The organism is Vulcanococcus limneticus LL (genome assembly GCF_002252705.1).
GTDB classification, from domain to species: Bacteria; Cyanobacteriota; Cyanobacteriia; order PCC-6307; family Cyanobiaceae; genus Vulcanococcus; species Vulcanococcus limneticus.
Genome location: NZ_NQLA01000015.1, coordinates 1 through 54,456 on the forward strand (window position 1 = coordinate 1; position 54,456 = coordinate 54,456).

The 54,456-nt window shown below is 70.6% G+C and carries 57 protein-coding genes and 2 pseudogenes (1 of these 59 only partly in view); 35 read left to right on the forward strand and 24 right to left on the reverse strand.

All coding sequences use genetic code 11. The annotated features are described in order from the left end of the window. The first annotated feature begins 306 nt into the window (after positions 1–306). The 9 genes and pseudogenes from CJZ98_RS08120 to CJZ98_RS08165 all read left to right on the forward strand — a co-directional run bounded on the left by CJZ98_RS08120 (position 307) and on the right by CJZ98_RS08165 (position 7,663). Positions 307–603 (forward strand): nucleotidyltransferase family protein, encoded by a 297-nt coding sequence (locus tag CJZ98_RS08120; protein ID WP_094590214.1) that lies wholly within the window; start codon positions 307–309, stop codon positions 601–603. Continuing rightward, complete coding sequence (locus tag CJZ98_RS08125) at positions 587–943, forward strand: HepT-like ribonuclease domain-containing protein (RefSeq protein ID WP_094590216.1); 357 nt, start codon at positions 587–589, stop codon at positions 941–943. Before CJZ98_RS08120 ends, CJZ98_RS08125 begins: the two co-directional genes overlap by 17 nt. A 41-nt stretch (positions 944–984) precedes the next feature. Beyond that, positions 985–1,359 (forward strand): annotated as a pseudogene (locus tag CJZ98_RS08130) (DUF3427 domain-containing protein); the annotation flags it as partial. A 77-nt stretch (positions 1,360–1,436) separates the two neighbouring features. Next, positions 1,437–1,634, forward strand: a complete 198-nt coding sequence (locus CJZ98_RS08135; protein ID WP_087067900.1) for a type II toxin-antitoxin system HicB family antitoxin — start codon at positions 1,437–1,439, stop codon at positions 1,632–1,634. Then, positions 1,634–1,756: a type II toxin-antitoxin system HicA family toxin gene (locus CJZ98_RS19335; RefSeq protein WP_255082350.1), complete on the forward strand. Its 123-nt coding sequence runs from the start codon at positions 1,634–1,636 to the stop codon at positions 1,754–1,756. The genes CJZ98_RS08135 and CJZ98_RS19335 overlap by 1 nt, the downstream gene beginning before the upstream one ends. Before the next feature lie 111 nt (positions 1,757–1,867). Beyond that, positions 1,868–2,379 (forward strand): annotated as a pseudogene (locus tag CJZ98_RS19340) (hypothetical protein); the annotation flags it as partial. A gap of 53 nt (positions 2,380–2,432) precedes the next feature. Next, on the forward strand, positions 2,433–4,610 hold the full coding sequence (locus CJZ98_RS08155; RefSeq protein WP_232756333.1) for an adenylate/guanylate cyclase domain-containing protein: 2,178 nt from the start codon (positions 2,433–2,435) through the stop codon (positions 4,608–4,610). Next, positions 4,607–6,076, forward strand: coding sequence for a mechanosensitive ion channel family protein (locus CJZ98_RS08160; RefSeq protein WP_094590222.1), 1,470 nt, complete (start codon positions 4,607–4,609; stop codon positions 6,074–6,076). The genes CJZ98_RS08155 and CJZ98_RS08160 overlap by 4 nt, the downstream gene beginning before the upstream one ends. A 27-nt stretch (positions 6,077–6,103) precedes the next feature. Further along, on the forward strand, positions 6,104–7,663 hold the full coding sequence (locus tag CJZ98_RS08165) for a serine hydrolase (protein ID WP_094590224.1): 1,560 nt from the start codon (positions 6,104–6,106) through the stop codon (positions 7,661–7,663). 23 nt (positions 7,664–7,686) lie between these two features. Here CJZ98_RS08165 and CJZ98_RS08170 read toward each other — a convergent pair whose 3' ends face one another. From CJZ98_RS08170 to CJZ98_RS08190, 5 genes are all read right to left on the reverse strand, one after another. Next, entirely contained in the window at positions 7,687–9,420 is a 1,734-nt protein-coding gene (locus tag CJZ98_RS08170) for a protein adenylyltransferase SelO (RefSeq protein WP_198537608.1), read from the reverse strand. Positions 9,421–9,596: 176 nt separating this feature from the next. Next, positions 9,597–9,974, reverse strand: a complete 378-nt coding sequence (locus tag CJZ98_RS08175; protein ID WP_232756334.1) for a HigA family addiction module antitoxin — start codon at positions 9,972–9,974, stop codon at positions 9,597–9,599. After that, entirely contained in the window at positions 9,877–10,155 is a 279-nt protein-coding gene (locus CJZ98_RS08180; RefSeq protein ID WP_094590228.1) for a type II toxin-antitoxin system RelE/ParE family toxin, read from the reverse strand. Before CJZ98_RS08180 ends, CJZ98_RS08175 begins: the two co-directional genes overlap by 98 nt. A gap of 46 nt (positions 10,156–10,201) precedes the next feature. After that, positions 10,202–11,512 (reverse strand): glutamate carboxypeptidase, encoded by a 1,311-nt coding sequence (locus CJZ98_RS08185; RefSeq protein ID WP_198537593.1) that lies wholly within the window; start codon positions 11,510–11,512, stop codon positions 10,202–10,204. Further along, positions 11,509–12,249: a superoxide dismutase gene (locus CJZ98_RS08190; protein ID WP_094590230.1), complete on the reverse strand. Its 741-nt coding sequence runs from the start codon at positions 12,247–12,249 to the stop codon at positions 11,509–11,511. Before CJZ98_RS08190 ends, CJZ98_RS08185 begins: the two co-directional genes overlap by 4 nt. Before the next feature lie 112 nt (positions 12,250–12,361). Here CJZ98_RS08190 and CJZ98_RS08195 point away from each other — a divergent pair, with 112 nt between their 5' ends. Both CJZ98_RS08195 and CJZ98_RS19345 read left to right on the forward strand, forming a co-directional pair. Further along, positions 12,362–12,571, forward strand: coding sequence for a hypothetical protein (locus tag CJZ98_RS08195; protein ID WP_094590232.1), 210 nt, complete (start codon positions 12,362–12,364; stop codon positions 12,569–12,571). A 29-nt stretch (positions 12,572–12,600) separates the two neighbouring features. Further along, the gene (locus tag CJZ98_RS19345; RefSeq protein ID WP_255082348.1) at positions 12,601–12,732 is read left to right on the forward strand and encodes a hypothetical protein; all 132 of its coding nucleotides are present in this window, start codon (positions 12,601–12,603) and stop codon (positions 12,730–12,732) included. 23 nt (positions 12,733–12,755) lie between these two features. Here CJZ98_RS19345 and CJZ98_RS08200 read toward each other — a convergent pair whose 3' ends face one another. Next, positions 12,756–13,037, reverse strand: a complete 282-nt coding sequence (locus CJZ98_RS08200) for a hypothetical protein (protein ID WP_094590237.1) — start codon at positions 13,035–13,037, stop codon at positions 12,756–12,758. Between the two features lie 103 nt (positions 13,038–13,140). Continuing rightward, positions 13,141–13,446 carry a hypothetical protein gene (locus CJZ98_RS18770; RefSeq protein ID WP_198537612.1) on the reverse strand — a complete coding sequence of 102 codons (306 nt, stop codon included), beginning with the start codon at positions 13,444–13,446 and terminating at the stop codon, positions 13,141–13,143. Here CJZ98_RS18770 and CJZ98_RS18775 point away from each other — a divergent pair. The 3 genes from CJZ98_RS18775 to CJZ98_RS08215 are packed head-to-tail and all read left to right on the forward strand — an operon-like array spanning position 13,366 to position 17,200. Then, positions 13,366–13,701: an alpha/beta fold hydrolase gene (locus tag CJZ98_RS18775; protein ID WP_232756341.1), complete on the forward strand. Its 336-nt coding sequence runs from the start codon at positions 13,366–13,368 to the stop codon at positions 13,699–13,701. The genes CJZ98_RS18770 and CJZ98_RS18775 overlap by 81 nt on opposite strands. A gap of 35 nt (positions 13,702–13,736) precedes the next feature. Continuing rightward, on the forward strand, positions 13,737–15,719 hold the full coding sequence (locus tag CJZ98_RS08210) for an amylo-alpha-1,6-glucosidase (protein ID WP_094590239.1): 1,983 nt from the start codon (positions 13,737–13,739) through the stop codon (positions 15,717–15,719). Beyond that, complete coding sequence (locus CJZ98_RS08215; RefSeq protein WP_094590241.1) at positions 15,719–17,200, forward strand: polysaccharide deacetylase family protein; 1,482 nt, start codon at positions 15,719–15,721, stop codon at positions 17,198–17,200. The genes CJZ98_RS08210 and CJZ98_RS08215 overlap by 1 nt, the downstream gene beginning before the upstream one ends. Here CJZ98_RS08215 and CJZ98_RS08220 read toward each other — a convergent pair. The 4 genes from CJZ98_RS08220 to CJZ98_RS08235 all read right to left on the reverse strand — a co-directional run bounded on the left by CJZ98_RS08220 (position 17,181) and on the right by CJZ98_RS08235 (position 20,482). Next, positions 17,181–17,855 carry a DoxX family protein gene (locus CJZ98_RS08220; RefSeq protein ID WP_094590243.1) on the reverse strand — a complete coding sequence of 225 codons (675 nt, stop codon included), beginning with the start codon at positions 17,853–17,855 and terminating at the stop codon, positions 17,181–17,183. The two genes, CJZ98_RS08215 and CJZ98_RS08220, sit on opposite strands and share 20 nt — an antisense overlap. 94 nt (positions 17,856–17,949) lie before the next feature. Further along, positions 17,950–18,615, reverse strand: coding sequence for an SDR family oxidoreductase (locus CJZ98_RS08225; protein ID WP_094590312.1), 666 nt, complete (start codon positions 18,613–18,615; stop codon positions 17,950–17,952). 50 nt (positions 18,616–18,665) lie between these two features. Continuing rightward, positions 18,666–19,571 carry a DUF389 domain-containing protein gene (locus CJZ98_RS08230; RefSeq protein ID WP_198537597.1) on the reverse strand — a complete coding sequence of 302 codons (906 nt, stop codon included), beginning with the start codon at positions 19,569–19,571 and terminating at the stop codon, positions 18,666–18,668. A 257-nt stretch (positions 19,572–19,828) separates the two neighbouring features. Next, a complete protein-coding gene (locus CJZ98_RS08235; RefSeq protein WP_094590247.1) occupies positions 19,829–20,482 on the reverse strand; it encodes a TetR/AcrR family transcriptional regulator in 654 nt (217 codons plus the stop codon). Between the two features lie 94 nt (positions 20,483–20,576). Between CJZ98_RS08235 and CJZ98_RS08240 the strand changes: the two genes are divergently transcribed. The 3 genes from CJZ98_RS08240 to CJZ98_RS18780 all read left to right on the forward strand — a co-directional run bounded on the left by CJZ98_RS08240 (position 20,577) and on the right by CJZ98_RS18780 (position 23,390). Continuing rightward, entirely contained in the window at positions 20,577–21,650 is a 1,074-nt protein-coding gene (locus tag CJZ98_RS08240) for a saccharopine dehydrogenase family protein (protein ID WP_094590249.1), read from the forward strand. A 110-nt stretch (positions 21,651–21,760) separates the two neighbouring features. After that, positions 21,761–23,230 (forward strand): mechanosensitive ion channel domain-containing protein, encoded by a 1,470-nt coding sequence (locus tag CJZ98_RS08245; protein WP_094590251.1) that lies wholly within the window; start codon positions 21,761–21,763, stop codon positions 23,228–23,230. Positions 23,231–23,243: 13 nt separating this feature from the next. Continuing rightward, complete coding sequence (locus tag CJZ98_RS18780; protein WP_198537599.1) at positions 23,244–23,390, forward strand: hypothetical protein; 147 nt, start codon at positions 23,244–23,246, stop codon at positions 23,388–23,390. 66 nt (positions 23,391–23,456) lie between these two features. Here CJZ98_RS18780 and CJZ98_RS08250 read toward each other — a convergent pair whose 3' ends face one another. Then, positions 23,457–23,876, reverse strand: coding sequence for a nuclear transport factor 2 family protein (locus tag CJZ98_RS08250; RefSeq protein ID WP_094590253.1), 420 nt, complete (start codon positions 23,874–23,876; stop codon positions 23,457–23,459). A gap of 30 nt (positions 23,877–23,906) precedes the next feature. Continuing rightward, positions 23,907–24,353, reverse strand: coding sequence for a DCC1-like thiol-disulfide oxidoreductase family protein (locus CJZ98_RS08255; RefSeq protein ID WP_094590255.1), 447 nt, complete (start codon positions 24,351–24,353; stop codon positions 23,907–23,909). 121 nt (positions 24,354–24,474) lie between these two features. On the opposite strand from CJZ98_RS08255, the gene aroB reads away from it, so the two are divergent. Beyond that, positions 24,475–25,641 carry a 3-dehydroquinate synthase gene (gene aroB, locus CJZ98_RS08260; protein WP_094590257.1) on the forward strand — a complete coding sequence of 389 codons (1,167 nt, stop codon included), beginning with the start codon at positions 24,475–24,477 and terminating at the stop codon, positions 25,639–25,641. Here aroB and CJZ98_RS08265 read toward each other — a convergent pair. Together CJZ98_RS08265 and CJZ98_RS08270 are read right to left on the reverse strand one after the other, a co-directional pair. Then, positions 25,569–26,015: a hypothetical protein gene (locus CJZ98_RS08265; protein ID WP_094590259.1), complete on the reverse strand. Its 447-nt coding sequence runs from the start codon at positions 26,013–26,015 to the stop codon at positions 25,569–25,571. The two genes, aroB and CJZ98_RS08265, sit on opposite strands and share 73 nt — an antisense overlap. A 53-nt stretch (positions 26,016–26,068) precedes the next feature. Then, on the reverse strand, positions 26,069–27,457 hold the full coding sequence (locus CJZ98_RS08270) for a class I SAM-dependent methyltransferase (protein ID WP_232756335.1): 1,389 nt from the start codon (positions 27,455–27,457) through the stop codon (positions 26,069–26,071). 50 nt (positions 27,458–27,507) lie between these two features. On the opposite strand from CJZ98_RS08270, the gene CJZ98_RS08275 reads away from it, so the two are divergent. After that, positions 27,508–28,455 (forward strand): TPM domain-containing protein, encoded by a 948-nt coding sequence (locus CJZ98_RS08275; protein ID WP_232756336.1) that lies wholly within the window; start codon positions 27,508–27,510, stop codon positions 28,453–28,455. Between the two features lie 31 nt (positions 28,456–28,486). Here the strand turns inward: CJZ98_RS08275 and CJZ98_RS08280 are convergent, their stop codons facing one another. The 3 genes from CJZ98_RS08280 to CJZ98_RS08290 all read right to left on the reverse strand — a co-directional run bounded on the left by CJZ98_RS08280 (position 28,487) and on the right by CJZ98_RS08290 (position 31,753). Continuing rightward, the gene (locus tag CJZ98_RS08280) at positions 28,487–29,281 is read right to left on the reverse strand and encodes a lysozyme family protein (RefSeq protein WP_232756337.1); all 795 of its coding nucleotides are present in this window, start codon (positions 29,279–29,281) and stop codon (positions 28,487–28,489) included. Between the two features lie 477 nt (positions 29,282–29,758). Continuing rightward, positions 29,759–30,826, reverse strand: a complete 1,068-nt coding sequence (locus tag CJZ98_RS08285) for a hypothetical protein (protein WP_094590261.1) — start codon at positions 30,824–30,826, stop codon at positions 29,759–29,761. A 12-nt stretch (positions 30,827–30,838) separates the two neighbouring features. Beyond that, entirely contained in the window at positions 30,839–31,753 is a 915-nt protein-coding gene (locus tag CJZ98_RS08290; RefSeq protein ID WP_232756338.1) for a TIGR04168 family protein, read from the reverse strand. A gap of 135 nt (positions 31,754–31,888) precedes the next feature. Between CJZ98_RS08290 and nadA the strand changes: the two genes are divergently transcribed. The 9 genes from nadA to CJZ98_RS08330 all read left to right on the forward strand — a co-directional run bounded on the left by nadA (position 31,889) and on the right by CJZ98_RS08330 (position 41,941). After that, positions 31,889–32,848, forward strand: a complete 960-nt coding sequence (gene nadA / locus CJZ98_RS08295; RefSeq protein WP_094590265.1) for a quinolinate synthase NadA — start codon at positions 31,889–31,891, stop codon at positions 32,846–32,848. Positions 32,849–32,929: 81 nt separating this feature from the next. Further along, the gene (locus tag CJZ98_RS08300; protein ID WP_094590266.1) at positions 32,930–33,154 is read left to right on the forward strand and encodes a hypothetical protein; all 225 of its coding nucleotides are present in this window, start codon (positions 32,930–32,932) and stop codon (positions 33,152–33,154) included. A 15-nt stretch (positions 33,155–33,169) separates the two neighbouring features. Beyond that, on the forward strand, positions 33,170–34,300 hold the full coding sequence (locus CJZ98_RS08305; RefSeq protein WP_198537601.1) for a ligase-associated DNA damage response exonuclease: 1,131 nt from the start codon (positions 33,170–33,172) through the stop codon (positions 34,298–34,300). A 29-nt stretch (positions 34,301–34,329) separates the two neighbouring features. Beyond that, positions 34,330–34,452 (forward strand): hypothetical protein, encoded by a 123-nt coding sequence (locus tag CJZ98_RS19350; protein ID WP_255082345.1) that lies wholly within the window; start codon positions 34,330–34,332, stop codon positions 34,450–34,452. 31 nt (positions 34,453–34,483) lie between these two features. Beyond that, positions 34,484–36,241 (forward strand): ATP-dependent DNA ligase, encoded by a 1,758-nt coding sequence (locus CJZ98_RS08310; protein WP_094590268.1) that lies wholly within the window; start codon positions 34,484–34,486, stop codon positions 36,239–36,241. Continuing rightward, a complete protein-coding gene (locus CJZ98_RS08315; RefSeq protein ID WP_094590270.1) occupies positions 36,241–36,876 on the forward strand; it encodes a LysR substrate-binding domain-containing protein in 636 nt (211 codons plus the stop codon). The genes CJZ98_RS08310 and CJZ98_RS08315 overlap by 1 nt, the downstream gene beginning before the upstream one ends. After that, positions 36,873–37,145 carry a hypothetical protein gene (locus tag CJZ98_RS08320; protein WP_157910922.1) on the forward strand — a complete coding sequence of 91 codons (273 nt, stop codon included), beginning with the start codon at positions 36,873–36,875 and terminating at the stop codon, positions 37,143–37,145. The genes CJZ98_RS08315 and CJZ98_RS08320 overlap by 4 nt, the downstream gene beginning before the upstream one ends. Next, positions 37,142–39,739, forward strand: coding sequence for a ligase-associated DNA damage response DEXH box helicase (locus CJZ98_RS08325; RefSeq protein WP_094590274.1), 2,598 nt, complete (start codon positions 37,142–37,144; stop codon positions 39,737–39,739). Before CJZ98_RS08320 ends, CJZ98_RS08325 begins: the two co-directional genes overlap by 4 nt. Positions 39,740–40,003: 264 nt before the next feature. Further along, on the forward strand, positions 40,004–41,941 hold the full coding sequence (locus tag CJZ98_RS08330) for a CHASE domain-containing protein (RefSeq protein ID WP_094590320.1): 1,938 nt from the start codon (positions 40,004–40,006) through the stop codon (positions 41,939–41,941). Between the two features lie 150 nt (positions 41,942–42,091). Here CJZ98_RS08330 and CJZ98_RS08335 read toward each other — a convergent pair whose 3' ends face one another. Further along, positions 42,092–42,319 (reverse strand): hypothetical protein, encoded by a 228-nt coding sequence (locus CJZ98_RS08335; RefSeq protein ID WP_094590276.1) that lies wholly within the window; start codon positions 42,317–42,319, stop codon positions 42,092–42,094. 61 nt (positions 42,320–42,380) lie between these two features. Here CJZ98_RS08335 and CJZ98_RS08340 point away from each other — a divergent pair, with 61 nt between their 5' ends. Next, the gene (locus CJZ98_RS08340) at positions 42,381–42,893 is read left to right on the forward strand and encodes a gamma-glutamylcyclotransferase family protein (protein WP_094590278.1); all 513 of its coding nucleotides are present in this window, start codon (positions 42,381–42,383) and stop codon (positions 42,891–42,893) included. 102 nt (positions 42,894–42,995) lie between these two features. Here CJZ98_RS08340 and CJZ98_RS08345 read toward each other — a convergent pair whose 3' ends face one another. After that, on the reverse strand, positions 42,996–43,190 hold the full coding sequence (locus tag CJZ98_RS08345; RefSeq protein WP_094590280.1) for a hypothetical protein: 195 nt from the start codon (positions 43,188–43,190) through the stop codon (positions 42,996–42,998). Positions 43,191–43,726: 536 nt separating this feature from the next. On the opposite strand from CJZ98_RS08345, the gene CJZ98_RS08350 reads away from it, so the two are divergent. Next, on the forward strand, positions 43,727–44,029 hold the full coding sequence (locus tag CJZ98_RS08350) for a hypothetical protein (protein WP_094590282.1): 303 nt from the start codon (positions 43,727–43,729) through the stop codon (positions 44,027–44,029). Here CJZ98_RS08350 and CJZ98_RS08355 read toward each other — a convergent pair. Continuing rightward, positions 44,026–46,302, reverse strand: a complete 2,277-nt coding sequence (locus CJZ98_RS08355; protein ID WP_094590284.1) for an AAA-type ATPase lid domain-containing protein — start codon at positions 46,300–46,302, stop codon at positions 44,026–44,028. The genes CJZ98_RS08350 and CJZ98_RS08355 overlap by 4 nt on opposite strands. Before the next feature lie 97 nt (positions 46,303–46,399). Here CJZ98_RS08355 and CJZ98_RS08360 point away from each other — a divergent pair, with 97 nt between their 5' ends. From CJZ98_RS08360 to CJZ98_RS08370, 3 genes are all read left to right on the forward strand, one after another. After that, on the forward strand, positions 46,400–46,978 hold the full coding sequence (locus CJZ98_RS08360) for a glutathione S-transferase family protein (protein WP_094590286.1): 579 nt from the start codon (positions 46,400–46,402) through the stop codon (positions 46,976–46,978). Between the two features lie 4 nt (positions 46,979–46,982). Further along, entirely contained in the window at positions 46,983–47,642 is a 660-nt protein-coding gene (gene pdeM / locus CJZ98_RS08365) for a ligase-associated DNA damage response endonuclease PdeM (protein WP_094590288.1), read from the forward strand. 207 nt (positions 47,643–47,849) lie between these two features. Then, the gene (locus CJZ98_RS08370; protein WP_315855789.1) at positions 47,850–49,250 is read left to right on the forward strand and encodes a hypothetical protein; all 1,401 of its coding nucleotides are present in this window, start codon (positions 47,850–47,852) and stop codon (positions 49,248–49,250) included. On the opposite strand, the gene CJZ98_RS08375 is transcribed toward CJZ98_RS08370, so the two are convergent. Further along, entirely contained in the window at positions 49,251–49,718 is a 468-nt protein-coding gene (locus CJZ98_RS08375; protein WP_094590290.1) for a CBS domain-containing protein, read from the reverse strand. It abuts the gene before it with no gap. A gap of 126 nt (positions 49,719–49,844) precedes the next feature. Between CJZ98_RS08375 and CJZ98_RS08380 the strand changes: the two genes are divergently transcribed. Beyond that, positions 49,845–50,387 carry a CDP-alcohol phosphatidyltransferase family protein gene (locus CJZ98_RS08380; protein ID WP_094590292.1) on the forward strand — a complete coding sequence of 181 codons (543 nt, stop codon included), beginning with the start codon at positions 49,845–49,847 and terminating at the stop codon, positions 50,385–50,387. Here the strand turns inward: CJZ98_RS08380 and CJZ98_RS08385 are convergent. Beyond that, positions 50,358–52,820: a putative bifunctional diguanylate cyclase/phosphodiesterase gene (locus CJZ98_RS08385; RefSeq protein ID WP_198537604.1), complete on the reverse strand. Its 2,463-nt coding sequence runs from the start codon at positions 52,818–52,820 to the stop codon at positions 50,358–50,360. The two genes, CJZ98_RS08380 and CJZ98_RS08385, sit on opposite strands and share 30 nt — an antisense overlap. Positions 52,821–52,967: 147 nt before the next feature. Further along, on the reverse strand, positions 52,968–53,891 hold the full coding sequence (locus CJZ98_RS08390; RefSeq protein WP_094590296.1) for an NAD-dependent epimerase/dehydratase family protein: 924 nt from the start codon (positions 53,889–53,891) through the stop codon (positions 52,968–52,970). Positions 53,892–53,981: 90 nt separating this feature from the next. On the opposite strand from CJZ98_RS08390, the gene CJZ98_RS08395 reads away from it, so the two are divergent. After that, on the forward strand, positions 53,982–54,456 hold the 5' portion of the coding sequence (locus CJZ98_RS08395) for a Coq4 family protein (RefSeq protein ID WP_198537606.1). 227 nt of this gene lie beyond the right edge of the window; the window shows 475 of its 702 coding nt (coding positions 1–475); the start codon lies at positions 53,982–53,984; its stop codon lies beyond the right edge, outside the window.

Genomic DNA, 54,456 nt, shown 5'->3' on the forward strand with positions numbered 1-54,456 from the left:
CGGCGGAAGAGATGTCGGGCATCGCCAGCGGTGAGACCCACCGACCTAAACCGATGCTGACAGGGGCGCGGATGACACCGTGGACAGACTTTTAGGCGGCCCTGACCTCCACCCGCACCCTCGACCGGACCCTCGGCATCTCTGGGCTTGGCGCTACGAGAGCGACGAAGGCGAGCGGCCGATGGCGATCCGCTGGCGGTTGAAGCGGGAGATCCCGGCGGCGTGGCTGCCAGGATGTTCCTCGCCATCCCTGGCGTTGGCGGTTTAGCGTCATCCCAGGCCACGCCTAAGAGCTCACTGCCGGCCATGGAGGTCAGTTCCGAAACGTTGATCAACCGGTTGCGCCTGCACGCGCCCGTCTGGAGTGAGCGTTTCGGCGTGCGCAGCCTGCGGATCTTCGGCTCCTGGGCCCGCGGCACGGCAAGTCCCGGGAGCGATGTGGATCTGCTGGTGGCCTTCGACGGCCTGGCCACGGCCAGACGCTTCTATGGCCTTCAGCTGTTCCTGGAAGACCTTCTCCAACAACCTGTCGATCTGGTGACGGAACAGGCACTCCGGCAGGAGTTCAGGCCTGCGGTGGAGGCGGATGCCATCACCCTCTGACGGCAATCCGAAACGCGATTGGCGCCTCCATGCACAGGATATTGATCGCTTTGCCCATCGCGCCGTGAGCTACTGCGCAGATCTGAACCGTGCGCAGTTCGAGACGAATCAACTGTTGCAGGACGCCGTTCTTCGCAACATCGAGCAGATCGGCGAAGCTGCCACGCGCATCCCAGAGGAAGTGAGGCATGCTCATCCCGAGATCCCCTGGCGAGAGATCATCGCGATGCGCAATCAACTCATCCACGCCTACCTGGGGGTCGATCTTGATGTGGTGTGGGACGTGGTGCAGGTGGAATTGCCGCAGCTGATCCTTCAGCTGAAGGCTGTTCTGTCCTGACGGGCAGCCTGTTCATGCAGGTCTGCGGAGCCGCCAACCAACGCGAAGGCGTTCTCGCTCACCAGCCCAGCGCCCCGGATCTGCTGTTGATCATCCTGCACAAAAGCGAAGCCCTCTTCTCCCCCTCCACCCGCAACCGCGACCTGGCCCTCGGGCCCTCCCTGTTCCGCTGGGAGAGCCAGAGCACCACCACCGCCGCCTCCGCCACCGGGCAGCGCACCATCCATCACGAGGCGAGCGGCTCACGGGTGCTGTTGTTTGTGCGGGAGCAGCGCAAGCAGGGCACGGTGACCGAGCCGTTCGTGTGCCTGGGGTTTCCGCGGTACGAGAGCCACGAAGGCGAGCGGCCGATGGCGATCCGCTGGCGGCTGGAGCGGGAGATCCCGGCGGCGTGGCTGCACGGCTGTTGTGTGGCACACCAGCTGTTCCTCGCCATCCCTGGCGTTGGCGGTTTGAGGCCCGCCAGACTTCCTCAAAAGGGCTTGGCCACACCATGAGCTATCGCATTCGTCTCCTGGAAACGGATGAAGGCTGGGCCGTGAGCTGTCTGGATCTGCCCGGGTGCCATTCCCAGGGGGAGAGCCGCGATGAGGCCCTGGCAAACATCCGTGAGGCCATCGCCCTCTGGCTTGAGGTGGAGGCCGAGGAGGCTGGCGTGAAGAGCGTGGAAACGCTCGAACTGGCGCTCTAATGCCCCGGCTGCCGGGGATCAGCCAGAAGCAGGCCGTGCGGGTGTTCCAGAAGCTCGGCTATCGCGTCGTGCGGGAATCCGGCCACCTGATCATGAGCAATGGGGCACCACGCGTCTCGTGATTCCGCGCCACGACCCGATCAACGCCATCGCCATGGGCGCCATCGCCCGGGATGCAGGTCTGACTCCTGAGCAGTTCCGCCAGCTGCTGTGATGGCCGAGGGCGAGCCGAACTGCACCGGCTGCCCTGGACCCTGCCCATCCCGGTGCGCGTGCACGGTCGCGACAGCCGCGCCGAGATCGAAGCCGCCCACTGCTGCGCAGAAGCCTGCGGCTATGGCGTGCTCACCGCCGACGCCCCCTGGATCCACCGCGAAGGCGTGCTCTGGCACCAGAGCAGCGCCAGCGACCTGCTGTTCATCACCCTGCGCCTACCTGGCCGCAGGCCAGCGTGCCGGAGGCACTAGAGCGAAGCCCTCTTCGCCCCCTCCACCCGCGCCCGCGACCTGGCCCTCGGCCCCTCCCTGTTCCACTGGGAGAGCCAGAGCAGCGCCGGCAGGGCACGGTCACCGAACCGATCGTGGGCCTGGGGTTTGCGCGGTACAAGAGCCACGAGGGGGAGCGACCGCAGGCAACTTGCTGGCGGCTGGAGCGGGAAATCCCGGCGATGTGGCTGCCGGCAGGGTTCCATCCGATGGCCTCCGTCCTGACGGCGGCCTCGATGGGGGCCGTGGAGGAAGGGTAACAATCACTACAACCAAGTGCAATCGGCCGACTAGGGTTATCTGAGGCCTTTTGATGGTCCAACTTCTGGTGTGGATGCAGCGCCTCTCCAGGGGTTCGGTGAATCGGCTGAGCATCAAATCGAAGCTGATCCTGATGCTTCTGCTGGTGAGCGGCTTCTCCACGCTGTTCTCGGCCGCCCTGGGTTATCGCAGCGGCCAGATCAATCTCACCAATCGGGTCTTCAATCAGCTCACCAGCGTGCGGGCCTCGAAGGCCTATCAGATCGAATCCTATTTCCGCAACATCCAGAATCACACCCAGACACTCAGTGAAGACCTGTCGATCGTCGCTGCCGTCCAGCAGTTCGACGCGGCCTATCAACAGCTGAACACGGTCCCTGAACCGGCCGCCGCAGGCCCGGCCGTTGAGACCTACTACCGCCGGCAGTTCCTGCCGCGACTCGACCGGATCCATGCCGGCACCCCCAATCTGGCGGCCTATCTGCCCGTAGAACGGGCCACCCGCCATCTCCAGTACAACTACATCGCCGCCAATCCCAATCCCGTCGGCAAGAAACAGCAGCTCGTGGCCGCCAACGACGGCAGCACCTATTCGCAGGTGCATGGCCGCTATCACCCGATCTTTCGCAACATCGTGGCCAGGTTCGGCTACTACGACATGTTCCTGCTCAATCCCAAGGGACAGATCGTCTACACCGTATTCAAGGAGACCGACTACGCCACCAACCTCTTCACCGGCCCCTACAGGGACACCAATCTCGCCCAGCTGGTGCGGCAGGTGATCAGCGCCCGGGAAAAGGGCTTCACCCAGCTGGTCGACTTCGCCGCCTACGCCCCCTCCTACGGCACCCCCGCCTCCTTCATCGCCGCCCCCATCTACGACGGCTCCCGGCTGGTGGGCGTGCTCGCCTTCCAGATGCCCGTCGACGAGATCAACAACGTGATGACCGGCAACCAGGACTGGCAGCAGGACGGCCTGGGGCAATCCGGCGAGACGATCCTGGTGGGCCACGACAGGCTCATGCGCTCGGCCTCGCGCTTCTACCTGCAGAACCCCAGGGCCTATCTGGCCCAGCTCCAATCCCGCGGGTTCAAGGAGGAGTCCATCAACCGGCTGCGCCAGTACGGCACCACGATCCTGCAGCAGCCGGTCTCCACCCCCGCCGTGACCAGCGCCATCGCCGGTGGCAGCGGCACCCGCCAGGTGGTCGACTACCGCGGCGTGCCGGTGCTCAGTTCCTACGCGCCGCTGCAGATCCAGGGCTTCGACTGGGTGATCCTGGCCCAGATGGACCTGGCGGAGGCCTACGCCCCGATCCACGCCTTCCAGCGCCAGATCCTGATCACGGTGACCCTGCTGATCCTGCTGGTGACCGTGCTGGCCATGGCGCTGGCCCACCTGTTCGTCAGACCGGTGCAGCAGCTGATCGACAGTGCCCGCCGGGTCTCCTCCGGCGAACTCACCAGCATTCCCGCCCTCAACTCCGGCGATGAGTTCGGCGAACTGGGCCAGTCCTTCAATGCGGTGGTGCACAGCCTCCAGACCCAGACGGCCCTGGTGGATCAGAAGAACCGCGAGAACGAGAAACTGCTGTTCAGCGTCTTCCCCGCCGCCATCGCCCGGCGGCTGCAGCGGGGGGAGACCCAGATCGCCGAGGACGTCACCAACGTGGCGGTGCTGTTCGCCGATCTCAAGGGGTTCTCCAGGCTCGTCTCCAGCCTCAGTGCCCATGAATCGCTGGCGGTGCTCAACGATCTGGTGGCGTCCTTCGATGATCTGGCCGCCCGGTTCGGCCTGGAGAAGGTGAAGACGATCGGCGACAGCTATCTGGCGGTGTGCGGCCTCTCGGTGCCCTATCTCGACCACGACAAGCGGGCGCTCGACTTCGCCATCGAGATGCTCGGCATCCTGCGGCGCTTCAACCTCGAGCGCGGCTTCCAGCTGGGCATCCAGATCGGGATCCACTCCGGCGACATCGTGGCCGGCATCGTCGGCAAGAGCCGGGTCGTGTACGACGTCTGGGGTGAGACCGTGAAGCAGGCCCACGCCCTCAGCCAGGCCTGTCCCTCCGGCGGCGTGCTCGTCTCCGAGGTGGTGCATCACCGCCTCGAAGACCTCTACCCCTTCGAGCGCACCACCACCGGCGGCGAGCCCCAGCCGGCCCGTGAGGCCTGGCGGCTCAGCGGTGCCGCCGTGGCCTCCGCCGGCGAGAGCCTGGCGAATCCATGAGCACCCCTGTGCCGCTCTGGATCTGGGGGATCGGCCTCACCATCGGCTTCCCCCTGCTCACGATCCTGCTGGGCGAGCTGATCCATCGCCTCAGGCGACGCGGCCGCGCCATCGCCGCCACGGTGCGCCTCCTGCGGGACGTGCTGCTGCCGATGCTCGTGCTGCTGCTCTTCCTGCAGCACCTGCTCCAGGTGGATCCCGCCAGCAGCCTGTTCAAGACCATCGAGACGGTGTTCTGGGTGTGCGTGATCCACGCCGCCCTCTCCCTGCTCAACGTGATCCTGTTCGAGCAGGCCGAAGCCGACACCTGGCGCTCGCGGGTGCCCAAGCTGCTGATCGATCTGGCCCGCCTGTTCCTGATCCTGCTCGGCACCGCCTTCGTGCTGGCCACCGTCTGGAATGCCGATCTGGCGGGCCTGGTCACCGCCCTGGGGGTCAGTTCGATCGTGATCGGCCTGGCCCTGCAGGACACCCTCGGCAGCGTGATGTCGGGCATCGCCCTGCTGTTCGAGCGGCCCTTCACGGTGGGCGACTGGCTGGAGGTCGGCGGGGTGGTGGGCCAGGTGATCGACATCAACTGGCGTGCCGTGCGCCTGCTCACCCTGGAGCAGGAGATGGTGGTGATCCCCCACAAGCTGATCAGCAGCGAGGTGATCCGCAACTTCACCAAGCCCACGCCGATCCACGCCGAACGCATCCGCATCGGCTTTTCCTACAACGATCCCCCCAACCTCGCCCGCCAGGTGCTCAAGAGCACGGCGTTGGAAACCAAGGGCATCCTGCTGGATCCGGAACCCGATGTCTTCACCCTCGACTACGACGAATCAGCCGTGTCGTATGAAGTGAAGTTCTTCATCCGCGACTATGGCGAGATTGAGCAGATCCGCGAACGCTTCATGACGCGCGTGTGGTATGCCGCCAAACGCAACAACCTCTCCATCCCCTTCCCGATCCGCACGGTCTACAACTTCCACGGGCCCACCAGCCAGCAGAAGGGGCTCGCCAAGAAGTTCAGCGAAAGCCTGCAGGCAATCCCCTCCTACGTGCCGATCAATCGCGAAGAGAGCAGCCTCACGCCGGCCTCCTCCGGCATCGCGCTCCAGCATTTCGCCGCCGGGGAGAAGGTGATCCGCCAGGGCCAGCTGGGCCATGATCTCTACATCATCGTGGCTGGCCAGGCCCTGATGTCACGGCGTGATGGATCCGGTGAAGAGCTCGAACTGCTGTCGCTCCGAAGCGGCGAGTTCTTCGGCGAGATGAGCCTCTTCTCCGGTGAACCCAGCGCCGTGACGATCGCCGCCAGCAACGACCTGGAAGTGATGAAGATCTCGGCCACAGTGGTGAACCAGATGATCGATCGCCAGCCCAGCTTCGCCCGCGAGATCGGCCAGATCCTCGAGAGCCGCCGCCTCACCATCCAGGACACCACCCAGGCCCAGCGGCCATCAACACCGGACAGCCGCTGAGGCCACACCCCAGCCCCTCCCTACCCCATGGCGCCCAGAACGCTCACCAGACCCCACACGGCAGGGCTGCTGGCCCTGGCGCCGCTGCTGATGGCGGCGAGCCTCCCGCCGGCGGGGCTGCCCGGCTACGCCCCAGGCACGGGGGTGGATGCGGCCGCCGCGCGGCGCATCAGCCGCTGGGCCCTGGCCGAATACGCCGTGCCCGGTGCCGCCATCGCCCTGGTGCAGGACGGCCGGCTGACGCTGGTGGAGGGCTTCGGGGTGCGCGATCTGGCCAGCGGCGCCCCCACCACCGCGGACACGGTGTTCCAGCTGGCCAGCGTGTCGAAGACCTTCACCGCCGCCACGGTGGCCGCCCTGGTGGATCGTAAGAAGCTGGGCTGGGAGCAGCCGATGGTGTCGCTGCTGCCGGGCTTCCGCCTCCAGGACGCCTACGCCGGCCAGTGGGTGAACGCCCGGGATCTGCTCAGCCACCGCGCCGGCTTTCCCGCCTTCTTCGGCGACCTGTTCGATCACCTCGGCTACGGCGACGCCGACGTGCTGCGCCGGATCCGCTACGTGGAGCCCGCCACCTCCTTCCGCGACCGTCCCGCCTACTCCAACATCGGCTTCTTCCTCGCCGGTGAGCTGGCGGCCCAGGCCGGCGGCCAGCCCTTCCCGGAACTCACCCGCTCCCTGATCGTCGAGCCCCTGGCCATGACCCGAACGGGCGTGGCTAGCCGCCTGATCGGTGACGGCAGCAACCCCGACGCACTCACCGACATCAGCCGCTCCCATGCCGTGGTGAACGGGCGCCTGCAGGTGGTGCCCCCCAACCTCAGCGCCCTGTTCATCGCCGCGGGCGGCTTCGCCAGCAACGCCACTGACCTGGGCCGCTTCATCACCCTGCTGGCCCGCGGCGGCGAGATCGACGGCCGGCGCGTGCTCTCGGAAGCGGCCGTGAAGGCGATGTTCGAGCCGGTGATCGCCGAGGAGCCGGGCTTCGCCGAGTTCCCCCCCATCGATGCCCACTCCGGCTTCGACTACTCCCCCGGCTGGGGGGTGTACCACTACAACGGCCTGAAGGTGCTGGAGAAGGGCGGCGCCCTCGATGGCGTGCGCACCCTGCTGGTGGTGGTGCCTCAGAAGCGCTTCGCCGTGGCGATCCTGGCCAACCGCAACCTCACGGCCCTGCCGGAGGCGGTGCGGGCGGCCCTGCTGCAGCAGGCCTTCGGCCGCCCCGGCGAGGCCGACCTGCAGCCGGCGATCCGCGCCAAGGCCCAGGACATCGAGCGTCTGCTGCTGGCCGCCGAGCCCAGGCCCGCCGACGCCAAGCCACCGGCCCGGCCCCTGGCGGCCTACACCGGCACCTACCGCAACGACCTGTGGGGCACCTGGACCGTGGCCGAACGCGACGGCGCCCTTGAAGTGCAGGCGGGACCGGCCCGCTACCGCGCCCCGCTGACCCCCTGGAACGGCGAGACCTTCGCGTTGCGCTGGCCCGGGGTGCTCTCCTCACCGGTGCAGGTGCCGTTCCGCCGCGATGCCGCCGGCAGGATGAGCGGCTTCGACTACCTCGGCTACGGCTTCCGCCGCGTGGTGCCCTGAGCGGCCATCACGACCAACGGCCGTCAGGACGAACAGCTGTAGTGCGACACCCCCCCGGCGTTGAAGAACTCCCTCGGCTTCAGGCGGTCGTACATGGCTGCCAGCTCCGGTGACAGTTCGTCGTAGGGATGGCGGAACACCTCCTGCAGCTCCCTGACCAGGCTGAAATCACCCAGCGCCGCCTGCTCGTAGGCGGGGGCGATCAGCCATTCGCGCCAGGTGATGGCCGGATTCACGCGTTGCATCGCGGCGGAGGTCTCGCTCAGGTCGCCGTTGGCCGTGAGCTGATCCCGCCAGCGCTGCAACCACGGGCTCCAGCGCGCCTCCAGCTCGGCGCTGATCGGCAGGTAGAAGCTCTCCGCCAGGGTGGCGACCTGCTCGGGCAGACCGGCGCCAGGGTCGCCGGCCAGGGCCGAGAGCCGGCGGAAGACGATCGTGTAGTCGGCCCGGGACTCCACCAGCAGCTGCAGCAGCTCGTTCACCAGCGCGGCGTCGTAGCGGCTCAGACCGAGCTTGCGGGCCCACATCGCCTCGATCTCCTGCTGCATCGCGCCTGCAAAGCCGTCGTGGATCGCATCCAGCCGCGCCAGGGCCTCGCTGTTGTCTTCGAGCAGCGGCCGCAGGGCGGACCAGAACATCTGGTAGTTGGCTTCCGCCGCCGCCGGTTGGTTGAAGAAGCAGAAGTGCTCGCCGCCGCCGGTCCAGGGCTGGAAGCGCGGATCGAACAGTTCGCAGAAGCCGAAGGGGCCGTAGTCGAGGGTGTAGCCGCCGGCGGCGCAGTTGTCGCTGTTGAAATTGCCCTGGCAATAGCCCACGCGGATCCAGTTCGCCACCAGGGCGGTGAGTCGCCCGCGAAACAACGCCGCCAGCTCCAGCACCTGCTCGCTGAACCCCAGGCTCGGATCGATCTCCGGCCGGTAGTTCCGCTCGATCAGGTGCGCCACGATCACCCGCAGCTCGTTCAGCGCCTCCGGATGGGCCTGGCTGCGGGCGCGGCGGGCGAACAGCTCCAGCTGGCCCACCCGCAGGAACGACGGCGCCACCCGGGTGGTGATCGCCGCCGGGTTGTCGACCATCACGTCGGGATCGAACGAGCGGGAGTCGGGCGAATACCAGGGCCGGCGCACCGTTTCCGCCCGCGACATGTAGAGCGTGAGCGAGCGGGAGGTGGGCACCCCCAGGGCGTGCATCAACTCCTGGGCCAGGAATTCGCGCACGCTGGAGCGCAGCACGGCGCGGCCATCGGCGCCGCGGCAGTAGGGCGTGGGGCCGCCGCCTTTGAGTTGCAGTTCCCAGCGCCGGCCGTTGAACACCCCTTCGAACACGGAGATGGCCCGGCCATCGCCGTAGCCGTTGCCCGTGCCGAACGGACACTGCTGGATGTATTCGGTGCCGTAGATCGAGAGGGCATAGCCGGTGGCCCAGCCGAACGGACGCATCGGCTCCTGCGCCACCGTGATGTCGCCGGAGAACAGCCGGGTGAAGGCCCCGTCGTGGGCCAGGGCCTCGCTCAGGCCCAGCTCGCTGAAAAGGCGGCTGCTGTGCGCCACATACTCCGGCGCTGGAAGCGGCGTGGGCGTCACCGGCACGTAGTGCCCGGAGAACACCGGGCGCGGCCGGTGGTCGTGGCCATCCGCGCTGGCCTGCGGATCCGGATGGAGGGAATCCAGCAGGGAGTAATGGGCCCGCTGGGCAAACGCCGCGAAGCTGGCGATCGGCACGGTGGTGGACGCGGCTGTCGGCGCGTCTGCTTTCACGTCGGGCGTCACGTCTGGCGTCACGTCGGGCGTCACGGCTGTCGTCGGGGCTGTCGTCACGGGTCCCTCGGGTTGGCGCGGCCTGGGCAGGGCCCTGACGCGGAGGGCACCATCCTGGCGAGCCGGGCGCCATCGCTGGCTGGCGCGCCGGTGCAGGGGCGCTGCGGCGTGGGGCGTCAGCCGTGGCTCAGGGGCTGAATCGCCTGCAAGGCCTCGCCAAGATTCAAACGCGCCACTTTGAGGTCGTGAGTGGCCTGCATCCGCAGCCAGAAACCCTCACTGAGCCCGAAAAACCGGCACAGGCGCAGATCCGTGTCGGCCGTGATCGATCGACGGCCCTTCACGATGGCGTTGATCCGGCTCTCCGGCACACCCAGCGCCAGGGAGAGACGGTATTGGCTCACGCCCATCGGACGCAGGAACTCCTCCAGCAGCACCTCTCCGGGAGGCACCAGCTCAGTGGTAGTCAACAATTTCGACCTCATCGGCGCCGGCTTCAGACCAAACGAAGCAGAGGCGGAACTGGTCGTTGATGCGGATGCTGTGCTGGCCATGCCGGTCTCCCCGAAGCTGCTCCAGACGATTGCCTGGCGGGATCAGCAGATCGTTGAGGCAACCTGCGGCATCGAGGATGGCCAGCTTGCGGTAGGCAACCCTGGCAAAGCTGCCAAACCGCCCGACGGACCTGCCCTCAAAGAGAGCTCGCGTGTCGCGGCAGCGAAACGACCTGATCACCCACGAACAATACCCCCGTTCCGCGTGCCTATGCCAGCCGTGTGTATCAGCCGTGGCCGCCGGGCGTGGCGGCCGGGGAGGGCGTGGTCGGCGGTGGCAGAGCAGACAGCGTCTCCAGCAGCCGCACCACCAGATAGAGGCGCGCCGGCAAGCTGCCGAGATCCATCCACTCCTCGGGGCTGTGCAGGCCGCCGCCCACTACGCCCAGGCCCTCCAGCACGGCGGGGCTGGAGCTGCCGGGCTGGAAGGCATGGCCGGCATCGGTGCCGAACCCCATCGCGATGGCCGGCAGCGGCAACTGCAGCTCGCGGAAGATCGCTTCGGCCTGGCGCACCAGCGCTTCGGAGGCCGGATTGCGGGGGAAGGACGGTCGCCGCGGCGTAAGCGCGAGCGTGGTGGTGGTGCCCGGGATGTGGGGGCGGCCAATGGTGCGCTGCACCTGCTCCCGCACCCGCTCCAGTTCGGGTGGATCGGTGTAGCGCATGTCGGCGGTGGCGCTGGCCTCGGCGGGAATCACGTTGGGGCGCTCGCCGCTGCGCAGCACCGTCCAGTTCACCGTGGTGCCCCGGGCCGGATCCCCCAGGGTCTGCAGGGCCAGGACCTGATGGGCCAGCTCCACCGCTGCGTTGCGGCCGCTGTCGGGATCGGCGCCGGCATGGGCCGAGCGGCCCTGCACCTTGAGGTTGAGCAAGGCGATGCCCTTGGTGCTGTCGATCACGCCGTTCTGCGGGCTCGGCTCGAACGAGAGCACCACCGCATGCCGCCGGGCCAGCCCGGCGATCAGCCGGGCCGATCCGGGGGAGCCGACCTCCTCATCCGGATTGAACAGCACCGTGATCGGGGCGTGGTTGCGGCCGTGGCGTGCCCGCAGCAGCTCCAGGGCCTGCAGGATCATCACCACCCCGCCCTTGGCATCCGCCACACCCGGCCCGCGGGCCCGCCCCGCCGCGATCCGGAAGGGCCGGCGGCGCGCCTCCCCCGTGGGAAACACCGTGTCGGTGTGCACCATCAACAGGATGGCCCGATCTCCGCGGCCCGACAGATGGCCCACCAGGATCTCGCCGGCGCTGGGCTGGGCCGGATGGCGTTCCACCCGCGCCCCGAGCCGCAGCAGCCGCTGCTCCAGGTGGGCGGCCATCCGCTCCAGCCCCTGCCGCTGGCCGCTGCCGCTGTCGATCGCCACCAGGCTTTCCAGCTCCGCCAGGAAGGGTTGCACCCGCGCCTGGCTCTGGCGCAGCAACGCCGCATCCCCGCCGGCCTCGCGGGCCGCGGGGGGAGGCATCGCCAGGCCAGGGGGCAGTGGCGCCAACACTCCCGCCGGCAGGGCCAGCAGGGCAACCAGGCGCAGGAGCCTCACAGGCGGTCGGGCGTGGTGGAGGGCGCCGCCGCCGCCTCGCCGTAGCGGCGGTTCACCTCGGGCCAGTTCACCAGATCCCACCAGGCCTGGATGTAGTCGGGCCGGCGATTCTGGTAGTGGAGGTAATAGGCGTGCTCCCACACGTCCAGGCCCAGCAGCGGCGTACCCCGCTCCAGGCCCGGCAGGTTCATCAGCGGGTTGTCCTGGTTGGCGGTGCTGGTGATGGCGAGGCTGCCGTCGGGTTTGCGGATCAGCCAGGCCCAGCCCGAGCCGAAGCGCCCGGCGGCGGCCTGGTTGAACTGCTTCTGCATCGCCTCCAGCGAACCGAAGCGCCCGGTGATCGCCGCCAGCAGCTCCTCGGACGGCGCCCCGCCCTGGCCCTTCGGCGCCATCACGGCCCAGAACTGGCTGTGGTTCCAGTGGCCGCCGCCGTTGTTGCGCACTGCCTCGGGAAAGCTGGCGATCCGGCCCTGCAGATCCTCCAGGCTGAGGCTGGCCAGGGCCGGGTTGGCCGGGATCTGGGCGTTGAGGTTGGCCACGTAGGCGCCGTGATGGCGGTCGTGGTGGATCGTCATCGTGGTGGCATCGATCGCCGGCTCCAGGGCATCGGCGGCATAGGGCAGCGGCGGCAGCGCAAACTCCGCCCAGGCCGGTGCGGCGCTCGCCAACAGCAGCAGCGCCGCGCAACAGGCGAGCAGGGGCCGCAGCAGGCGCCCGATCAGGAAGCGAGAAACCATCGATCGAGACCGGCCACAGGGAGACGGTCAGCCTGCCGGATCCGCAGCGGCGCTGGCGCTGGGGGCAGTGCTTCTGGGTAGGGTCGGCCCCACGGCCCGCTGCAGGCAGCCCATGAACCCCACCCTCAAAGGCGTCCTCTACGTGAGCGTGTGGGTGCTGCTCTGGGGCACCGCCGCCTCCCTGGCCGACACGGTGCTGCTGACCCGCGGCGCCTACGACGCCGGCACGGCGGGCCAGGCGGTCACCTTCACCACCTACGGCCTCGCGGCGGTGGTGCTGGCCGTGCGCCTGGCCGGCCGCTTCCTCAAGGCGGAGCCGTAGGCCGCGCTCAGCCGTTCAGGCGGGGCCTGGTGGAACTGGCTCTGCTTTGCCTCGAGCGAACCGAAGCGGCTGGTGATCGTCGCCAGGCGCTGCTCAGGCTGGTCCTGGCCCTGCAGCACAAGGGGCGCCTGGCCGGGCTCGACACCCCGGGGATGGCCTGACCACGAAAACTGGGACTAGCGAACTATTGGCTCAGCAAATTGAAGGCTTCGGCAGCTCGCTCTTCTGGACGACCAGAGAAGCCGCCAGCTTCAGGGACATGGGGCATGAGCACTTCGGCAACGAAGCGATCACTGGACTCCTTGGATTCCCAGATGGCAATGATGCGCACACCACCCTCTGTGTTCCCAGCTTTGTGATAGATCTGGCCCTCAGGCAGGCCACCTTCGGGATGCACAGCAGCGACTTCAGCCCAGTACTGCTCTTCCGTTGCCCCTGGCCAGAAATGCGTGAGGATATAGGCCACCGGCCAGAGGCAGTTTTGCCTGCTGACGCTAGCGGCGATGCACTCACCCTTGCCATGCGTGACTGTTTGTCTCTGGCCACCTTCGTCCCAGGCTCTTGACCCCCTACCGGTGCAGGTCCACGGCCCCGGCATGTTTCAGGTCTGGACGCGGCGCAGCGGCGCGAGTGCAGGCATCAAGCTGTTGCTGCTCCATGGCGGGCCAGGCTGCAGCCACGAGACTTTCGAAGTGTTCGACCGCTGCCTGCCTGAAGCGGGCATCGAGCTGTAGTTCTACGACCAGCTGGGCTCGCATCCCAGCAGCCAGCCTGATCACGAGGATCTCTGGGAGATCAACCGGTTTGTGCAGGAGGTGGAACAGGTTCGCCAGGCCCTTGGCCTGGATGCGAGCAATGTCGTGCTGCTCGGCCACTCCTGGGGCGGAATCCTGGCGATGGAGTATGCACTGCTGCACCAGCAACAGCTCAAGGGGCTGCTGATCCCGCACCCCATGGATCCCGTCGTGATGGCAGCCATGGCAGAGGCCCTGCCGAAGGCGCGTCATCTCCATGGCCCCGAGGGACGTCCCATGGCACTGGTCGACGATCCGGCGGTGGTCATGCGCGGCTTGATCGACTTTCTGCACCCGGTGGATCGAGGCACGGTCGCCGCCCCCACCGCGCGTTAGACCGAATCACACCCGCCGGCCGGAAGGGCAGCGCCATGGCCATCCGCTTCGGCAGCGACCTCTGCGCTGATCCGGTCGCCGCCGGGCAGCGCGAGTGGCTGATCAGCAACGGCCTGGGCAGCTACGGCAGCGGCACCGTGGCCGGCCCGCGCACCCGCAGCTACCACGGCCTGCTGGTGGCGGCCCTGGGCGCCCCGGCCGACCCCTGCACCCGCACCCTGCTGGTGGCCGGCCTGGAGGAGGGCCCGGCGCTCAACCAACGCTCGATGGTGGCCTTCACCCTGGAGGGCAGCGTGCCCTGCTGGCGCTACGCCATCGGCGATGCCCTGCTGGAGAAACGCCTCTGGATGCAGCCCGGCGCCCACACCACCACCGTGCACTACCGCCTGCTGCAGGCCAGCCGGCCGCTGGAGCTGCAGATCGCCGTGCTGGTGCACGCCCGCTCCCACCACGGCTACAGCCAAGAGCCGACGATCGACCTGCGGGCCGTGCCCCGGGGCGTGCAGCTCCGGCCCGACGTGGCCGGCGTGCCGCCCTTCGTGGTGCTCAGCGATCGGGGTCGCACCGAGCTGGCCGCCCCAGGCGATTGGGGCGAGGTGGCACTCAGCGCCGAGCGGGAGCGGGGCCTCCCCAGCCACGACCGCCCGCTGCGGGCCTGCCGGATCACGGTGGCGCTGAGCAGCGAGGCCCCCACCTTCACCCTGGTGGCCAGCACCGAGGCCGCTCCGCCCCTGGATGGGGAGCGCAGCCTGCAGGAACGCTGCCGCCACGACGACGCGCTGCTGCAGCAGTGGCAGGCGGCCCAACCGCACCTGGCGGACCGCGCCCCCGCCTGGGTGCGGCAGCTGGTGCAGGCCGCCGATCAGTTCGTGGTGGCCCGCACCGGCGCGGGCGAGGGGGAGGCGGGCCAGACGCTGCTGGCGGGCTACCCCTGGTTCGGCGACTGGGGGCGCGACACGATGATCAGCCTCAGCGGCCTCACCCTGGCCACCGGCCGCCCCGCCATCGCCGCCCGGATCCTGCGCACCTACGCCGCTCACCTCAGCGCCGGCATGCTGCCCAACCGCTTCCCCGAAGGCGGCGAGCCCCTGGGCGAGCACGACTACAACACCGTTGACGCCACCCTCTGGTACGTCGAGGCGCTGCGTCGCTACCACGAGGCCACCGGCGACACAGCCCTGATCCGCGAACTGTTCCCGCACCTGCGGCAGATCGTGGAAGCCCATTGCCGCGGTACCCGCCACGGCATCCGCCGCGATCCGGTCGATGGCCTGCTCAGCGCCGGCGCCGAGGGGCTGCAGCTCACCTGGATGGACGCCAAGGTGAACGGCGAGGTGATCACGCCCCGCCGCGGCAAGCCGGTGGAAGTGAACGTTCTCTGGTACTGCGCCCTGCGCTGCCTGGCCCGCTTCGCGCCGCTGTGCGGGGAAGCCGCCGAGCCCTACGCGGCGCTGGCCGAGCAGGCGCGCGTGGGCTTTCAGCGCTTCTGGAACCCGCAGACGGGCTGCTGCTTCGACGTGCTCGATGGCCCAGGCGGCAACCATGAAGCCGCCGTGCGGCCCAATCAGCTGCTGGCGGTGGCGCTCACGGATCAGCTGCTCAGTGCGCAGCAGGCCCGCCAGCTGCTGGAGATCTGCGGCCAGCGGCTGCTCACGCCAATGGGGCTGCGCAGCCTCGATCTGCGGGATCCGCGCTACGTGGGCCACTACGGCGGCGGGCCCGTGGCGCGGGATCAGGCCTACCACCAGGGCACGGTGTGGGGCTGGTGGCTCGGGCCCTGGGCCCTGGCCCAGGCCCGCGTGCAGGGATCGCCCCAGCCGGCGTTGCAGTGGCTGGAGGCCATCGGCGATCACCTGGCCGCCGCCGGGCTCGGCAGCGTCAGCGAGATCTTCGATGGCGATCCGCCCCATGCGCCCCGCGGCTGCATCGCCCAGGCCTGGTCTGTCGCGGAAGTGCTGCGCGCCTGGACGGAGCTCTCGATGATGCAGGTTCAGGCGCAAGCCCCGGAGCCACGCTGATGAGTCCCCACGCCCTGCCACCGATCGCCGGCCGCGAAGCCGAGATCCTGGCCCTGGTGCAGCAGAATGAGCCGCTGGTGCTGCCGGAAACCGCCCTCGATCTGGCCCAGATCCGCTCCGGCTTTGCCTGCGCGCTGCACATGCATCAGCCCACGATCCCCGCCGGGGCCCAGGGGGAACTGATCTCCCATCTCCAATACATGGTGGAGCACCCAGGCGAGGGCGATAACCACAACGCCGAAGCCTTCGCCCAGTGCTATCGGCGCCTGGCCGACCTCCTGCCCCAGCTGATCGCCGAGGGCTGCAACCCGCGGATCATGCTGGATTACTCCGGCAATCTGCTCTGGGGCGTCGAGCAGATGGGTCGCCGCGACATTGTGGAGGCGCTGCAGCAGCTGGCCTGTGATCCGGCGCTGCAACCCCATGTGGAGTGGCTCGGCACCTTCTGGAGCCATGCCGTGGCCCCCTCCACGCCGATCCCCGATCTGAAGCTGCAGATCCTGGCCTGGCAGCACCATTTCGAGGCCCTGTTCGGGCCTGAGGCCCTGCAGCGGGTGAAGGGCTTCTCCCCGCCGGAGATGGCCCTGCCCAACCACCCCGACACGCTCTACGAATTCGTGAAGGCCCTGCGGGAGTGCGGCTACCGCTGGCTGCTGGTGCAGGAACACAGCGTGGAGAACCTCGATGGCTCCGCCCTGGGCCACGAGCAGCGCTACATCCCCAATCAGCTGGTGGCGCGCAACACCAGGGGTGAAACGGTGAGCATCACCGCCCTGATCAAAACCCAGGGCTCCGACACGAAGCTGGTGGGGCAGATGCAGCCGTATTACGAAGCCCTGGGACTGAACCGGGTGGCGCTGGGTGGCACCACCATTCCGGCCCTCGTGTCCCAGATCGCCGATGGCGAGAACGGCGGCGTGATGATGAACGAATTCCCCCAGGCCTTCATCCAGGCCCACCGGCGCATCGCCGCCGAGGCTGGTGGCCGCACCGGCACGGTGGCCATGAATGGAACGGAGTATCTGGAGCTGCTGGAGGCCGCAGGGGTGGATGCTGCCGACTTTCCCCGGATTCAGGCCGTGCAGCAGCACAGGCTCTGGCAACAGCTGGACCGCCCCGCCACACCTGAAGCAGTGCGGGCCGCGATCGCCGAGCTCCAGGCCCACGACCCCGGCTTCTCGATGGCCGGCGCCTCCTGGACCAACAACCTCAGCTGGGTGGAGGGCTACGCCAACGTGCTCGAGCCGATGATCGGCCTCAGCGCCGCCTTTCACCAGCGCTTCGACCCCCTGGTGGCCGCCGACCCCGCGGTGACCCGCAGCGAGCCCTACCAGCGGGCCCTGCTGCAGCTGCTGCTGCTGGAAACCAGCTGCTTCCGCTACTGGGGCCAGGGCACCTGGACCGACTACGCCAGCGAGATCCACCGGCGCGGGGTGGCGCAGCTGGAGGCGGCGCCGGGGCTCAGCCTGCCCCGGGCGTAGCGCGCAGGGAAGGCGTCAGGCCCATGCTCGCGGCAGTGCTCTCAGCGCCCTCCTGCTGCCGCAGTTCATCCCCCAGAAGTTCGCGGGCAATGCCCGCATCAAAGGAGTAGCGCCCGGGCCCCAGCAGCAGCAGGCCGACACTGCCGCCCAGATAGAGCACCACCAGCTCCAGCACGTAGATGTTGAGCCCGCTGGTGAGGATGTGGTGGTAGCCCGCCACCGCCATCGTGCCGCTCAGCGCCAGGGCCCCCAGCGGTGTGAACAGGCCGAAGATCAGCAGCCAGGAGCCCAGGATTTCCGCGTAGCCCGCCGCGTAGGCCATCAGCAGCGGGAAGGGCAGGTGCAGCGCCGCCACGTAGTTGGTAGCGAAGCCCTGGGGATCGGCGAGCTTGTCCTGGCCGTGGTGGATCATCATCACGCCGATGGCCAGCCGCAGCAGCAGCAGGCCCAGGCTCTGCAGCCGGCCCTGGCCCAGGAGGTAGCCGCGCAGGCCCTGCCGCAGGCCGGCCGGCAGGCGCCAGGCGGCCCCGGAAGCCCACGGCTCCGCGGCCGACGCGGCAGCCGGCGCCGGGGCGGCCTCGCCCCTCAGCAGGCCAATGGTGAGCGTGGAGGCGCAGATGCCCGCCAGGATCTCCAGGGGCAGGGGAATGGCCATGGCCGAGTCGTCAGTGCAGACACTCTGGCAAGCCTCGTAACGGAACGTGAAGAAGCTGAGAGCACGCCTGGGGGCCGCGGCGGGCGAAGGCTGCCTACCAGGGCAGCACCTCGCCGTTGGCATGCCAGAAGGTGCCGGAGCTCTCCAGCGTGAGCGCGTCGATGCGGGCCAACAGCCCCCGTACCGCCTCCTCCGGGCTGATCCCCTGCGGGTTGAAGCTGATCATGCGCGTGCGCACCAGGCCAGGGTGCAGGATCGCCACGGCGATGCCGCGGGGCCGCAGGTCGATCGCCAGGGATCGGCCCGCCATGTTCAGCGCCACCTTCGACATCCGGTAGCCGTAGGAGCCGCCGGAGCCGTTGTCGTCGATCGAGCCCATGCGGCTCGTCATCAGGATCAGCTTGGCTCCGCTCGGCAGCTGATCCAGCAGGGCCCGGGTGAGCCGCAGCGGCGCCAGGGCGTTCACCTCGAACTGGCGCCGCACGCTCTCCACGTCCAGGTCCTCCAGGCTCGTGGCTTCGAGGATGCCGGCATTGAGGATCAGGCCATCGATCGGCAGCCCATCCAGCCGCTCCACCAGGTGGGTGATGGCGGCCTCGCTGGTGAGCTCCACGCCCGCCTCGAGGCGCACCCCCAGGGCCTCCAGCTCGGGCGAGGCCGTGCGGCAGACGGCGATCACCGTTTCCCCCCGCGCCTGCAGCTGGCGGCAGTACTCCAGACCGATGCCGCCGCTGGCACCGGTGACCAGATACGTGGACATGGCGGTCAGACCCAGGGTGGCCCCCATCCTCCAGCGCCCCGGGCCCGGCTTCAGCCGGCTCCCGTGGCCAGCTCCAGCGTGCGGGATTCGACCACCTTCACCCGCAGCGTGCGGCCGAACAGGCTGCCGCGCGCGCGCTCCTCGAGGGTGTTGAGCGGCGGCAGGGGCCCCTCGCCCAGCAGCAGCAGGTTCACCGATCCATCCGCCGTCTCGGCGTCCACCGCGTGGATCCGGTAGTCCGAGCCCTGCAGCCACGTGGCGGCCAGGGCCTGGGTGCGGGCCGCCACCTTGTTGGTGATGATCAGGCTGTAACTGGTGAGCGAGAGCGGGATCGCGATCACCACCAGAGCCACCAGGGCAATCCCCAGCGAGCGGCGCCGGGCCCGCGGATCGAACGGGGAGAGGGCCGCCCGCCGGAATCCCATCAGTGAAAACACAAGGGAGCCCGTCAGCAGGATGGCCACATAGTTCGTGCCAAACAACAGCAGGCTGCCGGAGGCCAGGCCGGGTTCACCCAGGGCGAACAGGATCCCCGCATTGGCCAGCGGAGGCACCAGCGACACGGCGATCGCAACGCCGGGCAGGGTGTCGGACACATCCCGTCTGGCCAGGGCGAAGGCTCCGGCCAGGCCGGTCACGAACGCCGCCATCAGGTCGAGCAGATGGGGTGCGGTGCGCACCATGATCTGCTGGATCGCCTCCGGCTGCTTCACCTGGGCGATCGGGAGCGCCAGGAGAAAACCCACGGCCACGGCCGTTGCGATGCCGGCCACACTCACGAGCAGGGTGCTGACAATGGCCCGGCGATCGCCGATGCTGACGCTGAACGCCAGCCCCATGATCGGCAGCATCAGGGGCGCCACGATCATCGCCCCGATCACCACCGCCAGCGAATCCCCCAGCAGGCCGTAGGTGGCGATGCTCGAGGCCAGCACCAGCAGGCAGAGAAACTTCAACACATTCGGCCATAATTTTGGCCCGTGAAAGACCAACACCTCCCTGACCCGTTCGACCTCATCCAGGCCCACCGGGCCCCCGTGCAACATCTCACCGACTGAGCGGGCCATGGCCTGTTGAGGTCTGTCAATGGCACCGACAGACTGACAGGCGGTTGACCAGATTCAGCCCAATTCAGACCCCTGGGTTCACAGGCATTCACCAGGGTGATGACCCCGTTCGCTCCGCCCGCGTCTGCAGCCTCCGCAGCCCATCCTCAGGGGTGTAGCCCTGCGGGTTGATGGCCACCTTCTAGATCCGCACGCCGTGGCGAGCCGCTGGCTCCGATCCTGTGCAGCTCCATGTGGGCGTCCAGGAGTTCATGGGCGCGTCGCAGGCGCTCGGGGTCGTTGGTCTTGGCGACCCAGGAGGCCAGGGCATTCAGGGATCCGCTCAGCTGGTAGGTGAAGCCCTCCACATCCACGGTCTGGAGCATGCCGTCCTGGACGGCCTTCTCGATTTCCTGCAGGAGCAGGCTGAAGCCGGGCCTGTCGAGCTCCGCCAGGGTGTCGACGGAGAGAAAGGCGGGGGCTTCGATGAACAGCAGCCGGCGCAGATCCTCCCGCGCCGCGCTGTCCAGGCAGGCGTGGCATCCCACCACAAGGCGGTCCCAGGTGGAGGGCAACGGGGCAATCCTGGCCCTGATGTCGCCCGTGATCTCGTCGAGCACCTCGGCGATCACCGCGGCAAGCACCGCCTGCTTGTCCTGGAACTGGTGGTAGAGGGCGCCCCGGGTGACCCCGAGCCCGCGGATGAGTTCCTCGGTGCCGGTGGCCGCGTATCCCTGGGCGGCGAACAGGTGACGCGCGCGCTCCAGGATGGCGCGGCGGGTCCGCTGGGTCTGCTCCGCCTTGCTCAGGCCCGAGGCCACGGCTCCAATTCCAGAGATTCAGACAGTATGGATCTTGACGGGGCCGGGGCGACGCTTTAGATACAGACTGTCTGTATCTGTTGGAGGCGCGCCCGTGCCCTCAAAGTCGGAGGCCGTCCTGATCGCCGGCGGCTACGGCGTCGTCGGTGAGCAGATCGCCGCCTGTCTGCGCCGGAGGTATCCCGAATTGCCCCTGGTTCTGGCCGGCCGGTCGCGATCCAGGGGCGAAGCAGTGGCAGCCAGGCTTGGCCACGCCACCGCCACGGTGATGGACGTGACCCGCCCACACCCCCTGGGCGAGCCCATCCCCAGGGCCGTGGTCGGAGCCGTGAACGATCCCGGCGATCACCTGCTCAAGGACGCGATCCGCCTCGGGGTGCCCATCGTGGACATCACCCGATGGACGGCACGGTTGCGCGCCAGGGCCGTGGCGGGCCTGGCGCCCCGATCGCCGGTTCTGCTGGCCTCGGGCTGGATGGCCGGACTCGCCTCAGTCGCCGCCGTGGCGGCCTCGCGACCACTCCAGCTGGTCGAGAGCATTGCCATCAGCGTTCTCTACGCCCTGCAGGACAGGGCCGGGCCGAATTCCGCGGCCTACATGGATCGCCTGGCCACCCCGTTCGAGGTGATGCAGGCCGGAGCCCGGCAGACGGTGCTCCCCTTCACTGACCCGCGCCGGATCACCTTTCCGGATGGACAGGAGGCCAGGGTCTACCGCTTCGACACGCCGGACCAGCTGCTGTTGCCCCGCTCGACGGGCGCGGCCAGCGTGGCGGCCCGCATCGGCTTTGACAGCGCGGCAACGACGCGGATCCTGGCGCTGCTCGTCCGTTCCGGGCTGTGGAAGCGGATCAGCGGCGAGCGCTTCACCGACCTGCGCCGGGCCCTGCTCTTTCATCCCGGGCCCGGGGCCAGCCATCAGATCGTGGTCGACGCTGATGGCCTGGACCCGTCCGGTGAAGCCAGGTCGGTGCGTGCCACGCTCAGCGATCCCCTGGGCCAGACCCATCTGACGGCCGTAGGAGCGCTGGTGCAGCTGGAGCGACTGCTGGGCCTCGATGGGGCTGCACCGCCGCCGCCGGGTCTGGCCTACCCCGACAGCGCCCCCCAGATCCAGGCGGCCCGCCGCACCCTGGAGAGATTCGGAGTGTCGATGACCCTGGCCTGAGGCCGTGCTGCACGGCTGCGGCTCCGGATTCCGCCCTGCGGTGGACTCTGCTCAGGCCCCTGGCGGCCGCAGAGCGCCTACGGGATCGTGAGGCCCCGGACCCCACCCATGTGAACGTCGACCAGCTGCAGCGCCTCTTCACGGCACCCCTGTTTCCCCTGGGCCGCCAGAACCTCTCGCTGCTCTGGATCCTGGAGGTGCTGCTCCTGCTGCTGGCCGTGAGCCTGGCGGCACGCTGGCTCAAGCGCCTGCTGGCCGGCCGGGTGCTGCTCTGGTTCGCCCTGTCTGAGGGGCGTCGTGAGGCGCTGGCCACCCTCGCCTCACTGGCCCTGGCCGCCCTCGGGTACGTGGTGGTGGCCCAGGGGATGGGGCTCGACTTCGGGGCCCTGGCGGTGATCTTCGGGGCCCTGGGGGTGGGGGTGGGCTTCGGGCTGCAGGAGCTCACCCGCAACCTCAGCAGCGGCCTCACCCTGCTGATGGAGGGCAAGCTCAAGGTGGGCGACCTGATCGAATTCGGCAGCACCGGCGGCTTCATCCGGGAGATCTCGATCCGCTCCACCGTGATCCGCACCTTCCAGGGCGCCGAGATCGTGGTGCCCAATTCGGCGATCACGAGCGGGCCCGTGAAGAACCTCAGCTACTTCTCCCGCGATGGGCGGGTGGATGTGGCGGTGACCGTGGCCCATGGCAGTGATGCCCTGGCCGTGACCGAGGTGCTGCTGGAGGCGGCGCTGGCCGAGCCCACCGTGCTGCCGGATCCACCGCCGAAGGTGCTGCTGCACGGCCTCGGAGAGCGGGGGCTGCAGTTCGAACTCTGGGTGTGGACCTCGGCGATCCACGCCGGAGTCAGCCTGCGCAGTTCCCTCAACTACGCCATCGACCACGGACTCCGGGAGCGGGGCATCGACCTGGCCGGGACCCTGCAGCAGATCCAGCTGCTCTCCCCCGGCCGCAGTGCGGAGCAGCAGGCCCCGATGGCACCCGACCGGCCGCCGCTGCGCGGGGCCCTGCCCGATCACCCCTGCTTTAACGGCCTGGATCCGCGGGGTCTGCGGGAGCTGGTGGGCAGTGGTGCCCGCCGCAGCGTGCCGGCGGGCACGGTGCTGATTCGCCAGGGCGAGGCGGGTCGCGCCTTCCACCTGGTGCTGAGCGGGGCCGTGGACGCCATCCATGAAACGGAACGGGTGAGCCGGCGCCTGTTCACCTTCGCCGCGGGCGAGTTCTTCGGTGAACTGCCGCTGCTGCTGCAGGTGCCCTACCCCACCACGATGATCGCCACCCAGGACACCACCCTGTTCGTGGTTCCCAGCGGCAGCTTCCGCTCCCTGCTGGCCTCCCGGCCTGAATTTGCCGACACCGTGGCCCGGGAGGTGGCCCGTCGCAACGACGTGCTGAGCAGCTACGAGGGCTGCCTGCGCCAGCGCGGGCTGCTCGACGATGCCGACCTGAGTCACCCGCTGCAGTGGTTCCGCGAGAAGCTGCGGCGGGTGCTCACGGGGCAGTCGTCGGTGGTCCCAGCTGGGCAGGCAGCCGCACGGATCGAACAGATCGAGACGCCGCAGAGCAGAGTGGACCCTTGAGCGGGAGCGAACGGTGAAAGAGATCAGTCCTGGGGAGCTGCTGCTCCGGATCGCCGGCCGCTTCGCGGCGGTGTCGGGCGTGATCGCCTTGGTGATCTGGCTCACCTGGGTGATGCTCGATGTGAAGAGCATGCAGTCGGGCTTCACGCTCCCCTACTGAGCCCCCCTACCGAAGCGGGGCCCACCGCCGCCACTGGAGGCAGACCCTGGCCCGCGACCCTCGGGCTCAGCCCACAAAGCGCCGGTAGAGCCAGCGCACGAAGCCGCCCAGCACGGGCACCGGCGCAAAGGTGGGCCCCACGAAATCGAAGTAATCGCGGTGATCCACGATCCTGCCTTCAGCGTTGAACAGCAGACGGGTGGTGCCGGAGTAGATGAACTCGATGCCCTTGATCTTCAGGCCCATCTCCCACTCCACGAAGGCCGTGCTGCCGTCGATCGCGATGGCCCCGGGGGTCACGTAGACGTCGTCGCAGCGGCGCAGCAGACCCTCCTGGGCCGCCAGGTAGGCGGCGAGGCCGTGCGTCTCCTGGGTGGGGTCCTGGAAGTGCACGTCGTCGGTGTAGGCCGCCCGCCACTGGGCTTCAGTCGGGGCCGGAGCGCCGTAGGGCTTGGTGAACAGGGCCTTCAGGCTGGTGGAGTCCACGCAGGGCGCCGGGGAGAAAGGCCGTTCAGCCTATGGATGGGCCCCGGCCGGCGGCGGCGCTGGGGTGACCTCCGGATCCAGCGGCAACCCGCGCAGGGCCAGGGCGCCGCGGCGGGCGAGCAGCAGCAGCGGGTAGAGGCGCCGGGCCCGCGAGGGGGTGGCCAGCAGGGGGGCGAGCAGCTGCAGCAGGGCGGCGGAAGGCGTCATCTGGGCACAAAGCCACTGGATCGCCGCGGCACCGTGCAGCACCTGCTCACCCACCAGCAGCACGGCACCATCCGTGAGGGCGTAACCGCGCTGGGCCAGCTGGCGCCGCAGGGCGTGGTCGGCGCGGCCATCGCGGATCTGCAGGCCAGGGATGCCGCTGCGCAGTTCGCTGAGCTGGGCGAAGTGGCGGCAGAACAGGCAGCCGCCATCGAACACCAGCACGGGGGCCGGTGGGGTGGGGAGCTGGCCGGGTTCCGAGGGATGAGCCATGGCCCCACTCTGACGGGGGCGTTCTGGAAGCGGGGGACGACCGACGGGCCCAACCCCCTCAGGCCACCGCCGTAGCCTCAGCCCAGCCTGCCGACCTGCCGCCCTGGCCGCTCCCACCGCCATGACCGCCACCCCCACCGCGATCCGCACCATCCGGGTGGAGCTCAGCGCCAACCCCTACCCGATCGCCATCGGTGCCGGCAGCCTGGCCCAGCTGGGGGAGCAGATCCGGGGCCAGGGCATCAAGGCCGGCACCAAGGTGCTGGTGGTCACCAACCCCGTGGTGAACGAGCACTACGGCGCCACCGCCCTGCAGAGCCTCAGCGCCGCGGGCCTGGAGGCGTCGCTGCTGGTGATCGAGGCCGGCGAAGACCAGAAGACCCCCGCCACCGTGGGCCTGATCCACGACGCGGCCTTTGAGCGCCGGCTCGAGCGCAGCTCACTGATCGTGGCCCTCGGCGGCGGCGTGGTGGGCGACATGGCGGGCTTCGCGGCCGCCACCTGGCTGCGGGGCATCGCCGTGGTGCAGGTGCCCACCACCCTGCTGGCGATGGTGGACGCCGCCATCGGCGGCAAGACCGGCGTGAACCACCCGGGCGGCAAGAACCTGATCGGCGCCTTCCACCAGCCCAGGCTGGTGCTGATCGACCCGGACACCCTGGCCACCCTGCCGGAGCGGGAGTTCCGGGCGGGCATGGCGGAGGTGATCAAGTACGGGGTGATCGGGGATGGGGCGCTGCTGGCCGAGCTCGGGGCCGCCGCCCATCGGGACCCAGCTTCCGGCCTCGCCAGCCAGGCGGCGGTGGGGCCCGCGCTGCTGCAGACCCTGCTGGAGCGCTCCGCCGCCGCCAAGGCCGAGGTGGTGGCCGCCGATGAGCGGGAGGGCGGCCTGCGGGCGATCCTCAACTACGGCCACACCCTCGGCCACGTGGTGGAAACCCTCTGCGGCTACGGCACCTACCTGCACGGCGAGGCCGTGGCCCTGGGCATGCGCGCCGCCGGCGAACTCAGCCTGGCCCTGGGCCTCTGGAGCCAGGCCGAGCACGACCAGCAACAGCGCCTGATCGCCGCCGCCGGCCTGCCCCTGGCCTGGCCGGCCCTCGATCCCGAGGCCGTGCTCGCCTGCCTGCAGGGCGACAAGAAAGTGCGCGACGGCAAGGTGCGCTTCGTGCTGCCCCTCAGCCCCGAGGCCGGTGCCCAGACGGGCGGCGCGGTCTACGGCAGCGTGATCATCCGCGACGACGTGGAGGCGGCCACGATCCGCGAGGTGCTGGCCAGGCTGGCCTGAGCTCCCCCCTCCAGCTCCGGCAGGAACTGCTCCAGAAAGGCCGCCAGCGGCATCGGCCCGCAGCGGCGCTGCCAGCCGCCGCAGCCGGGGTAGAGGCGCCAGCACTCCAGCTGCAGGGCCTGGCGACGCCTGGGGCAGTGGCGCAGCCGGTAGCGGTAGAGAGCCAGGGTGTCCTGCTCGGGGGCAGCCACGGGCTGGGCCTGGGGCTGGCAGATCCGAAAGCCCTCCAGCAGCTCCGCCGGGCCGCCCGCCAGTTCCAGGGCCTCCACGTAGCAGCAGGCCGCCGCTCCTGGATCCACCACATGCGGCAGATGCAGGTGCAGGGGCGCCCCGCCGGCGAAACCGTGGAAGCTGTGCAGGGATCCAGGGGCCATGGGGGCAGCCGCAACACTGCTCACCAGTGCCCACCCCGTTCCAGCCGCTGCCGCTAGGCCAGCGGCGGCTCCCGCAGGAACAGGGGCAGCTCCGGGTCGGGGCCGGCGGCAGGACTGGCGGCGGCGGCAGGGCCCGCCGCCGGGGGAACCGGCTGGGCAGAGACGGGACCGCGGCGGAAGGCCAGCCAGCGGAAATCGCCCAGGGCCGCGGGATCCACCAGCCGCAGCAGGGCCTCGCGCCGGGCCAGCAGGGTTCCGAGGCTCCACTCCGCCGACGACACCGCCACGCCCGCCTGCCACTCCAGCCCCACCGGGTCCGCAGGCGAAACGCCGGCGGCCTGCACCTGCTGCAGCCCATGCAGCCGCTGGGCCAGACCCAGGGCCAGCAGGGCCTCCCCCTGGCGGCACTGGCCGATCGGCTGCCAGCCGCTGGCGCGGGCCGCCGCCTGCAGGCTCTCGATGCAGAGGTGGGCCGTGAGGTCCCAGTGGCCGGGCTCCCGCAGGGGATCGCCGCTGGCCCGCTGGCCCCGGTAGGCCATCAGGGTGCCGTCGGCGCGGGAGGGGGCGTAGTAGCGCCAGGCCTCCAGGGCGTAGTCGATCACCAGCAGCGGGCCGCGGGCCAGGGCGGCGCCGCAGGCCGCCAGCCAGGGCTGCAGCTGCGGATGCAGCTCCGTGCTCCAGCCGGGCGGGCGCTGGGGGCCGGGGCCCAGGAGCCCGAGGGCTTCGAGTTGCGGGCTGGCCTCCGGGCCCAGGGGCTCGCCGGGCTCCAGCCGCAGGGCGCCCTGGTGGAGCGCCACCCGCTGGCGGCGCCAGAGGGCTCCGTCCCAGGTGATCCGCTCCACCGCCAGGGCATCGAGCACCTCGTGGGCCAGCACCACCCCCCGCAGCGGCGCCGCCGCCAGCGCCTCGAAGCTGCTCCAGCGGCAGGGCAGCGGGGCGCCGGCCAGGCGCTGGCGCTGGCGAGCCGCCATGCCCGCGTTGGGCTCCACCAGCACCAGTTCGGTGCGGGCGGCCAGCTCGGGCCAGCCGGCGGCGAGCTGTTCGGCCAGGTCGCGGGCCAGGCTGCCCTCGCCGGGGCCGGCCTCGATCAGGGCCAGCGGCCGCTGGGTCGGATCGCCAGCGGATGCATCCTCCGGCAGGTCGGCGGCGAGCTCCCCCAGCCACTGGGCGATCTGGGGGGCCAGCAGGGCGGCGAAGTCGGGGCCGAGGGAGGGGGAGGTGGCGAAGTCGCCGCCGGGGCCCACCTGCAGGCGGCCGCTGCCGTAGGCGCCGTGCTCCGGGTCGTGCAGGGCCCAGGCCATGTAGGTGGCGAAGGGCACCGAGCCACCGGCCGCCGCCAGGCGCTCGGCCAGCCAGACGGGCACGGCAGTGGCCCCCTCCCCTGGCGCAGCGTTGGGGGAGGGGGCGGTGGAGGCCGCGGGGCTGGGGCTTGGGAACTCCACGGCGGCGCGGCGGGCTCGGTGAGAATGCTGGCCACTCTGGAACAGTCGCCATGGGCCCGCGGGAACAGAACCGGGAGCAGCACGCTGGCCCAGACACCGGGGCCGGGGACGGCCAGGGCCGCCTGGCTCAAGGCCCCCGGGATCTGGGCTCGCGCCTGCGGCGCCTCGGCCGTCGCGCCCGGGCCCTGACCCTGGGCCTCTGCCTGGCCCTGGCGCTGCTGCTCGGCGCCCCGGCGGGCCCAGGCCTGCCCGGCGGCCCCGCCCACGCCTACGACAACCCCGACCTGCTGCCCGACCACCCCACCCCGGTGATCGACCTGGCCAAGGCCCTCACCGACGGCCAGCGCTCCGCCCTCGAGGCCAAGCTCAACGCCATCGAGGCCGATACGGGCTGGAAACTGCGGGTGCTGACCCAGTACGACCGCACGCCGGGGCTGGCGATCAAGGAGTTCTGGGGGCTGGATGAGCGCAGCCTGGTGCTGGTGGCCGATCCCCGTGGCGGCAACCTGCTCAACTTCAACGTGGGCGATGCCCTGTTCGCCCTGATGCCGCGCACCTACTGGGTGGAGCTGCAGACCCGCTTCGGCAACCAGTACTACGTGCGCGACCACGGCGAGGACGGCGCCATCACCGACGCCCTCGACGCCGTGGCGGTGTGCCTGGAGCGCGGCGGCTGCCAGGTGGTGCCCGGCCTGCCCCAGGAACAGTGGCTGCTCACCCTGATCACCTCGATGATCGGCGGCCTGGTGGTGGGCTTCGCCGCCTACCCGCGCAAGCCCGAGCACAAGGTGGAGTGGACCTGGGTGCTGCTGCTCTCACCCCTGTGGGTGATCCTGTTCGGCGTGTTCGGCCTGGGGCCGGTGGTGACGCGCACCAGCGACCTGCTGCCAGTGGCCCGCAATGTGCTGGGCTTTGCCGGCGCCATCGCGGTGGCCTACCTGATCGCCCAGAACACGGTGGGCAAGGCGCGCCTGGCGGATGGGGGCGGCGAGGGCTGAGGCTCCGCGCCCCCGATCAGCCCCCAGCCGATCAGTTGCCGACCTGGCGCAGGGCGCACTCCAGGCTGCCGTCGCTGCAGGGGAGTGCCGGGGGCGGCGTAGGAACGGCGGCCAGGCTCGGATCCACCAGACCCTGGCCGGCCCGCAGCTGGGCCAGGTTGTCCTCGTAGAAGCGGCGCAGGGCGTCGTAGCGCTTCACGGGCTGGCCGTAGAAGCTGCGGCCAGCGAGGGTGGGGAAGGAAGCCCACTCGGGGGCGAGCTTGGCGGCCAGCTCGGGCGTGAAGGAGCCCTGGTCGGCCAGGGGCAGGCCGCCGCGGCGATGCACCAGCAGCAGGGCGGCCTGGTCCTGCACCTCGGGGCCGAAGCCCTGCAGGCCGAGCATGCGGCTGGCCATCGACCAGGTGAACGGCATGAACTGGTAGGCGCCGGCGGCGGCACTGGCGTAGCCGCCGGAGCGGATCACGCGGTCGGGGTGGCGCTCCAGGCCGGGGGCCAGGCCGCCGCCGAACATGATCCGGTAGCCGATGTCCTGGCCATTGGCCCAGGTGCCCTCCGCGTAGCGGATCGTGTTGAGCAGGGCCCGGCGCTCAGGCGTGATCGGGTAGGGCCCGCTGAAGCGGCTGCCGGTGGTGGACGGCATGGAAGGCGGTGCGGCCAGGGGATCCGGGCCGGCATCGAGCATGGCCAGCCGGGGTGCCGGGACCTGCAGCTGGAAGCTGGAGCGCACCTGCTCCTGGGGCGCGGCCTCCGATGCGGCCTGGGCAGGAGCGGCCAGGGGCAGGGCAAGGGCGGCGGCACAGCCTCCGATCAGTCCGACACGGCCCACTCGGGAGCGACGGGATCGGGCGATGGGGGCGCAGGAGAGGAGGGATAGCAAACCGTTCGAAGCAGAGGACATTCCGCGAAGCGTCAGGCCAAAGCCGGCACCAGGGACTGGTACCGCGATGGGAAGCACATTGGGGAGCCGGGATCAACAGGCAGGCCTTGAGAAGAGGGGCCGGGGCCTGGGTCACCCACCTCAGCGGGCGAAGGAACAATGGACCATTGATCAGGAGAGCTGGGTCTCTGCTAGCGATGAGACGGAAAGAACCCGTCAGACAGCGAGCGAAAGATCAGCCGGGCCGATTTAGTCAATTGGTTGGGGAGAGTTTGTCAAATCAACCCGCCAAAGGAATCGTGTTAGTGACAGTCACACAAGTGTCTACCTGTATTCAAAACTACCAAGTTGGGTTCAGGTCACAAGCTGCAGTGCAGTTATCGATGGCTTCACAACCATCTTTGGGGATCAATTCAGTAATGCTGATCATTCAGGCGCGTAAGAGAGCAACACATCGGCTGCTTCCCCCTCCCCACCGGCCGCCAGGGGGCCTTCTGTGGGGGGAGTCAGGGGCAGGTCGAGCTGCCAGTCCCCCGCCAGCAACTGCTCCCGACTCAGCAGGCGGTGCGGGCCATGGCGCTCCAGGGCGTCGCTGAGCACCTGGGCCTCGGCGAAGCCGTCGCGGCGCACCAGGTGGATGCCCACCCCCTGGGTGAGGGCCTCGCAGAAGCTGCTGTAGCCCGGCTTGGTGAGCAGGCGCCCGCAGAGGGGCAGCAGATCCAGCGGGCGCAGCCCCGGGGGCAGGGCCAGAGCGTTGGCCGCCTGGCCGGCCAGCAGCGGGTCGGCCACCAGGAAGCGGTGCTCCGGCCAGCGGGCGAACAGGGCCGCATCGAGGCGAAAACCCAGGCCGCCGAACCCCACCAGCACCACCGCCTCGCGCTCGCTGGGCAGGTCGAGCTGGCGCCGCAGCGCCTCCCGATCGCCGCGGGGCCGGCCGGCGGTGAGCCCCACAGGGTGCACCGGCAGATCCCAGGGCATGGCCATGGCGAAGGGGCAGCGGATCAGGGCCGTGCCGCGCCGGTAGAGCGCCGTGCAGCGCTCCGCCCAGGCCCCGAAGGGGCCCCCCATGGGCCCGTAGATGGCATCCCAGCCGAAATTGCCCATCCACACCAGGGGGGCCCCCAGCGCAGCGGCCAGTTCGGCGGCGGCGGGTCCCACGTCCGCCAGCACCAGCACCGGCTCGCCCTGCTGGCGCAGCCAGGCGGCCTCGGCGGCGATCTGGCCCGGGAGACTGCACTCCAGATCCGCCAGGGCCGCCAGGGTGGCGGGGGCATCGGCGCCGAGGGCATCGGCCTGGATCACCCCCACCTCCCAGCGACAGGGGCGCCGCTCGTAGGGCACCGGGCCGAAGGCGGCCGCCAGGAACGGCTCCGGCAGGGGGGTGGAGAGCACCAGGCGCCAGTCGGGGCGGCGGGCGTGCAGGGCGGCGAGCACCGCCGCCACCCGGGAGCCATGGCCGTAGCCGTGGCCGCTGATGCAGGCGTAGAGGATCACGGCGATGGCAGCTCAGCAGGGCGCCAGGGCCGGCAGCGGAGCCCGCTGCTCGTGGAGCAGCTGGCGGTAGAGCAGGTCACCGGCGGGGGAGTACCAGCGGTGGCTCACCTCCAGCAGCTCCCCATCGCGGAGCACCACCCAGCTGAAGTGGCGCAGGCTGCGGCCGCGGTCGTCCTGGTCGTGGCGGGGCACGCAGGCCGTATTGAGATACGAGGTGCCGGCCCGGTCGCGGCAGAAGCTGAGCCGATCCCCCTGGCCGCGCCGCAGCCGGTGGTGCATGTGCCCAAACACCACCAGCGGCACCGGCCGCACCCGGCGGATGCGATCGATCGCCAGGCTCAGGTCCTGGTCGCCCCAGTCGCGGGCGGGGGCCTTCCAGTCGCGGCCGCAGGGGTCGGCGGGGCCGCTGCCCAGGCCGCTGGGGCCGCAGTGGGCCAGCAGCACCAGGGGCAGCAGCGGATCGGCCGCCAGGGCCGCCGCTGTGATGCGCGACACCGAGTCCTCCAGGGTCACCGGGCCGAACACCGCATGGGCGCCATGGTTGAGGTGGTAGCCCCCACCGGCGCTGGCGGGACGGCCCCCCACCACCGCCAGCCCCGGCGGCCGCAGCTCCCGCAGGCCCCAGCCGCAGTGGCGGTCCCCCAGCAGATCCAGCTGGCGGCGCAGGGTGTGGCCGGTGGGGTCGCGGCCGGTGTCGTGGTTGCCGAGGATGCAGGCCGTGGGCAGGGTCAACCGCGCCAGGCGGGCGGGGATGCGCTGCTGGCCGTCGCTGAGGTCGCCCACCACCAGCAGGGCATCGGGGGCGATCAGCTCCAGCAGGGCCTCATCGCTGGCATCCCACTGGCCGTGAAGATCACCGGCGATCGCGATCTGGATGGGCCGGCCAGGCTCGGGTCCAGGTTCGGTTGCTGTGCCGGTCGCCGCCAACCCGATCCCTAGGCTTGCCCCATCCTGCATCGCAGAGGGTCCGGATTGGTTTTCGCGGCAGCCCAGAACACGCCAGACGGTGCTCCAGGCAGCACTGGTTCTGCAAGCGGTGGGGCTTCGGGCCAGGGAGCCACGGTGAACTCGGGCAGGGTGGCGCCGCCCTGCCCACCCCCTGCGGAACTGGCCGCTGCCATCGCCGCGCTCAAGCGCGAGCGCAAGGCCGTGATCCTGGCGCACTACTACCAGGACCCCGCCATCCAGGACGTGGCCGATTTCATCGGCGACTCCCTGGAACTCTCCCGCAAGGCCGCCGCCACCGACGCGGAGGTGATCGTGTTCTGTGGCGTGCACTTCATGGCGGAGACCGCCAAGATCCTCAGCCCCGATAAAACCGTGCTGCTACCGGATCTCGAAGCCGGCTGCACCCTGGCTGACGCCTGCCCCGCCGATGGCTTCGCCGCCTTCCGGGCTGAGCACCCCGATCACATCGTGGTGAGCTATATCAACTGCTCCGCGGCGGTGAAGGCCCAGAGCGACCTGATCTGCACCAGCAGCAACGCGGTGGATCTGGTGAACCAGCTGCCCGCCGACCGTCCGATCCTGTTTGCCCCAGATCAGAACCTGGGCCGCTGGGTGCAACGCCAGAGCGGCCGCGAGCTCACCCTCTGGCCCGGAAGCTGCATCGTGCACGAGACATTCAGCGAGCAGGCCCTGCTGCAACTGAAACTGGAGCATCCGCAGGCCGAGGTGCTCGCCCACCCGGAATGCCAGCAGCACCTGCTCGATCTGGCCGACTTCATCGGCTCCACCAGCAAACTGCTGCACCGGGCCGAGGCCAGCCCCGCCCCCAGCTTCATCGTGCTCACCGAGCCCGGAATCCTGCACCAGATGCGCAAGGCGGTGCCGGGAAAACAGTTCTACGAGGTGCCGGGCGCCGATGGCTGCAGCTGCAACGCCTGCCCCTACATGCGCCTCAACACCCTGGAGAAGCTGTGGCGCTGCCTGCAGACGATGCAGCCCGAGATCGTGATGGATGAGAACCTGCGCCAGCGGGCCCTGGCACCGATCCAGAAAATGCTGGAGATGAGCCGCTGACGGAGGGTCCGGTCGACACCTTCAGGGAACGATTCCATCGTTTTGATCCCGTTACCATGCCGGAAACCGGGTGCCAAGCGGATGGAGTTCCACGGAAGCCTGAACGAGCTGCAGGATCTCCTCGAGACCCTGGACGTTCAGTGCCACTGGGAACACAAGGGCGCCTTTGAGGTGGCCGTGATCGACGACGGAGTCAGCAACCTGAAGCTGAACTGGTGGCCCCAGACCGGGGTGCTGCAGCTGGTGGGCGATCCGGAGCAGCGGCTGCCGCTGCTGGACAGGCTCAGCCAGGCCCTGGCGGGCTGAGCCCGTCGCCTTCCCATGCCCCTGCCCCCCGGCAGCCTGCTGGAGCTCACCCCCCAGGGGCTCTACTGCCCCGCCGCCGCCGCCTGGATCGACCCCTGGCGCCCGGTACCCCGGGCCCTGATCAGCCACGCCCACGCCGACCACGCCCGCCCCGGCTGCGGCGAGTATTGGGCGATCGGCAGCAGCGAGGGCATCCTGCGCCGGCGGCTCGGCGCCGCCATCCGCCTGCTGCCGGTGGAGTACGGCCAGCTGCACCGCATCGGCGACGCGCGCGTGTCGTTCCATTCAGCCGGGCACGTGCTCGGCAGTGCCCAGATCCGCCTGGAGGCCGGCGGTGAGAGCTGGCTGGTGAGCGGCGACTACAAGCGCTGCGCCGACCCCAGCTGCGCACCGTTCGAGCCGGTGGGCGCCGATGTGTTCATCACCGAGGCCACCTTTGGCCTGCCGATCTACCGCTGGCGGGACGGCGCGGCGGTGGCGGCCGAGATCCTGGCCTGGTGGCAAGGGGCGCCGGAGCAAACCTCGATCCTCTTCTGCTATGCCTTCGGCAAGGCCCAGCGGGTGCTGGCGGAGCTGGCCGCCCTTGGGGTGGGCCAACCGGGCCAGCCCGGAGCCGAGGGCCGCGAGATTCTGCTGCACGGGGCCGTGCAGGCCCTGATGGAGCCCTACCGCCAGGCCGGCGTGGTGCTGCCGCCCGCACGGCCTGTCAGCGAGCTGCCCCGGGGAGAGTCGCTGGCCGGGCGGCTGGTGATCGCACCGCCCGCGGCCCAGGGCTCGCCCTGGATGCGGCGCTTCAAGCAGCCCCAGACGGCCTTCGTGAGCGGCTGGATGGCCGTGCGCGGCGCCCGCCGCCGCCGCGGCACCGAGCGCGGCTTCGTGCTCTCCGACCACGCCGACTGGCCGGGGCTGCTCCAGAGCGTGAGGCAGAGCGGCGCCCGCCAGGTGTACGTGACCCACGGCAACAGCGACGGCCTGGCCCGCTACCTGCGGGAGGTGGAGGCGATCAGCGCCGAGCCGCTGGAGGGGGACTTCAACGCCCAGCGTGGCGGCGAGCGCCTGGACGGAGAGGAGCCGGCGGCCCAGCCCGCAGCCACCTTGTCAAAGGATGGCGAGGGCGCACGGGCCTCCGTGACCGGTGCTAGCTAATCCCAGTTCCCCACGCACCTGTGAGAACCATGCAAGTTCTGGTGTTCGCCTCGGCCGTGGCCCCCAAGGGCCTGCCCGTGATCCTGCCCGCCCTGGCCGGCGCCGGGCTGCTGGTGCTGCTCTCGCAGCTGTTCGTGCCCAAGCAGTCCTGAACCCGCCCGCGGCGCATCCGCTCCCTGCCCCATGCGCCGCTTCACAGCACTCTTCGGCGAGCTGGATGCCCGCAGCGGCACCACCGCCCGGGTGGAAACCCTGGCCGCCTACTTCGCCACCGCCGACCCCGCCGATGCCGCCTGGGCCCTGCACCTGCTCCTCGGCAAGCAGCGCAGGCGCCTGATCACCGGCCGTCGCCTGCGCCAGATCGCCCTCGAGGGCAGCGCCCTGCCGGAGTGGCTGTTCGACGACTGCTACGCCCATGTCGGCGACACGGCCGAAACCATCGCCCTGCTCTGGCAGCAGCTGGAGCCCGAGACGAGCCATGGCACAGCCGATGGCGACCCCGAGGAGTCGTTGCTTGACCAACCCCTGCACCGCTGGCTGGGGGAGCTGCTGCCGGCCGCCGCCGCCCTGGAGGGGGCCGAGCAGGCCCAGGCCGTGCGCCGCCTCTGGCAGGGCCTGGAGCCCGGCGCCCTGCTGGTGGCCAACAAGCTGCTCACGGGCGGGTTCCGACTGGGGGTGGCCCAGGGCCTGGTGCTCCGCGCCCTCAGCCAGGTGAGCGGCCTGGAGCCGGCGCTGCTGGCCCATCGGCTGATGGGTGGCCTGCAGCTCGGCGGGCCCCAGCGGGACAGCGCCCAGTCCAGCGCGGCGGCCTGGAACGCGCTCCTGGCCCCAGCGGGCGGTGTCGACGGCCCGATCAGCCGCCCCTACCCGTTCTGCCTGGCCTCCCCCGTGGAGCCCGAGCCAGGCGCCCCGCCCCTGCCCGGCCCAGCCAGCGACTGGCTGGTGGAGTGGAAGTGGGATGGCATCCGCGGCCAGCTGATCCGCCGCGGCGGCGAGGGCTTCCTGTGGAGCCGCGGCGAGGAGCTGATCAACGCCGCCTTCCCCGAGCTGATCGCCGCCGCCGGCGCCCTGCCCTGCGGCACCGTGCTCGACGGCGAGGTGCTGGTGTGGCCCGAGGGCGCCGAGCGCCCGGCCCCCTTCGCCCAGCTGCAGCGCCGCCTGGGCCGCCGGGCCCCGGGCCGCGCGCTCCTGGCCGAAGCTCCGGCGGTGTTCATGGCCTACGACCTGCTCGAGCGGGACGGCGAGGACTGGCGCCCCAGGCCCCTGAGCCAGCGCCGCGCCGCCCTGGACTGCCTGCTCCATGGGGCCCCGGCGGCGGCAACCGCGCCTGAAGCCGGGCTCCTGCGCCTCTCCCCGCTGCTATCCCTGCCCGCCTGGGACAGCCTGGAGTCCCTGCGCCAGCAGGCCCGCGCCGCCGGGGCCGAGGGGCTGATGCTCAAGGCCGCCGCCTCCCCCTACCGGGTGGGCCGGCGGCGCGGCGACTGGTGGAAGCACAAGCTGGAGCCCCTGCGGCTCGATGCGGTGCTGGTGTACGCCCAGGCGGGGAGCGGCCGCCGCGCCAACCTGTTCACCGACTACACCTTCGCCCTCTGGAGCGAGCCGCCCCGGCCGGGGGAGCCCGCGCCGGCGCTGGTGACCTTCGCCAAGGCCTACTCCGGCCTCGACGACGGCGCGATTGCGGAGCTGGATCGCTGGATCCGTAGCCATACGATCGATCGATTCGGGCCGGTGCGCGCGGTGGAGCCCCTACAGGTGTTCGAGCTGGCCTTCGAGGGCCTGCAGCCCTCGCGGCGCCACCGCAGCGGCATCGCCGTGCGCTTCCCCCGCATCGCCCGCTGGCGCCGTGACAAGCCCGCTCAGGAAGCAGACACGCTGGCTTCGGCCCTGGCCCTGCTCCAGTCCCCGGAAGCCCCTGAGGCCAGCGGCGACGTGGCGCCCTGATGCTGAGCGTCGACAAACTGGCCGCCCTGGATCTCAGCCAGTGGCTCCGCTCCGGCCAGAAGGCGGGCCAGCGGCTCCACATCAACCAGGCGACCGTGAGCCGGCGGGTGCAGCACGCCCTGAGGGTGTTCGAGCTGGGGCTGCTGAAGCGCGAGCAGGAATGGGAGCTGCAGGGCTCAGAGCAGAGCCTGGCGCTGCTGGCCCTGGAGCGGCACGTGCACCAGACGGCCCGCTGGGGCGGCCACGCCCCACTGCGGATCGAGGGCACCTACTGGAGCGGCCCGCTGCTGCTCACCCCGGCGCCGGAGGGCTGGCTGGGCGGCCGCCACGACACCGTGGGCGTGCAGCGGCCGCAGCAGTGGCTGCGGGATCGGGTGATCGACGCCTGGCTCACCGGTGGCCCCGACTGGCCCGAGGCCGATGACCCCGAGCTCTGCACCCTGCAGCTCTGCACCATGCCCGTGCATCTGGTGGTAGCGCCGGAGCATCCGCTGCTGCTGCAGCTGGAGCGGGGCGAACCGCTCAGCTGGGACGATGTGGCCGCCTTCCATCGCTGGCCCTGCCGCCCGGTACCTACCCCAAGGTGGAGGCCAGCCTGCGGGCCCTGGGCCTGTGGAGCAGCCCCACCCGTATGACCCGCTACCGGCGCGAGCGCTGGGAGGGCAAGGGCGAACAGGACCTCCTGGTGGCCTACGCCACGGTGCTCAGCGAGCAGGTGGCGGGGCGACTGGTGCGGCTGCCGATGCAGCTGCCGATCAGCAGCGGCGAGGCGCTGGTGGTGCGGCGCGAATGGGCCGACCACCCGCGCACCCTGGCCCTGGCGGACCTGCTGCGCCAGCGGCTAGGGCCCTGGGCCCTCACCCATGGCGAACTGGTGATGACGCCGCCGCCTTCGGGCCCATGAAGCAACTGGCGCCGATCGAGGCCTGGTTTGCCCAGCAGGGCTGGCGGCCGCTGCCGTTCCAGCGCCGGAGCTGGCGCGCCCACCTGCGCGGCGAGAGCGGCCTGATCCAGGTGCCCACCGGCTCCGGCAAGACCTACGCCGCCGTGATGGGCCCGATCGCGAACCTGCTGGCCGAGGCCGGAGTAACGGAGCGGGGCAGCGGCCAGGGGCTCACCCCCGGCATCCGCCTGCTGGTGCTCACCCCCCTGCGGGCCCTCAGCCGCGACCTCGCCCTGGCGCTGCAGCAGCCGATCGAGGCCATGGACTGGCCGATCCGGGTGGGGATCCGCCACGGCGACACGACCACCAGCGAGCGCACCCGCCAGCTGCGCAGCCCGCCCCAGATCCTGATCACCACGCCGGAGTCGCTGGCGCTGCTGCTCAGCAATGCCAAGGCCCCGCAGCTGTTCGGCCAGCTGCAGGCGGTGGTGCTCGACGAGTGGCACGAGCTGATGGGCAGCAAGCGCGGCAGCCAGGCCGAGCTGTGCCTGGGCTGGCTGCGGGCCCTGCGGCCCATGCTGCGCACCTGGGCCCTCAGCGCCACCATCGGCAACCTCGAGGAGGCGGCCCAGGTGGCCGTGGGGGTGGGGACGGTGCCCACGCTCATCACGGCGCCGCTGCGGCGCGGCACCGCCATCCGCAGCCTGCTGCCCGAGGCCATCGACGGCTTCCCCTGGGCCGGCCACCTGGGCCTGCGGATGTACGAAGAGCTGGTGGCCGCCCTCGATCCGGCGATCACCACCCTGCTGTTCACCAACACCCGCAACCAGGCGGAGCGCTGGCACCAGTGCCTGCGCTTCGCCTGCCCGGAGCTGGAGGGGGCCCTGGCCCTGCACCACAGCGCCATTGACCGCGCCGAGCGGGAGGCGATCGAGGCGGGCGTCAAGGCCGGGCAGCTGCGCTGGGTGGTGGCCACCAGCTCCCTGGATCTGGGGGTGGACTTCCAGCCGGTGGAGCGGGTGGTGCAGATCGGCTCGGCCAAGAACCTGGCGCGGCTGTTGCAGCGGGCCGGCCGCTCGGCCCACACGCCCGGCGGCACTGCCCAGGTGCTGTTCATGCCCACCAACGCCCTGGAGCTGCTGGAGGTGAGCGCCATTCGGCGCGGCCTGGCCGAGGGCCTGGTGGAAACGCGCCGGCCGCCGGGGCTGCCGCTGGATGTGCTGCTGCAGAACCTGGTGAGCCTGGCCTGCGGGCCGGGCTTCGTGCCGGAGCGGGAGCTGCGGGTGGTGCGGAGCTGCTGGAGCTACCGCCACCTCAGCGACGCCGACTGGGCCTGGTGCCTGCGCTTCCTGGAGCAGGGCGGCGAATGCCTGGGGGCCTACCCGCGCTACCGCAAGCTGCAGCGGGCAGCCCTGGCGCCCGGCGGCCAGATCGATCGCGATGCCACCCCGGCGCCGGGTGACCCCTTCGCCTACGTGGTGCGCGAGGCCGCCATCGCCCGGCTGCACCGGCTGAACATCGGCACGATCACAGCCGATCGGGCCGTGACGGTGCGGTTCGTGCGCGGAGCGGTGCTGGGCCACGTGGAGGAGGCCTTCATCGGCCGGCTCAAACCGGGGGACGTGTTCTTCTTCGCCGGTCGCCAACTGGAGTTCGTGCGGCTGCGGCAGATGACGGCCCAGGTGAAGGCCACCACCCGAAAGAGCAGCACCGTGCCGGCCTGGGCCGGGGGCCAGCTGGCCCTCTCGGACCTGCTTAGCCGCCAGCTGCGCCAGGAACTGCACCGCTGCGCCGAGGCCATCGGCCGGGGCGGCGAGGGCCTCGGCGGCGGCCAGAGCGACGGCGATCCCCCGGCCGGCCTCGACAGCCCCGAGCTGCGCGCCCTCGAACCGCTGCTGCGCCGCCAGGCCGACCTCTCGCGACTGCCCCGCAGCGACGAGCTGCTGGTGGAGCTCTGCGAGAGCCGTGAGGGCAGCCACCTGTTCGCCTACCCCTTGGAGGGGCGCTTCGTGCACGAGGGCCTGGGCTTCCTGTGGGCCTGGCGCCTGGCCCGCCACCGACCCAGCACGATCACGGTGTCGGTGAACGACTACGGCTTGGAACTGTTAGCCCCCCGGGGCTACCCCTTCGCCGAGCTGCTGGAGCTCCACGGCGAGATGTTGCTGGATCAGCAGCGGCTGGAGGCCGACCTGGAGCAGGCGGTGAACCTCTCGGAACTCTGCCGCCGCCGCTTCCGCGCCATCGCCCAGATCAGCGGCCTGGTGCACAACGGCCTGCCCGGCCAGGCCAAGGGTGGCGGTCAGTCGCAGGGAGGTCAGCTGCAGATCAGTGCCGCCCTGCTGTTCGACGTGTTCCAGAAGCACGAGCCCGGCCACCGGCTGCTGGCACAGGCGCGGCGGGAGGTGATCGAGCAGCAGCTGGAGCTGCCGCGGCTGGCGGCCGCCCTTCAGCGCCTGGCGGACAGCCGCTGGCAGCTGGAGACGCCGCGGCGGCCGGGTCCCCTGGCCTTTCCTCTGCTGGTGGAACGCCTCAACAGCCGGCTGAGCAACGAATCGCTGCTGGAGCGGGTGCAGCGGCTGGTGCGGGAGGCCCAGCGGGCCGAGGGGGTGGGCTGACGCCCCGGAGTCCGCCGCGCATTGATGCAACTTCTGCATTGATGCAACGTTTGCATTCAGGCCCGTTGTCTTCAACGTCTCCCTACGACGCAGACCCGGCTCGCTGCAGCTGGTGTAGAACCACATCACAACCTCAGAAGAGGTAGGCGCGTGCCGCCACCGGCCCTCCAGCCACCAACCAATGCAGCGCGGCGGCAGTTGGCCTCGTGGCAGGCACGGCTGAAGGGCAACACCCGCGGCGCCATCGCTGGCTGGAGGCAGAGGGTGCCCCGACCTACGATCCATGCCCTGCCCTGGTTGGTGCTGGCCCTGGGCCTGGTGATCACCGGGCTGGTGTGCGAGGGGCAGAGGCGCCTCGGCAGCGCCGAACACGAGCGCATCGAGCGCGACCTCGCCGACGACATCACCAGGGCCATCGAGGCCAAGTTCACCAGCACCGAGGCGGTGCTCGCGGCGGTGACGGGCCTGATGCAGGCCTCCGAAGGCGTCACGCTCAACGAATTTCAGCGGTTCTACCGCTCCCTCGCCCTCTCCCCTTCAACCCTCAACGGGATCCAGGGGGTGGGTTACGCCAAGGTGATCCCGCCGGGCGGCATCCCGGCCCTCGAAGCCCTGGCCCGCCGCCAGGGGCTGGAAGACTTCCGGGTGCGCCCGCCTGGCCCCCGCCCCCTCACCAGCGCGATCCTCTACCTCGAGCCCCTGGACTGGCGCAATCAGCGCGCCATCGGCTTCGACATGTATTCCGAGCCCACCCGCCGCGAGGCAATGCGCTGGGCCGCCATCACGGGCGACGCCGCCCTCACCGGCCCGGTGCGCCTGCTGCAGGAGGCGGGCCGCAGCATCCAGCCCGGCACCCTGATCTACCTGCCGATCTACGGCCGGGAGCCTCGGTCCGAAGCCGAGCGCCTGCGCCATCTGCAGGGATGGGCCTATGCGCCCCTGCGGATGGCGGACCTGCTGCGCACCACCCTGGTCTCGATCGACCACCCGATCCTGTCGCGCACCGGCGTGCTGGTGTACGACGGCGAGAAGCCCCTGACCCGTGCCCTGCTGTTCGACAGCCAGCACCTGCACGGATCCCGGCTGCTGCAACACCCCACCTGGCGCACCCTGCGGGTCGTGAACCGCGACTGGCTGATCGGCGTCCAGCTGCCGCCGGGTCAGATCAGCCCCAACGGCTTCAGCAGCACCCTGGTGTTCATCGGCCTGCTGGGACTCACCATCAGCCTGGCAGCGGCCCTGGGCATGCGGGCTCTGGTGGACAACCAGCTCGCCCTGCAGCGGGCGCTGCGGCTGGCGGAGCAGGCCGGCCGGGAGCAGGCCCTGGCCGCCACCGTGTTCGAGAACAGTCCGGTGGCGATCGTGGTGACCGACGCCAACGGCTTCGTGCTCACCACCAACGAGGCCTTCAGCCAGCTCAGCGGCTACTCCCGCCTGGAGGCCCATGGCCGCAAGACCAACCTGCTCAAGTCGGGCCGGCACGACGAGGCCTTCTACCGCGAGCTCTGGGACAGCATCATTGGACTGGGCCATTGGCACGGCGAGATCTGGAACCGCCACCGCAATGGCCAGATCCGGCGCCATGAGCTGAGCATCTCCGCCGTGCTTGACGAGAGCCTCCAGATCACCAGCTTCGTGGGGATGCTGCGCGACATCACCGAACGCCACGAGCAGGATGAGGCGGTGCGCCACCAGGCCACCCACGACTACCTCACGGGGCTGCCGAACCGGGCCCTGCTGATGGAGCAGCTGACCCAGGCCCTGGCGATGGGCCGCCGTTACCAGCACCAGGTGGCCGTGCTGTTCATGGACATCAACGGCTTCAAGCCGGTGAACGACACCCACGGCCACAGCGTCGGCGACCGGCTATTGCAGCTGGTGGCTACACGGCTGCGGCAGAAGCTGCGCGAATCGGACATCCTCTGCCGCCAGGGAGGCGACGAGTTCGTGGTGCTGATCCCCAACGCACCGGACCTCGTCCAGCTGAAGCAGCTGGCCCTGATCCTGCGCGAAACGGCGGGCCAGCCCTATCCGGAGCTGCCGGCAACGGTGGCGGTGTCACTCAGCATCGGCATCGCCCGCTGGCCCGACCATGCCCTCGATGCCGACAGCCTGCTCAACGCTGCCGACACCGCGATGTACCGGGCCAAACACGGCGGGGCCGGATTTATCGACATGGCCCCTGAGCTGCCGCCCGCCTGAAACGAGGCGAGGGGCCGACTGCCGCCTGGGTTCAGGTGCGCTCCAGCCGGCGCACGATCACGGCCATCAGTGCCAGGGAGCCGGCCAGGGCGATCAGCAGGGCGATGGTCATCGGCTCGAAGCAGAGATGGGCTGATTATCCCCAGGCGCTCAGCCCTGGGGCAGCGGGCCGGCCTCAGGGCTGCGGCGCCGCAGCAACGCCGTCACCGTGAGCAGGGGGTCGGCGGCTCCGGGGCTGGCCAGCAGCCACTCCGCCATCTCCATGCGGAGGGCGTAGGCCTCTTCGAACAGCTGGTCGCGCTCAAGGCTCTCCAGCCGGTGCTCAATGCCAAGCAGGGTCTCGGAGGGGAGCTGGTGAAGCTGGCGGCGCTGGGCCATGGCGGTGTGCCCGTTGGGTCCAGGAGAATCCTGATCGAGCACGGCCAGTTCCGGGTAGCTGATGGCACACAACCAGCACCTGGATGCAGAAGCTGCATCCAGGCCCAGCGAATCGCTCGCCCTTGAACCGGTGGACGCCGACCCACTCGCCGGGGAACCGGTGTTCGTCTACGGCACCCTCAAGCGCGGCCACCGCAACCACCACTGGCTGGCGGGGGCCAGCTTCCTGGGCGAGCGGCAGCTGGGCGGTGCCCAGCTGTTCGACCTGGGACCCTTCCCCATGGCGGTTGCTGGCGCTGGCGCCAGTGCGACCCCAGCCGCTTCAGCCGCGGCCGCTGGGGAGGCGACGGCGGAGGGGGAGGCGGGTAACACCACCGCAGGGATCCACGGCGAGCTTTACCGCGTCAGCGCCAAGGGCCTGGCCCAGCTCGATCTGCTGGAAGGTTGCCCCCGCCTCTACGGGCGCCACTGGCTGCAACTCCTGGATGGCAGCCATGCCTGGGTCTACCTCGGCCGCCCACGGCAAGTGCGCCATGCCCAGCTGCTGGCCGATGGCCTCTGGCGCCTCCACTGAGGGGGCAGAGACCCCTCGCAGCTGTTAGATCACACTGTCCACTGCCCTCGATCGTGCCAGGGCCCGGCAGTGCGAAATCGTCGGCGGGCACTCAGCTGAAGGTCAGCGCTGCAACAGCCAGCGCAGGAACGAAAGGCCGATGATCAGCCCAATGCCGGCGTTCCAGAACCAGGAGCGCCGCTTGATCAGCCTCTGCACTCCAGGTGGCAGACGATCGCCCCACTGCTGCTGCACCAGGACCCCCAGCAGCAGCAAGGCGATCGGAAGACCGATCGCCAGCGCCAGTTCCCGCAGCATGCCCCCGTCCCCCTAGACGTGCACCGTATCCCGATTCCGCCCACCCCGCCCGCCTGAGCGTCGATGCCCTTGCAGCCCGGTCAATCGACAGGTGTGTCAAATGCTCTGAGTTCCCCAGGCGTTGGCCATTGGGTTGGGTCAGGCAAGGTGCAACAGCCCATGAAACGAGCCACAGCGCCACCTGCCGGTATCGAGAGGGCCTGGCTTGCTCGTCCTAGATCGAGAGGCCCAAGCAGCAACAACTTGAATCGATCTCTGCTGACTTGCATTTTGAAAACCGTGTGCAACCCAGAATCTCCAGACTGATGCGAGCTCACCTCGATGGAAACCAAAGAGAAGAGATTCCGCATAACAACTGCCCAACAGACCAGATGCCGGCCACCAGTTCACATCGAACGGGCATCTCCATCTGCTCCATCCCGTCGGTGAGCAGGCCAACGGCCCTGCCCGAAGATTCGGCGCTCGATACCGCCAGTGGACACGCCACGCTGGGCCCACCTCTCCCGGGGGGCCCTTGTCGCGGAGTCACCAACCCGATGCGCATCGACCTGGATGGCAGCAAGCTGCAAAGCGGCAGGAACCACTCCGTCACACTCTGCTTCGGCGCGGCCCTGGCCCTGGCCAGCGCCCTCACCCCCCCGCCCTCGCGTGCCGGCGACCTGAACCGCGACTGCCTCCGCTGGGCCAGCGCCAGCGGCACCGCCCGCATCGAGCTGGCCAACCAGCTGGGGGCCGAGCACCTGCTCACCAAGAACACCCGGCTGGCCGAATCCGACCCCTCCAAGCCCTTGGAGCTCTACCGCTTCGGCGACCTGCAACGCCTCTGCCGCGGCGCCTAGACCGCCACCAGCCAGCGACCGGCGGCGGCCAGCAGCACCGCCAGCAGAGCCGCCCCGCCCCAGGCCAGCCGGCTCGACTGCAGCAGCCGGCGCAGCAGCACCATCGCCCCCACCAGGCCGGTGAGCACGGCCACGCTCTGGCAAAAGGCGATCACGTGGGGATCGGCGCGCCAGGCCGGCAGGGCAGCCGCCCAGCCCGGTGCCAGCGGCGCAAAGCTCACGGGCAGCAAGCTGCCGGCCTCGGCCATGCCCACGGGCAGGTGCCGCGCCAGCAGCAGCGCCCAGATCAGGGGCAGCAGGCCATAGAGCGTGCGCCGGAGCCGCACGCTGGAAAAGACCAGCCTGGCCAGCAGGAACAGGGCCGAGGGGATTGCCAGGGCCAGGGTGGCAAAGGCCAGCCGCGGCAACAGCGGCCCGGCACCGAGACTCGCCGGGGCCAGCGGCAGCCAGCCCAGCAGCTTCGACCAGTGGTGCAGGCAGATGTCGCCCGCGAGCACCAGGATCAGGCCGGGCTCCCCCACCGGTGGGGCCATGTCGCGCTGCAGATCGGCGGCGGGCGGACGCAGGCTCAGCTGCACCGAGCGATGGGGGCAGGCCTGGGCGCAGGTGAGGCAGAGCACGCAGTTGCGGTTGTCGGCCAGGTGGGCCGGGTGGGTGCCGAGGGGACAGCCGGCGGTGGCCAGACCCTCGCCATCGGCGGGGCCGCCCTTGAAGCAGGCATAGGTGGTGCAGCTGCCGCTGCAGGTGCCCGCCTGGGCCCGCAGCTCCAGGATCGACAGCTTGGCGAACAGGCCGTTCATGCCGCCCACCGGGCAGAGGTAGCGACACCAGAAGCGCTTCTCGAACCGCAGCGAGCCCAGCACGGCGCCGGCGGTGATCAGCAGCAGCAGGCAGCTGCTCAGCCAGGCGGTGTTGAGCAGGTCCGCCGTCTCCTCCCACAGCAGGATCGCCGCGAAGCCCGCCGCCAGGATCGGCGAAGCCCAGGCGTCGCTGTTGCCCCGGGGCCAGGCGGCCGGCTGCCAGCCCAGGCGCCGGGCCAGGCGCTGTGTGATCTCGCCCCACACCATGAACGGGCAGAAGGAGCACCACAGCCGCCCCACCAGCGGATAGGTGAACAGGATCAGGGGCCACCACCAGGCCCAGAACAGGTTGAGGGCGCCGTTGTGGGCCCGGTCCTGGGGGCCGAGCCACAGCCAGAGGTTCACCAGCACGAACACCCAGCTCACCAGGCCGAACAGCAGGCCGTTCCACAGCCGCGGCGAGCGCATCCAGTCGCGCAGCTGGGGCTTCCAGCGCCAGAGGTCGAAGCGCAGTCGCTGCTGGCGGGGGGTGGTCCAGAACACGTCCTCCGGCAGCTCGCGCAGTTCGGGCCTGACCTGGCGGGCCTGCTGCAGGGCCCGGTAGATCAGTACCTCCAGCTCGCGAATGTTGTTGGGGAAGTCGTAGCTCTGCAGGCGCTTCACCGCCGCCTCGGGCACCTCCGGCGGCTGCTCCCAGCCCAGCTTGCGGCTGCGCTGGCGCACCCCGTAGCGGATCCACTCGCCCAGGTCCTGGCGGCGCACCCGCAGCGGCGGCACCCGAATCAGGGTGCAGAGCCGGTCGAAGCTCGGCTGGGCCGCCTCGCTGGTGAAGAACAGCCGCCCCTGGAACTGCCGCGCCGGGCCCGTGCCGCCCGGCGGCGTCCAGCGGCCGCTGCGGGCCAGCTCCAGCAAAGCGGGCACCAGGGCGACGGGCACCTGGTCGAGCTTGTCGATCAGCAGCGAGCCGGCGCCGAGGGTGTCGAGCAGGGCGTCCTCGCCGGCGCCGCTGGCGCTGCCGAACAGGTCACTGCCGTCAGCGTCGAGCAGGGCGCCATCGAAGCGCACCAGCAGCTGGTGGCGGGCGGGCGAGCCGAAGTGGATCAGGGCGGCGAGGTTGTCCTTCTCCAGGCCCGGCTCCCCCACCAGCAGCACCGGGCCGGCGGCGGGATCCTCGGCGGCGCGGCGGATCGCCTCCCGCAGGTTGCGGGCATAGCGGCTACTGCCCACCACGCCGCGGCGGGTGCGTCCCACCGCATGGGGCGCCAGCCGGCGGAAGGCCTCGGGCAGGGCGGAGGCGGCGGAGCTGCCGGCGTCGCGGGCCTCGTCGGCATCGGGGCCCTCGCCGGGGTTCGCCTCAGCGGGGGTGGCCGCTGGGGAGTTCACCTCTGGGGGAGCAACGCCATCCCGGGCGGCGTCTGCGGCGTTGGTGCTCAGCTGCGGCTCCGGCACCGGCCCCTCGCGGTTCAACGCCATTGTGATGGACCCATGGCCGCCAGGCCCCCCCGGGCCCCGGCGGCCATGGGTCCCCTTGGGCCCGGCGGGATGATGGCCACCGCTCCCCTGCTTCCCGATGGCCCTCACCCTCTACGGCGGCCTGCGCAGCCGCGCCTCGATGCCGCGCTGGTACATGGCGGAAAAGGGCATCAGCTTCAGCTGGACCGTGCTGGATCTGGAGGCCGGTGAGCACCGCGCCGAGCCCTTCCTGGCCATCAACCCCTTCGGCAAGGTGCCGGCCCTGGTGGATGAGGATCCCGCCCTGCCGGGCGGCCGGCTGCAGCTGTTCGAGAGCGGCGCGATCCTGCTGTATCTGGCGGAGCGCTACGGCAGCGAGCTCGGCAGCCCGGCCGAGCGGGCCCTGGCCGAGCAGTGGGTGCTGTTCGCCAACGCCACCCTGGCCACCGCCCTGTTCGTGCCCAGCAGCCGCGAGCGGGAATTCCCGCGCCTGCTGGAGGTGCTTGACGGCCTCCTGGCCCAGGGGCCGCTGCTGGGCGATGGCTGGAGCGTGGCCGATTGCGCCGTGCACGCCCACCTGGCCTACCTGCCGATCTTCTTCCCCCAGATCGACCTCAGCCCCTGGCCCCACGTTCAGGCCACCATCGCCGCCACCCAGGCCCGGCCCGCCTACCGGGCGGTGATGGGCCTGGCCTGAGCGGATCGCCGTGCTGGTCTGGCAGGGAACCGAGCTGGAGCTGCTGCCGCAGCGGGCGCTCTGGCTTCCGGGCGAGCGCCTGCTGCTGCTGGCGGACCTGCACCTGGGCAAGGCCGAGAGCGTCCAGGCCCAGGGTGTGCCACTGCCCAGCGACGGCGACGGCGCCACCCTCAACCCGCTGCTGGAGCTGGCCCACCGCCTGCGGCCGGCCGAGGTGCTGGTGCTCGGCGACCTGATCCACAGCCGCCTGGGCCTGACGGCGGAGCTGCGCGCGAAGCTGGCGGCCCTGCCGGAGCTGCTGGGCTGCAGCTTCGGACTGATCGGGGGGAACCACGAGCGGGGCAGTTGGATCGAGGGGCTTCCGGCCCAGCCCTCCCAGCGGCGCGGCCCGCTGTGGCTGAGCCACGAACCGGAGCCGCCGGGCGCCCCTGGCCTGCTCAACGTCTGCGGGCACCTGCACCCGGTGGCGCTGCTGGGGGGAGGAAGGGCGCGCCGACCCGGCGCCGACCGGCTGCGGCTGCCCTGCTTCGCCCTGGACCCGCAGGCGCCGCGGCTGCTGCTGCCCTCCTTCGGCCGGCTCACGGGCGGCCACCCCTGCCCGCCCGGGTTGCGGCGCTGGGTGGTGGCGGAGGGCTCCGTGCTGGAGCTGCCTGCCGGAACCTGAGGGCGCTCCAGGTTGCTCGTAGATTTTTGGGATCGCGGCCGATCCGGGGCTGTCCCGAGCGGTAGTCCCCCAAGCCAACCGAGCACCCTGGATCAAGCCACGCTGCCCTCCCCGCGCGCCACGCAGACCGCCCCCCGACGCCGGCCCCCATGGCGGCGCAAGCGCTGGCTGAGCCTGGGGATTCCAGCCGGCACCCTGGCGGTGCTGGTGGCGATCGCCCCGCCCCTGCCGGAGAAGCGGCTCCTGGCCGACGCCACGCCCCTCGCCAGGGGCGAGGACGTGTTCCGCTACGCCACGGACGACGCCGTGTTCGCCCTGGACTTCGATCCCCGCAAGGTGCGCCTCGACCTGCTGGAGGGCTGGGACCGGGAAGCCGACGCGTACGCCGACAGCGCCGCCCTGGCCTATGTGAGCGGGCCGATGTATGAGCGGCACGTCAACAACAGCGGCCAGGAGATCACCGTTCCCCTCGGCGACATCAAGCTCGGGGAACGGGTCTGGCGGGGGCGCAACCGCACCGCCGCCCGCCAGCGGGCCTTCGTGGGCATCCGCCACGACGGTCGGGTGGACTTCGGCTACGGCGAGCTGACCCCGGAGCGGGCCGTCCGCTACGACAGCTTCATCGGCGGCCTGCACAGCCTCTACAACGACCTCGAATCGCCCCCCAGCGAGTACCGCGGCGCCTACAGCATCTCGGTGGGGCAGCAGATCCGCTACTACCTGCCGCGGATCCGCATGGTGATCGGCCTGCGCGGCGACGGCCGCCTGGAGGTGCTGATGAGCCGGGAGGGGCTGACCCTGGAGCAGACCCGGGCCCTGGCCCGCGAGCGGGGCCTGCGGGCCGCCTACCTACCCGACCACGCCTCCAAGAGCCGGCTAATCGTCCCGGGGGTGAAGGACTTCAGCGAGGCGGACGCCAACTGGATCAGCGGCGGTGCCACCAGCTTCGTGCACGTGCCCTATCTGCTGCGCCTCAGCCGCCGCAGCGTGCCGCTCCAGGGCGACCTGCTGGCCAGCCTGACGCCCCGCCTCGGCGCCAGAAACTGCGGCAACCCCCTCCAGTGCGGCCAGACCCTCGGCGGCCAACTGCTGGATCGGGCCCTGGCGGGCTTCAACCGGCTCATGGAGGAGGGGATCCAGCCGGTGGCGCGGCTGATCTGGGCGCCGCTGGGGCCGAAGGATCCCCAGAGGCTGGGGGTGCGCGCGCCGCTGCGGGAACCGCCGATCACCGCCGACCCGATGGCCCTGCGGGAACTGCAGAACCAGGGAGAGGACCGAAGCCCGGTGGAGGCGCCGCTGGCCCCGGATCTGCCGCCACCACTGCTGCTGCAGGAGGGTCAGAGCCTGCCGCAGGATCCCGAGGCCGTCACGCCCGAGCCGGGCCCCGGCGCCCAGCCCGGCACCAGCGAGGTGGCACCGGAGCCCCCGGGGGCTGACCAGACTCCCGCCCCAGACAGCGCCAGCGGCGCTCCAGGGACAGCCGCTGGCGCCCTGCTCAAACCACCGGCGCCACTGCTGCCACCGCCACGGCTGCCAACGCCGCCGTTGCCAGCACCCCAGTTGACAGCCCCGCCGCCCGTGGCGCCTCAGCGGGCAGTGGCGCGCTAGTCAGTCGGCGGCGGCCAGGGCCCGCACCACGTCGCCGCGGGTGAGAACGCCCACCGGGCGGCGCTGGGCATCGAGCACAAACAGGCGCTGGGTGCTGCTGGCGTGGAGCTGGCGCGCCGCCGCAGGCAGGCTGGTTTCGGGGCTGCAGGTGTGGGGATGGTGGCCCATCACATCGCCCACGCTGCTGCCGAGCACCTGATGCACCTGCTTGTCCCACTCCAGCGGATTGCGCAGGTAGATCACCGCATCGAGCAGCAGCACGTAGGGGCCGGCGTCGAAGCCGCCCTCACGCACCATCAGGTCCTGCTCGGTCAGCTCGCCCACCAGGGCGCCGCTGGCATCGAGCACCGGCAGACCACTGATGTGGTGCTCGCTGAGCAGCTTCACCGCCTCCTGCAGGGGCGTGTCCACGGCGACGCTGAGCACCGGCGCGGTCATCACCTCGGCCACGCTCCGTTCCACCACCATCGCTCGTCCGCTGCTGGGGCCATTGTCGCCCGCGGGGTGGGCGAAAGAATGGGTGTCGCAAGGCCCTGTTGCCGTTCGCCCCGGACCGCTGCCGGTGCCGCCCCTCCCCCGCCGTTCCAAACCCCAATGTCGATCAGCCGCCGCAGCGCCGATGCCCTCACCATCGGACGGGCCGTGCTGGGCCTGCCGCTGCTGCTGGCCCTGGCGGCCGGCTGGCAGGGCCTGGCCTGGTGGCTGCTGCTGCTGGGGGGCATCAGCGACGCAGCCGATGGCTGGCTGGCCCGCCGAGCCGGTGGCGGCTCGGTATGGGGAGCGCGGCTCGATCCCCTCACCGACAAGATCCTGATCAGCGCGCCACTGCTCTGGCTGGCCGCCCAGGACAGCCTGCCCCTCTGGGCGGTGTGGCTGCTGCTGGCCAGGGAACTGCTGATCTCGGGCTGGCGGGCCGGCCAGGGCAGCGGCGGGCCCGCCTCCTGGAGCGGCAAGGCGAAGACGATCCTGCAATTCGCCGCACTCTTGCTGCTGCTTTGGCCCAGCGGCTGGGGCGGAACGCTGACGATCGGCGGCGCCGCCCTCGTGGGGCTGCTGCACGGGCTGGGCTGGCTGCTGTTCTGGCCGTCGCTGCTGCTGGCCCTCAGCTCAGCCCTGGGGTATCTGCGCCAGCGCTGAAGTGTCGGGGAAGTCGAACCCCCGGCCGTCGAGCCGCTCCAACAGCTCCGCTTCCGGCATCGGCCGCGCCAGCAGGAAGCCCTGGAAGCGCTGCACCCCCAGGGCCCGCAGCGCCTCCAGCACCTCAGCGCTATCCACCCCCTCGGCCACCAGCTCCAGATCGAGGCTGCCGGCCATCGTCGTGATCAACGACACGATCTGGGAGGCGTAGTCGTCGCGCAGCATCGCCTGGGCGAAGGAGCGATCGATCTTCAACTCATCGGGCCTCAGCCGGCTGATGAGCACCAGCGAGGAATAGCCGGTGCCGAAGTCGTCGAGGGAGAGGGAGATGCCCTGCTCGCGCAACTGGCGAAGGTTGCGCTCCACCGCCGGCCCCGGCTCCAGCACCGACTGCTCGGTGAGCTCCACCGTGAGGCAGGAGCTGGGCAGGTGGATCTGCTCAAGGCGCGCCAGCAGGCGCGACACCAGCTCGGGATCGAGGAGCTTGCTGGGGTGGAGGTTTAGGGCGAGGCGGATCGAGGCGTCGCGGGCGTGGATGCGGCGGAAGCCCTCCAGGGCGAGCCGCAGCAATTCCTCGCCGAGGAACACCATGTCGCGGTGCTGCTCGGCGAGGGCCAGGAAGGTCTCGGTGGGGATCACCCCGAGCTGGGGATGGGTCCAGCGGGCCAGGGCCTCCACGGCATGCACCTGGCCGGAGGGCCCGAAGATGGGCTGGAACAGCATGGTCAGCTGCTGGTCCTGGATCGCCTGGATCAGGTCCACATAGAGCTGGTAGCTGTTGAGATCGGCGCTGTCATGCTGGCGATCGAACACCACGATCTGGCGGTGGCGCTTGCCCTTGGCCCGCACCATGGCCAGATCGGCGCACTTCAGCGCCTCACTGCCATCATCCTGGGCCGAATCCAGCAGGTGCACGCCCAGGCTGATGCTGATGGTGAGCTCCAGGCCCTCCAGCGGGAGGGGCGTGCGGAAGGCGGACAGCAGGGTCTCGGCCCACTGGCCCAGGGCCTGGCGCTGCAGCTCGATGGGCTTGCCCTGCAGGGACTGCAGGTCGTGCAGGATGGCCATCTCATCGCCGCCGTAGCGGGCCAGGAAGTCACCGGGGGGGATCAGGCGCTGCAGGCGGGCGGCCACGGCCTTGAGCACCGCATCGCCGGTGCGGTGCCCATAGCTGTCGTTGATCGCCTTGAAGCGATCGATATCCACAAACAGGATCGCGTGGCGGGCCGTGACCGCCACGCCGATGCCCTCCGCTCCCGGGGAGCTGGCGGGGCCTCCGCCCTGGCGTGAGTGATCCAGTTCGAGCTGCAGGTGCTCGATGAAGTAGCGGCGGTTCGGCAGGCCGGTGAGCGGATCGAGCAGGGCCAGGGCCTTGGCCCGCACCAGCACAGCCTGAAAGCGGGAGATCAGCCGCTGCATACGCTCCTCCAGCACCTGGCCGGCGGCGCCACCGCGGCCGGCCGGTGTGTCGTCGTCCGGCCCGGGGGCGGCCTGCATCAGGCGGGCCAGGACCCGATCCGAGCGGTTGGCGGCCAGGTTGGGCATGCCCACGCCGTCGAGCAGGCTCTCGAGCTCGGCGCTGAGCCGCCGGATGCGGGTATTGCCGCGGCGCTCGATCTGCCGTTGCTGCAGCCGCACCCGCCGCCGCTCCAGCATCAGCAACATGCGCACGCTCAGCGCCAACGCGAGCACCAGAGCCGCCAGGGCCAGATCGCGCCCCAGCAGCTCCAGGGCGGGCCCCTGAGCCGACGGTTGGCGCAGCATCAGCTGCCGCCCCCCGGGCCCATAGACCGGGTCCGGGAAGCCAAGGGGTTCCAGCCCGGGGGGAAGGTCCTGCGCCGACGCACCTACCGCAGTCGGCCTGACCGCCCACGCGAAATCCCGGGAGAGTCGGTACACCTGGGTGTTGATCGCGGGCCCGAGTTCCAGGGTGTGCAGGGGCACGAAGAACAGCATCACGGCCGGAGCGCCCAGCGTCTTGGCGCTGTTGGTCACGCGGGTGGCCGCCCCGAGGTAGTCGAAGCCTCTGGCATCGCGGCAGGCCAGCAGCCTGACCTGTTTCAGGGCTTCCAGGGCCGCCAGGTTCGGGCGGGCACAGCTCAGCAGTGACCGGTGCAAGGCACGCGGATCCCCGTCGCCGCCGCGGATGAACAGCACGCGGCCGCTGTCATGTACCACGGCCATGACGCGCCCGATCTCCAGCACGGACGTGGGCTCGATGGGCTCAGGCAGCGGACCGGGCGTGGGTTGCAGCACGTAGTCGCGAATCTGATCCCACTGGCCCCAGTCCCGCGCCACCCGGCTGGCGGAGGCCAGGGTGGCCAGCACCACGGCCAGGGGCTCACGCCGCTCGGCGCTCAGGCGCTGGCCCGTCTCCAGGAAGCGGGAACGCCCATGCAGAGCCAGCAGCGGCACCAACGCCAGACCTGCCACGGCCAATCCAATCCGCAGGGTGCTGGCGCCCAGAACCAGGCGCTCTTCCTTCCCCCAGGAGCGGAGGGCTTTGAGAGCTGCCTTCGGCAATAGTGAGTAATTAAACACACCTACTTTACCCGCTTCTGGTTAGTTGGCGGCAATCGCTCAACCCGTCCCCAGGAGCGCCGCATCGCCGCTGAAGTCCACCGGCGTGGGCTCGCGGAGGGCGTAGTCGTTGGCGTAGCTGTCGGCCAGGGAGCGCTCCACGTCGTAGCGGGGCGTCCAGGCCAGCTCCCGCTGCACCCGCGTCACATCGGTAAGGAAGTGGGCCAGCCGCAGCGGGAAGGCCTTGCGGGCCTTGGGATCGAGGCCAGCCGGATCGAAGCTGCGGATCTCCACCGCCGCCGGATCCTTGCCGCAGGCCCGGGCGGCGGCATGCACCAGGCCGCGGAAGCTGATGCCCTGCACGCTGCTGCAGTTGTAGATACGGTTGACGGCCGCATCCACGCCGATGCTCAGGGCCATGGCCTCGGCCAGGTCGGCCACGTGCCCCAGCTGGGTGATGGTGCTGCCGTCGCCCGGCAGGGGCACGGGCCGGCCGGCCGTGATGCGATCGAAAAACCAGCTCTCCACCGGGTTGTAGTTGCCGGCGCCCACGATGTAGGTGGGCCGGAAGCTGGTGAAGGGGATCTTCTCGGCGTACAGCCAGGCCTCGGTGTCGAGCTTGCCGCTGTGGCGGCTCTGGGGGTCGGTGGGGGAGTCTTCGCTGAGGGGCCACAGCTCGCTGTCGGCGTAGACGCCGGCGGAGCTGACATACACGAAGCGGTGCGCCGGCGCGCCGGTGCGCTCCAGCACGGCACGCGAATCGTCCAGGTTGCGGCCAGAGCTGTCGACGATCACATCGAAGCGGCGGCCCGCCAGGGCGGCCAGACCCTCGGCGCTGCCGCGATCGCCCTGGAGGTGCTCCACGCCGGCGGGCACGGGGTTGCGGCCGCGGGTGAACAGGGTGAGGTCGTGACCCTCCGCCAGCAACCGCGCCACCAGGGGCTTGCCCACGAAGCGGGTACCGCCCATCACCAGGATCTTCACGCCGGCGCCTTGAGGAACTGGGCGCCATTCAAACCGCCGACGCCGACCCTGCCGCCGACCCACAGTGGGGATCTCTGCCCACCTGGACCGATGTCGCGCTTCAGCGAGCTGCTGCGCTCCCTCAACAACCTCAAGCTGCTGGGCGCCATCGGCCGCAGCGGCGGTGATCTGGCCAGCGTGGCCGATCTGGTGGACAACTTCCTCGACAGTCCCCAGATGGGCGACTGCCTGCGCCGCTTCCGCGCCGTGCCCGGCGGCGCCGAGCTGCTGGAGGGCCGCTACCCGCCCCTCCAGCCCGACATCGACGCCCTGATCCAGTTGCCCGCAGGCAGCCTGGGCCGCCACTACGCCGAGCTGATCCGCCAGCTGAACTACGACCCCGAATTCTTCCGCCCCCGCCCGATCGACACCGAGGCCCGCTGGCTCACCCAGCGGATCGCCACCACCCATGACATCCACCACGTGGTGAGCGGCTTCGGCACCGAAGCGGCCGGCGAGAGCGGCGTGCTGGCGATCACCGCCACCCAGATCGGCTTCCCCGCCTACGTGCTGCTCACGACCGCCA

Coding starts and splice junctions, on each gene's coding strand:
- CJZ98_RS08120 (WP_094590214.1), top strand. CDS start 307: ATGGAGGTCAGTTCCGAAACGTTGATCAACCGGTTGCGCCTGCACGCG.
- CJZ98_RS08125 (WP_094590216.1), top strand. CDS start 587: ATGCCATCACCCTCTGACGGCAATCCGAAACGCGATTGGCGCCTCCAT.
- CJZ98_RS08135 (WP_087067900.1), top strand. CDS start 1,437: ATGAGCTATCGCATTCGTCTCCTGGAAACGGATGAAGGCTGGGCCGTG.
- CJZ98_RS19335 (WP_255082350.1), top strand. CDS start 1,634: ATGCCCCGGCTGCCGGGGATCAGCCAGAAGCAGGCCGTGCGGGTGTTC.
- CJZ98_RS08155 (WP_232756333.1), top strand. CDS start 2,433: ATGGTCCAACTTCTGGTGTGGATGCAGCGCCTCTCCAGGGGTTCGGTG.
- CJZ98_RS08160 (WP_094590222.1), top strand. CDS start 4,607: ATGAGCACCCCTGTGCCGCTCTGGATCTGGGGGATCGGCCTCACCATC.
- CJZ98_RS08165 (WP_094590224.1), top strand. CDS start 6,104: ATGGCGCCCAGAACGCTCACCAGACCCCACACGGCAGGGCTGCTGGCC.
- CJZ98_RS08175 (WP_232756334.1), bottom strand. CDS start 9,974: ATGGCCAGCACAGCATCCGCATCAACGACCAGTTCCGCCTCTGCTTCG.
- CJZ98_RS08190 (WP_094590230.1), bottom strand. CDS start 12,249: ATGGTTTCTCGCTTCCTGATCGGGCGCCTGCTGCGGCCCCTGCTCGCC.
- CJZ98_RS08195 (WP_094590232.1), top strand. CDS start 12,362: ATGAACCCCACCCTCAAAGGCGTCCTCTACGTGAGCGTGTGGGTGCTG.
- CJZ98_RS08210 (WP_094590239.1), top strand. CDS start 13,737: ATGGCCATCCGCTTCGGCAGCGACCTCTGCGCTGATCCGGTCGCCGCC.
- CJZ98_RS08215 (WP_094590241.1), top strand. CDS start 15,719: ATGAGTCCCCACGCCCTGCCACCGATCGCCGGCCGCGAAGCCGAGATC.
- CJZ98_RS08220 (WP_094590243.1), bottom strand. CDS start 17,855: ATGGCCATTCCCCTGCCCCTGGAGATCCTGGCGGGCATCTGCGCCTCC.
- CJZ98_RS08225 (WP_094590312.1), bottom strand. CDS start 18,615: ATGTCCACGTATCTGGTCACCGGTGCCAGCGGCGGCATCGGTCTGGAG.
- CJZ98_RS08255 (WP_094590255.1), bottom strand. CDS start 24,353: ATGGCTCATCCCTCGGAACCCGGCCAGCTCCCCACCCCACCGGCCCCC.
- aroB (WP_094590257.1), top strand. CDS start 24,475: ATGACCGCCACCCCCACCGCGATCCGCACCATCCGGGTGGAGCTCAGC.
- CJZ98_RS08265 (WP_094590259.1), bottom strand. CDS start 26,015: ATGGCCCCTGGATCCCTGCACAGCTTCCACGGTTTCGCCGGCGGGGCG.
- CJZ98_RS08275 (WP_232756336.1), top strand. CDS start 27,508: ATGGGCCCGCGGGAACAGAACCGGGAGCAGCACGCTGGCCCAGACACC.
- CJZ98_RS08300 (WP_094590266.1), top strand. CDS start 32,930: ATGGAGTTCCACGGAAGCCTGAACGAGCTGCAGGATCTCCTCGAGACC.
- CJZ98_RS08305 (WP_198537601.1), top strand. CDS start 33,170: ATGCCCCTGCCCCCCGGCAGCCTGCTGGAGCTCACCCCCCAGGGGCTC.
- CJZ98_RS19350 (WP_255082345.1), top strand. CDS start 34,330: ATGCAAGTTCTGGTGTTCGCCTCGGCCGTGGCCCCCAAGGGCCTGCCC.
- CJZ98_RS08310 (WP_094590268.1), top strand. CDS start 34,484: ATGCGCCGCTTCACAGCACTCTTCGGCGAGCTGGATGCCCGCAGCGGC.
- CJZ98_RS08315 (WP_094590270.1), top strand. CDS start 36,241: ATGCTGAGCGTCGACAAACTGGCCGCCCTGGATCTCAGCCAGTGGCTC.
- CJZ98_RS08320 (WP_157910922.1), top strand. CDS start 36,873: ATGACCCGCTACCGGCGCGAGCGCTGGGAGGGCAAGGGCGAACAGGAC.
- CJZ98_RS08325 (WP_094590274.1), top strand. CDS start 37,142: ATGAAGCAACTGGCGCCGATCGAGGCCTGGTTTGCCCAGCAGGGCTGG.
- CJZ98_RS08335 (WP_094590276.1), bottom strand. CDS start 42,319: ATGGCCCAGCGCCGCCAGCTTCACCAGCTCCCCTCCGAGACCCTGCTT.
- CJZ98_RS08340 (WP_094590278.1), top strand. CDS start 42,381: ATGGCACACAACCAGCACCTGGATGCAGAAGCTGCATCCAGGCCCAGC.
- CJZ98_RS08345 (WP_094590280.1), bottom strand. CDS start 43,190: ATGCTGCGGGAACTGGCGCTGGCGATCGGTCTTCCGATCGCCTTGCTG.
- CJZ98_RS08350 (WP_094590282.1), top strand. CDS start 43,727: ATGCGCATCGACCTGGATGGCAGCAAGCTGCAAAGCGGCAGGAACCAC.
- CJZ98_RS08355 (WP_094590284.1), bottom strand. CDS start 46,302: ATGGCGTTGAACCGCGAGGGGCCGGTGCCGGAGCCGCAGCTGAGCACC.
- CJZ98_RS08360 (WP_094590286.1), top strand. CDS start 46,400: ATGGCCCTCACCCTCTACGGCGGCCTGCGCAGCCGCGCCTCGATGCCG.
- CJZ98_RS08375 (WP_094590290.1), bottom strand. CDS start 49,718: ATGGTGGTGGAACGGAGCGTGGCCGAGGTGATGACCGCGCCGGTGCTC.
- CJZ98_RS08380 (WP_094590292.1), top strand. CDS start 49,845: ATGTCGATCAGCCGCCGCAGCGCCGATGCCCTCACCATCGGACGGGCC.